A 55,544-nucleotide genomic window follows, 5' to 3' on the forward strand; every position below is an offset into this window, starting at 1 on the left:
CGCGGGCTGCGTCGGGGGCGGCAGGAGTGGTCGGCCATCCCGGCCTCGCCCAACTCCCGGTAGCGGCCTGCCCACCGCCGTGCTGTAGTCGGTGAGACCTGGAACCGTTCGGCCGCCCGCCGCAGAGGCCAGCCCTCCTCGACCACACAGCGGGCCAGACGCAGCCGTCCGGTCTCGGTCAACGGTGCGTTACGGTGCGGCATGAGGGCCTTCCTGGTCGCCAGGTGTGCGGTTTCGTCGCTACACACCAGGCCAGAAGGCCCTCACCCATTTCAAGATCACCTACCGGTGATCACCGTCACCAACCTCCATGGACAGAACACCTAGGGTCTCCAGTTCGGATCTTTGTGGATCGGGCCGCGGCGTCGGATGCGGTACATCGCACGGCTGAGGATCGTCCTCGTACCGGGGTCCCCCATGCCGAAGGCAGGGGCGTACTCGGAAGACTCCGACCGCGCATGAAACGAGGGTCTCGCCGGTCCTTGTGTGACGACAGGACGGCGAGACCCTCGCAACGCGCTGTACGTGAGGACGGTTCCCTCTCCGGGCCGGGCGGTCGCGCTGCAGCAGGCGTTCGCGGCGTACCGGGGCGCTGATCAGGCTGCGCAGCCGGTTGAGGGCAACCGCGCCTTCGAACGGCTGCCGCGGCGTACGGAAATGGTCCCGCCCACCACGGCGTACCCCGTACCGTGCCGGGTGGTCCGGCCGCCGGACGTTCGCGCGACGGCCGGCGCCGACGGGATCAGTACCGGGGATCCGCCTTCATCAGGCCCAGGGCGATCAGCACCCGCGAGACACCGCTGACCAGCGTGAAGGCGAGGACCTGCGGGAGCTTGAACGCCGACGGCATCCTCAGGACCGTCCTCCGCGCGGTCCTGTGATCACTGTGCGGGCCGTACAGCCGGTAGATGTGCGGCATCTGGGATCCGCACCACAGCTTCCAGGCCAGCCGCGGGTTCAGGAAGACCTCCGGGCGCCACGGGGAGCACCCGATCACCTTCGAGAAATCGATCATGAAGTGGTTGTAGTGCACCAGCGTCCGGATGTCGGGGTTCCCGTGGAAGACCTCGTCCTCGTACGACGCCTGACGCTCGATGAGGCCCTGGAGCCGGACACGGTCGGGCAGCTTCTTCTTTCCGCTGCACAGCAGGGCGAAGTACCGGCTCTGCATCTCGGAGCAGGCGGGGACACCGCCGGCGGTCGGCCTCGCCCAGCCGATGAAGACGACGCCGGCGCCGAGTTCCGGGTGAATCATGTGCTTGTAGAGCTTCCGCACGTCGTCGATGTCGACGTCCTTCAGGATGCTGAAGTCCTCGACGTACCCGGTGTTCAGCATGATCGTGTCGATCTTGACCTGCCTGCCGTCCTTGAACCGGACGAAGTCCTCGCCGAGGCTCTCGATACCCGACGCGTTGACGGTGAGCGAGCCGTCGACGACCCGGTAGATGAACGCCTCGTTCTTGGTCAGGAAGTGGTTGAAGAAGTTCCTGTTCCTCGCGTTCCAGTCGCCCAGGGCCCTTGCGGCAGCTGTCCTGCCCCGGCGCTTGTTCCGCTTCATCCCCAGGCGCATGCCCACGCCTGCGGCCGCCAGCGGCACCGAGTGGAGCAGGTGGGAGGTGTAGGTGTCGTTCGTGTGCTCCTTGCCTCCCGGGTACCGCTCGACGATCGGCTGGTGGCGGCGCACGGAGAGCGTGCAGCTCGCTGCCGTCTGGGCGATCTCGTTCACGACGTCCGCCGCCGTCTCCCCGATCCCGACGCAGAGGACCCTCTTTCCGCGGAACCGTTCGGCGTTGCGGTAATGGGCCGAGTGCACGATCTCGCCGGTGAATTCGGCCTGCCCGGGCAGGCTGATGTAGTTCGGGACCCGGTGGGTGCCCGTGGAGACGACCACCGCGTCGAAGTGATGCGTCTCGCGTGCTGCCGGGTCGCCCACCGGAGCGACCTCGACGGCGTAGCCCCCGCTGTCGTTCTTGGACACGCTCAGCACATCGGTCCGGCACTTGATCGAGGACGCCAGGCCGAACTTGTCGACGAAAGCGAGCAGATACCGGCGGTACTCGTCCGCGGACCAGTACCGGCGCTCCTGGTTCTCCGGCGGAGGAAAGCTGGAGAACGTCATCATGTAGTTGGAGATCGTCAGCATCGTCGAGTCGTAGGCCCCCGCCTCGCCGGACCCGACCCCCGCACGGAACACGCCACCTATTGCGGCACCGTGCTCGAAGCAGGTCACTGAATGCTCCTCGTCGAGCAGCTCCTTTATCGCAACCAGGCCCGACGGGCCGGCACCGATGACGCAGATGTTCTTTTTCACCTTTGGCTCACCTTCTAGCGGCGTGCGAAATGGACCGGCAGGGTTTCGTAACCGGTGAGGAAGTTCGAGTAGATGGGGCTCGGTGTCCCCCGCAGTTCCATCCGCCCCACACCGGCGGCCAAGGCGCTCAGCAGCGCCCGCAGTTCCGCCCTGCCGAGGAACGCGCCCAGGCAGTAGTGCGGGCCGTGGCCGAACGAGAGGTGCTTGTTGGGCGAGCGGGACAGCGTGAACCGGCGCGGCTCGTCGAAGACCGCCTCGTCGTTGTTGGCCGAGACGTTCCACAACGTGACGATGTCGCCCCGACGCACCTTGCTGCCGCGGATCTCCAGATCCTGGACGGCGGTGCGCGCCAGGTGGATCCCGGGCGTCGCCCAGCGGATGACTTCCTCCACCGCCGAGTCCAGGGACACCTCGCCCGCCTGCAGCGCACGCCACTGCCCGGGGTTCTCGATCAGGGCGAGCACGGCGCAGATCGCCGAGATCCGCGACGTCTCGTCACCCCCGAGAATGAGGCTGTAGCAATTCACGGCGATTTCGTCGACTTCGAGCAGACGCCCTTCGAGCGTTGCGGTCGCCAGCATGCTGATGACGTCGTCGCCCGGCTTGTCCCGCCGTTCCTGCGCCAACTCCATGAAATAGAAGACGATTTCATTGCGGGCGCTGAGCGCGTCGAGCTCCGTGCTGTCAGCCTCGCCGGACGACAGCGCCATCTTGTTCCACCGCAACAGCTGTGCGCGGTCCGCGAACGGAATGGAGAGCAGATCACAGATCGTGTTCATCGGGATCTGCTCGGCGACGTCGGCGGCGAAGTCGAACCCGTCGCGGCCGACGACTGTCGAGACCAGCTCGGCAGTGCGCTCCTTGACCTGATCCACGACCTTGCCGAGAACGCGCGGGGTGAAAGCCCGGAACATGAGGCTGCGCAGCTTGCGGTGGTGCGGCGCGTCGGTGACCGCGAGCATGCTCCCGCCCGCGGAGTCGTCACCGCGCAGCACCACGTCGAGGACGTTTCCCCGGGCGGAGCTCAGGCTCGTGTCCTGATACAACGACTGGATGTCGGCATAGCGCGAGACCACCCAGAACCCGGGATTCCGGTCGGTGGGTTCGTGCCAGTAGACGGGATGCTCGGCACGCACCTCGCGCCAGAACTCATGGATGTCGTTCTCGACGAACGTGGCCGGATCGGAGAGGTCCAGAGACCGGACACTGAGAGCGGGCTGACTCATTGCGCGAGAGTGACAGGTCACGCTCGGCCGATGTCCGAATTCTGACGTCTTTCTTTCTGGCCTGGGCAGAAAGACTTCCCGGCCGGCCGGTCGATGCCGGCCTGCCGGGAAGCCCCTGCTCAGATCGGTCAGGCTGGGCGGCGGCCTCAGACTGAGGCCCGCTCAGCGGTCCGTCAGTCCCCCTCGGGGACGAGTCCCCGGTCGGCCTCGACCGGCGCGGGCGCCGCCGTGCTCGTGCGGGGCAGCACGGTGAGCGCGATCAGGACAGCCCCCACCAGGAGTACGGCACCGACGGTCATGCCGAGCCCGTAGCCGTCGGCGATCGCAGCGGGATCGGCGTTCTCTCCGGCGCGCTGGTGGGCGACCGTGCTCAAGGAGGCCAGGCCAAGGGCCGCGCCCAGCTGGCGGGTGCTGTTCAGCATGCCGGAGGCCGTGCCGGTCTCATGGGGTGCGACGCCCACGGTGGCCGTGGAGACGACCGGTGCGAGGCAGAACCCGAACCCGATGCTGGTGACGATCGACGGCCCCAGGACGTCGACGGCGAACGAGCCATCGGCGCTGATCATCCCGAACCAGGTGAAGCCGGCCGCGGTCAGCAGCCCGCCGCCGATCAGGAGGCTGCGGGCCGGGTACTTGTAGCCGAGCTTGATGGCGGCCACGGAGCCGACCACCACACCGAGCGCGAACGGCAGGAACTGGACCCCGGCCAGGGCCGGTCCGGCCCCCAGCACACCCTGCAGGTAGAGGGAGACGAAGTAGAAGGCCGAGGCCATCGCGGCGCCCAGGAGGAGGTTGTACGAGTTGGCTCCGGCGACCGAGCGGTTGGTGAACAGGCCGAGCCTGATCAGCGGGTCACGGGTGGTGGTCTTCTCGACGTACAGGAACGCGGCGAGGAGCACGACGGCCGCTGCCAGGACCGACAGCGTGACGGCCGAGGTCCAGGCGTACTCGTCGGTGCGTACGACACCGAACACCAGCAGGCTCATGCCCGCCGTGGCGAGGACCGCGCCGAGCACGTCGGGGCGGCCGCGGCGCTCGACGGGCTCGTCGGGAGCGATGCCGCGCCAGGCCAGAGCCAGCGCCACCGCGACCATGGGGACGTTGATGAACATCACCCATTCCCAGCCCGCGTACTCGGTGAGCAGTCCGCCGATCAGAACGCCGAGGGCGCCGCCGGCGGCGTTCATCGCGCTCCACACGCCGAACGCCTTCACACGGGCCTTGCCGGTGGGAAAGGTCCGTGTCAGCAAGGCCAGCGCGGCCGGGGCCAGCGTGGCGGCACCGACACCCTGTGCGGCACGCGCGGCGACGAGCTGACCGGGCTCCTGCGCGAAGCCGCCGAGAAGGCAGGCGAGACCGAAGACGGGGAGCCCGATCATCAGGATCCGCTTGTGGCCGTAGCGGTCGGCGATCTTTCCGCCGAGCAGGAGCAGCCCACCGAAGGTGAGGGCGTAGGCGTGGATGACCCAGGTCAGACCCGCTTCGCCGAAGCCGAGACCAGAGGCGATCTCCGGCAGGCCGACGTTCACGACCGACAGGTCGAGGGACACCATGAACTGCACCACAGCGACCGCGGCGAGGGTGAGCTCAGGCCGAGCAACCCCCTCGCGGCCCCGTTCTCCGCTTGCTGATTCCGTGTTAGTCACCGCGACTCAGTCCCTTTGTGATCTCGTGCAGGAAGTTTCCGAACGCGTTCTAAAATTACATCGAGATCGGTAGACTGTCGAGCGCAGTCGGCGGGGGCCATGAGTTGTTCACGGAAAGGCATGATGGGGCGGTGTCCCGAGCCAAATCAGCGCACGGCCGCGTCGGCCGGCCTCCCGTGACGTCCCGGACGCAGATCCTGACCGCGGCCCGCCACCTCATCGATCAGAGCGGCTGGGAGAAGCTGACCATCCGCCGCCTGGCCGCCGAGATCGGCATCGGCGCGACGACCCTCTACCACCACGTACGGGACAAGGAAGACCTGCTGTTCCTCCTGATCCACGAGTACGCGGACCAGATCCCGCACCCGGATCTGCCCGGTGAGCCGCGGGATCGCATCATCGCGTGCGCCACCGCGATCCACGACGGCCTCGCGGCCTGGCCGTGGGCCGCCGAGGTGCTCACCACCGACGGGTTCATCGCGCGGCTCAGCAACTCGGCCCTGCTGCTGGTCGAAACCATCGTGGCCGCGGCGATCGACTACGGGTGCACGCCCGAACAGGCCGTCCATGTCTTCCGCAACATCTGGTACTACACGGTCGGCGAGATCCTCGTCCGTGCGCACTCCCCCGGCCCGGACGACGAGCGCCCCGCCCATCTCTTCGACGGCCTCGACGCATCCCGGCTGCCGCACCTGGCCGCCCTCGGCGACCAGTGGGCGACACTGTCCTGGCGCGACACCTACCCCCAGGCGCTGAGCGCCTTCGTCGACGGGCTGCTCTCCCAGGCCGCGGCGCGGCCCGGGCAACGCGCCGGCGATTGATCAACCACACGCGGTTCCCGGCGGACGCCCAACCGGACGTGGCGCTCGGGGTCTTGCCGTTTTCTTTCCGTACCCCGCTCCGACGGCCCGCGATATCGCAGGCTTGCCCGAGACGATTCCGACCTCTTGGGAGCCGACGGTGAGCAGCGATCTCTTGAGAAGCCAGAACCGCGAGCGCGCGCAACCGAACATTCCGGCCCCGAAGGCGCGGATCCCGGACTGCCCGCTGGCCCGCACGGTCGAGGTGATCGGCCACTGGTGGACCTTGGAGATCCTGCACGAGGTCTGCGAAGGCCACACCCGGTTCGAGACGATCCGCCGGAACCTGGATACGCCCACCGCCGTACTGCAGGACCGGCTCGCCGACCTGACGGCGAAGGGCCTGGTCGAGACCGACGACGGTCCTGCGGACCCCGCGGACCGTGAGTACCGGCCGACCGAGCGCGGACGAGCGCTGCGTCCGCTCATCCTCACCATGGCGGCGTGGGGGAACCGTGAACTCGCACCGCAGGAGCGCAGTCTCGTCGTGGTCGACGCCAGGACGGGCGTACCGGTGGACCCGGTCGTCGTCGACCGCCTCACGGGCCGGCAGATCGACACCGCCGACCATGTCTTCGCGCGCGGCCCCCAGGCAAGCGAGCTGATCCGCGCTCGCTATCCGGAGATCCCGGAACGGACGTGACCCGCGCGTGAGCCGTGGCTGCCCCGGCTTGCCGGGATCGCGCCACGAGCCACGGCCCCGTCACCACCGCCGCGGCCGCCGCTCCTCGTAGCCGTCTGCCATGTGCGGCGCGGACGGCTCGGGACCGAGGCGCTCGCTCGCCCTCCAAATGTCCACCCAGCGGCACGGGAACTCGCCAGGATCGGCTCTTCTCAGGTCGGGCGACCGCGTCGGCACGGCTACGAAGGATTTCCCACCGCCATGGATCCATTGGAGAACCTGCCCCTTCCCGTGCATGTGGCCGCCGCGCTCTGCGTGGTGCTGCTCCTCGCCTTCGCGGGACGGACCGCCGCCCGGTGGCTTCGCCAGCCCGAAGTCGTCGGGGAGGTCGTCGTGGGCCTGCTCGTCGGCCCCGTGGTGCTCGCACTGTCCGACCGTGCCGCCTTCGACGCCCTGCTGCCGGCCGACGTGCTCGACGTCCTCGAGCTGATCGGCCAGACAGGGCTCGTGCTCTATCTCGTCGGCCTCGCGCACCGGTTGCGGCCGGAACCGGGCGGACTCCCGCGGCGGCGCCTGACCTCGGTGGTCGTCGGCGCCTTCGGAATACCCCTGGTCTCCGGGCTGGTGCTGGTGGGGTTCATCGCGGCCACCGGCGACGAGGCGGCCCGCGGTGACGTCCCGCTTCCGTCCTTCGTCCTCATGGTCGCGGTGGCCATGTCCATCACCGCGGTCCCGGTCCTGTCCCGGATCCTCGGGGACCGAGGTCTGGGCGACTCCCCCGAGGGAAAACTCGCTCTGGCCACGGGCATCATCATGGACAGCCTGGGATGGATCATGCTCATGCTCGCCATCGGCCTGAGCGCCGGGGACCTGTCCGGCCTGTGGCGCTCCGCGATCGCACTCCTCGCGGGCGGCGGCTGCGCGCTCCTGGTGCACTTCGGGCTGCGCTCCGATCTCGCGCGGCGGCTGTGCCGGCGGACGCCGGGGACGGCCGCGGTCCTCATCGGCGGCGCCGCGCTGGGCACTGCGCTGCTGACCGAGCGCCTGGGCATGACCGCCATCGTCGGCGCCGCGCTGGTGGGCCTCGCCGTCCCCCACGAGGCCCTGGCCCCCTGGCGCGGGCCGGTGGCCACCGTGTCGCGCGCCGGACGGACGCTCACGCCGGTCTTCTTCGTGGTCACCGGTGTCAGCGTGCTCATCAAGGCCTTCGTGTCGGCTCCCTGGACGCTGATCGCGGCCACCTTCGCGCTGGGCTGCGTGGGCAAGCTGCTCGGCGGCTGGGCCGGGGCCCGGTTCGGCGGCATGCGTCCGGACGCGGCCCGCCGGATCGGGGTCCTGATGAACACCCGTGGGCTGACCGAACTGATCGTGCTCGAGGTGGGACACCGCGCCGGCATCCTGCCGGATCCCCTGGTCCTCGCCCTCGTGGTGATGGCCCTGGCGACCACTGCCATGACCGGCCCGCTGCTCAGCCTTCTCGACCGCGCCGAGCGCCGCAGCACCACTCCGATCCCGTCGGAGGTTCCCCGCCCTGTAGCGACGGAAGGTAGTACCTCATGACCGAGTCCCCCGCCACGGCCGCATCGTCCCTGCCGACGGCGACCCCTGACGCGTTCCGCACCATGATGAGCGGCTTCCCCACCGGCGTGTGTGTGGTCACCAGCGTCGACGGAGCGGGAACCCCGTGGGGGATGACTTGCTCCTCGGTGTGCAGCGTCGCGCTCGACCCGCCGACGCTTCTGGTGTGCCTGCGGTCGGGCAGCCCGACGCTGGCCGCCGCCTTGGAGCACGGCGGTTTCACGGTCAATATGCTCCACGAAGGCGCCCGGGACACGGCCGAGTTGTTCGCGTCCGGCAACCCGCGCCGGTTCGATCTGCTCCCGTGGGAGCAGGACCCCAGCGCCCATGGACCTCACCTCGTGCGTGACGCCCACACGACGGCGGACTGCACCGTGGTCATGACCCAGCCGTTCGGCGACCATGTGACGGTGTTCGGTCGGGTACGCAGGATCGTACGGAGCCGTCCGCAGTCGCCGCTGCTGTACGGGCTGCGGCAGTTCCGTACGTGGTCCGCCACCTGACGCCCCACACGTGACCGGCGCCGCGACCGGCCGTTCGCAGGTCGCGGAGTCGGGTCGGTCGGGTCGGGTCAGGTCGGGTGGAGAATGCCTTCGGGTACAGCGCGAGCGGTGCGACCTCCCGACGGCTCCTCCGCATCTCGGAGGTCGCGTGACCGCCGTGAACGAATTCGCGTCCGCCGCACCGTACTTGGCCGATCGTGCTGCCGCCCGACCACGTGATCGAGGACGAGGCCCACGGCTGTCGCGGCTTCCGCTCGTACGGAGTGGCCTCACACGCATCCGCTGGCACGGCCCCGGACCGTAGTCGACGGCGGCCATGTATAAGCGAATCGCACACAGTCTCTGGTTTCGCCTGCGTACCGTCGTCCCGATGACGGAAGCTAGGCCCCCTGGCCCGCTCATTCTGTCTGTCGCAGCCGCGGGCCCGTAGCCGGCGAGGCGACCCCGGGGGGGTCGGGCCATTCGGTGAGCTGGTGCTTCGGCGGCTGCGGGTACGTGCGCAGAGGTGTGTTCGCTATGACTCAGCCACCTGAGGACCGCTACGGCAGCCCTCGGTACGGAATGCCTCCCCCGCCGCACGTGCGCCAGCGGCCGCCGGAACGGTTCCAGCCGGGACAGCCGCCGACCGCCGGGCTCGGCTACTGGGATTCACCGGAGCAACTTCCTCCGCCGCCGCAGCCCGGATGGCAGTCGTCTCCGCAGACGTCGCCGTACGGATATGAGCATCGGTACGAGGAGGAGCCGCCGGAGGCCGGGCGTGGCGCTCCCCGGCGGCGCCCACGGCGGGCCCCTCGTTCGAGGACGAAGCGGGTGGTGCTCCTCCTCGGCACGTTCGTCGTGTTGCTGATCGCGGCGGGCGGTGCCTATCTCGTCGTCGGGGCGCAGGGCGGCGGTGGTTCCGGCGGCGCGAATGCGCAGGGGGACGCCCCACCGGAACAGGGGGAGGCCGGCGAGCGGCCGGGGGACGGGAAGCCGGGCGGAGCCCAGGACGACAACTCTCCGGGAACCCCCGGGACGGGGGCCGGCGGGAAGGACTTCGTGGGCGAGTGGCAGTCGGGCGGCGGGGAGACGCTGACGATAGGCGGAGCCGAGCGGTCGGGGAAGGCCGCCGGCAAGAGCGCCGTCTCCTACGACCGCCCCGGCCGTCTCAGCACCTGCACCGGCGTCGGCGAACCGCGCAAGTCGGGCAAGACCTTCCGGCTGGCGCTCAAGTGCCCCAACGGGAAAGCCAGAAGCGACCTCGGAGGCGACGCGGTCCTGTCCGGTCAGAAGCTCACCGTCGAATGGGACGGCGGCAGCCGCCAGACCTTCGCGGGGAAGGGCGACTAGCGCCGGTCCACGAGTACGGTCGGGAAGACTGCGATACCGGAACTTCAGGGCCGGTACCTCTTCAGCCACCACTGCGTCGGCACCCTCCACGCCGCCGGCGGAGGCGCCGGAGCGGCGTCCCGCGACCGCCCGGCGCCGCGCGCGAGTCGACGGCGAACGCCGTGGTCAGTCGGCGCCGCCCTGCATCGGGGCCCAGAACTCCTCGAAGGACATCGTGCCGTCGCCGTCGGTGTCGAGCACGTCGATGAACTGCTGCGCCTGCTCGTCGGTGAGGTGCTCGCCGCGCAGCTCGGCGACGACCTGCTGGTACTCCTTGGCAGTGATCTGCCCGTCGCCGTCGAGGTCGTACGTGTCGAAGACCTTGCGTGCGGCCGCTTTCATGTCCACCACGTGAGTTCGCCTTTCCTCGTTGGATGTCGGGCGATCCTACTGGGCGTCGAACGCCCGCAGCACGGCCGGCACTCGGCCTCGCGCGAGCGTGAAAGCGCTGTGAACGAGGCGTGGATGGTGGCCGCTCCGGAAGGCCGTCCGCGACCCGTCCCGACCATCGGGATGCTGAACGCGTCGCATGTCGTCACCGGCACGGATTTCCGTGGCGACAGCCGGTCGTACGTGAGCTTTTCACCGGTTCTTGACGTGTTCTTGACACTGGCTGTGAAAGCGGTCACTCTCTTGCCTTCCATTCGGTGCCACCGCTCAAGGAGAGGCAACCCCACATGAGTTCACGTTCTGTCAGAGCCCTGTTGTCGGTACTGGCGGGTGCGGGCATGGTGCTCGCGTCCCCCGCGGCCGTACCGGCGAACGCAAGCTCCGCACCGGCGGCAGCCGCGAAGGCCGCCGTCGTCGACGGTTGCTACACCTGGAACGGAACGCTCAGTGAAGGCGCGTCGGGCGAAGCGGTACGGCAGCTGCAGATCAGGGTCGCCGGATACCCGGGGGCGGGCAGCCAGCTCGCCATCGACGGCCAGTTCGGGCCGGCCACCAAGGCCGCGGTGCAGCGCTTCCAGTCGGCGTACGGGCTCTCCGCCGACGGCGTCGCGGGCCCGCAGACCTTCGAGAAGATCTACGCGCTGCAGGACGACGACTGCACCCCCGCGAACTTCACCTACGACGAGCTGAACAACTGCAACTCCGACTGGTCGGGCGGCAAGGTCAGCGCCGCGACGGCCCGCGCCAACGCCCTGGTCACCATGTGGAAGCTGCAGGCCATGCGGCACGCCATGGGTGACAAGCCGATCACCGTCAACGGCGGCTTCCGCAGCGTCTCCTGCAACAGCGCGGTCGGCGGCGCGGCCAACAGCCGCCACATGTACGGACACGCGGCCGACCTGGGTGCGGGCTCCCAGGGCTTCTGCGCCCTGGCGCTCGCCGCGCGCAACCACGGCTTCACGGAGATCCTCGGCCCGGGCTACCCGGGTCACGACGACCACACCCACGTCGCCGGCGGCGACGGCCGGTTCTGGTCGGCTCCCAGCTGCGGCATGTGAGCTGAGGCCCGTCTCGGGTCCGTCTCAGGCGTCCGCCCGGTGCCTCACCGGGCGGGCGTCCGCTGTCTGCTGCTCGGTCGCCCGCGTGGACGCGCATCCGGCCCTCCGGCACCGGGAGTTCAGTCTCCGGTGACCGTGCGCCGGCCGGTGGCGTCCCTGCGGGTCAGGCCGGACCGGTCGAGGTGTTCCAGCAGCGGTACGGCCACGCGTCTGCTCGTCTCCAGCGCCCGGCAGGCCTCACCCACCGTGAACGGGGCCCGCAGGCCACGCAGTCGGGCCAGCGCCAGACCGGCCGCGTCATGAGGCAGCCAGACGTCGGCGTACCGGGCGAGCCGCCCCTCGCGGACCAGGAGCGCCAACGCCCCGCGGGTCAGGCCGAGTTCCTTCAGGCGCCCTTCCGTCGGGGCGCGGAACGGCGCGGCGCGGAAGTCCTCGAGCAGCGCCCGTGCGGCCTCGCCGACGGCCGGTGGCAGCCGGTCGCGGTCACTCTGGGAGTACAACCGGCCCTCGCTCACGCGCAGTCGACCCTGCGCAAGAGCCTCGACGAGTGCCGGCTCCGGGAGGCCGAGCTCCCGCTGCGCCTCGGTCACGGGGAGTCCCGGTTCGAGCGGACGGGCGGCGCCGTAGGCCGTCACGGCGTCGTGGAGCCTCGTCCGCAGCCCGGCCGCGTGTCCGGGGTCGACCAGCCAGTCCCCCACGGCCACCACGCCTCCGGAACTCCCCGGTGAGGTACCGGGTTCGGGCACGGCACTTGGATCGGGCACGGTACGGGTATCGGTACCGGATTCGCGCACCGCACCGGGTTCCAGCGCGGCCCCCTCGTCGGGTGTCCGCACACCCATCGCACGCAGCTCGTCCCTGCGCGCCATGCCCAACCGCCGCAACTGCACGGGCAGTTCGGTGCTCGCCGTCATGGCCGCCAATCGCCCGGCGCGTGCTGCCGCCGCGCCCCTGCGGGCCAGCGGCGGCGGAGCGACGTCCAGCACCACGGCGCCGGTCAGCAGCCGGGAGCCCGGATCGCGTATCAGCAGCCGGTCGCCGATGTGCAGGTCCAGCGGCGTCCGGAGCCGGAGCCTGGCGGCCGACCGCCCCAGCGGGCGGACCCGCGCACTCGTCATGGCCGTGCCGCAGTGGACGAGCGGTTCGGCGGGCAGCGCCGCCGCGTCCGCGTCCAGGCGTACGTCCACGGAGTCCGTCCGCCACCAACTGCCGGGCGTCACCAGGGCGTTGCCCCGCTTCACCGCCTCGCGCGGGGTGCGGCGCAGGTTGACGGCGACGCGGGCGGGCGCGGCCACCGCCTCCGTCGCCGCGCCCAGCCGCTGGAGCCCCCGTACGGTCACCGGCCTGCCCCGCGGGGCGAGTTCGAGCTCGTCGCCGACCGCGAGACGGCCGGCGGTCAGGGTGCCGGTGGCGACGGTGCCTGCTCCGTCTGCGGTGAACACCCGGTCGAGCCACAGCCGGACGGGCGCTGCGGGGTCGGCAGGCGGGCCGCTCGCGTGCAGCGCGTCCAGGCGCTGCCGGAGGGCGTCGAGCCCGGCGCCCGTGCGCGCGCTGACGGCCACCGACTCGATGGAGGCGAGGCCGCTGCCCGCGAGGTGCTCGCGGGCGTCGGCGAGGGCGCGTGCCGGGTCGGCGAGGTCCGCGCGGGTGATCGCGAGAAGGCCCGTGCGGACCCCGAACGCGTCGAGGGCCGCGAGGTGTTCACCGGACTGCGGCTTCCAGCCCTCGTCCGCCGCCACGACGAACAGGACGGAGGGCGCGGTGGCGATGCCCGCGAGGGTGTTGGCGATGAACCGGTGGTGGCCCGGCACGTCGACGAACGCCACCGGTGCTCCGCCGGGCAGCCGGGTCCACACGAATCCGAGATCGAGGGTGAGGCCGCGCCGGCGCTCCTCGTCGAGGCGGTCCGGGTCGCTGCCCGTAAGGGCGCGCAGCAGGCTGGACTTGCCGTGGTCGACGTGTCCGGCCGTGGCGACGACGAGCACGGTCAGCGGCTGCCGGGCCGCGCGGCCAGCACCGCGGCCGCGAGCGCGTCGTCGTCCTCGGGCTGGACCGTGCGGAGGTCGAGAAGCAGTCTCCGGCCGTGCCGGCGCCCCACCACCGCGGGACGGCCCGTCCGCAGGGGCGCGGCCAGTCCGGGGGCCAGGCTGACGGCCACGCTCGGCAGGACGGCAGCGGGGGCTCCGCCGCCGCCGACGCGCGCCTCGCACGCCGTGGCGGCGGCGTCGACGCCCTTGTCGCGCAGCACTCCGGCGACGCTTTCCGCCCGGGCGCGGAGCCGGGCGGGGTCCGCGGTCAGCGCCCGCTCGACAGGCGGTGCCGGGCCGCGCAGGGTGGCCTCCAGCGCGGCGAGGGCGAGCTTGTCCACGCGGAGCGCCCTGGCGAGGGGGTGCCTCCGCAGCCGCGACACCAGGGCCTCGCTGCCCAGGACGATTCCCGCCTGCGGCCCACCGAGCAGCTTGTCCGCGCTGGCCGTGACGAGGTCCGCTCCCGCACGCAGCGCGGACGCCGCGTCGGGCTCGTCCGGCAGGACGGGGTGCGGCTTCAACAGGCCGGAGCCGATGTCGTGGACCACGGGTACGCCCAGCGTGGCGAGCTGCGCGACGTCCACGGAGGAGACGAACCCCGTGGTCGAGAAGTTGGACGGGTGCACCTTGAGGACGAACGCGGTGGCGGCGCCGATCGCGTCGGCGTAGTCGGCGAGATGGGTGCGGTTCGTCGTGCCGACCTCGCGGAGGCGGGCACCGGTGCACTCCAGGAGTTCCGGGATCCTGAACCCGTCCCCGATCTCCACGAGTTCGCCGCGGCTGACGACGATCTCCCGGTCCCGCGCGAGCGCCGTCGCGGCGAGCGTCAGAGCCGCGGCGTTGTTGTTGGTGAGATGCACGGCTTCGGCGTCGGGCACCGCGTCGGCGAGGGCGGCGAGGGCGCCCCCGCCGCGCGGGCCCCGCCTCCCCGTGGCCAGGTCGAACTCGACGTCGGTGCAGCCTGCCGCCGCGGCCAGCGCCTCCCGCGCGGCGGCGGACAGCGGGGCGCGCCCGAGGTTGGTGTGGACGACGACGCCGGTGGCGTTGATGACCGGCAGCAGCCGGGCGGCGGTCGGCGGGAGCGCCGAAAGGGCTGCCTGCACGGCCAGTTCGACGTCCAGACGGCCGTCGCGGACCAGCCCCAGCGCGGCGGTGACGGCCTCCTTCACCAGGGGCCTGCCCAGCCGTTCGCATGCGGCGGCGAGCACCGGGTCCGCGAGTACGGCGTCGGTGCGGGGCACGCGTCTTCTGTCGTCGTCCATCGGGACCTCCGCGGAGGCGTACGGGAATCGAACCCGCCTGACCGGGGTTCCCGGCCACATCGGTGTTGAAGACCGTGAGGGCCACCAGGCGCCTGCCCGCCTCCGCCGCGCAGTATAGGCGCTGCCGCACAGCCGCTGACCTGCTGCCCCGGCTCCCCGGCTTCGGGTTCAACCGCCGTGCCGCCGCACGCAGTTGAGAGATCGCCGGAGGCGGGGACGCGCGGGCGCGCCGGTGGACGTGCTCGGAACGGGACGCATCTGCCGTGCGGGCACCGGCGGCATTAGGTTGAGCGCCCATGAGCGACCCGAGATCCGAGAACCCGCCGCGTCTGACCCGGTTCGCCCACGGGGGCGGCTGCGCCTGCAAAATCCCGCCGGGCGAACTGGACGCGCTGGTGGCGTCCATGTCCGAAGAGCACGGCGCCGCCGTGGATCCGGCGCTGGAGCTGCTGGTCGGACTCGACGGGGGCGGTGACGACGCGGCTGTCGTACGGCTCGACGGCGAACGCGCTGTCGTCACGACCGCGGACTTCTTCACGCCGGTGGTCGACGACCCGTACGACTGGGGCCGCATCGCCGCCGCCAACGCGCTCTCCGACGTCTACGCGATGGGCGGGACGCCTGTCGCCGCGGTGAACCTGCTCGGGTGGCCTCGGGAGAAGCTGCCGCTGGAGACGGCCGCCCGGGTGCTGAGCGGCGGGCGGCACGTCGCGCACTCGGCCGGGTGCCATCTGGCGGGCGGGCACAGCGTCGACGACCTGGAGCCGAAGTACGGCATGTCCGTCGTCGGAATCGTCCACCCGGACCGGATGCTGCGCCTCGGCTCCGCGTCGCCGGGCCTTCCGCTGACCCTGACGAAGCCGCTGGGGACGGGGGTGCTCAACGCACGCCACAAGGCGACGGGGACGGTCTTCCCGGAGGCGGTCGAGACCATGGCGGCGCTCAACCGGGACGCATCGCGCGCCGCCGTGGAGCGCGGCATCAGGTCCGGCACCGATGTCACGGGGTTCGGACTGCTCGGCCACGCCTACAAGATGGCCCGCGCGGCGGAGGTGACGCTCGTGGTCGACTCCACCGCCGTGCCCTTGCTCGCGGGCGCCCGGCAGGCCGTCGCGGACGGCTACGTCAGCGGTGGCACGCGGCGCAATCTGGACTGGATCACGCCCTTCACGGACTTCGGGTCCGCGTCCGGGGACGACCGGCTCCTGCTGGCTGACGCCCAGACCTCCGGCGGGCTGCTGCTCGCGGGCGAGCTGCCGGGGCATCCCGTCATCGGCGAGGTCCGCCCGAGAGGCGACTTCCCCCTGGTGGTACTGGGGCACGGGCACCGAAAATTGACAGTACATTGACAACAACTGCCCGACGTCATTACCCTCCGCCCAACAATCGTGACAGGGGAGGGACATGGCATCGGCTGCCACCGTCGACCACCGTGCCCTCGACGGCACCGCGTACCGTCTCGCGTCGGCGCTCGACCTGGAACTGCCCTTCACCTCCGTCGCCGAAGTCACCGTCGGCGGAAGGCTGCTGGAGCTGACCGCAGGACCGGCCGGGCTCGGTGAGGACATCGCCGCGTCCCTCGGCATCACCGAGTTCGAGTCGGAACTCTCCTTCCAGGGCGGCACACTTCGCACCGCGGTCAAGAGCGAGTACGACGCGCAGACCAAGACCGTCGAGAAGCCCATGCTGGTGGTGTGGCAGGGCAAGCGGTTCTCCCTGGTGACCCGCCTCTACAGGCTGAGCCTGCGCGACGTGCTCGGCATGCTGCGGACCCTCAACATCGCCGAACACGACGAGGGCATCACCCTCACCCCGGAGCGGGCCGCGGGCAGCAGGTTCGCGCGTCCCGCGAGCGTCATCAAAGAGGTCCCGGGCGTGGGCCTCGTCGAGATGTCCAGGGTGACGGCGGAGCACACCGCGCAACTCCCGCCCTGGAAGGGCGTCAAGGTCGAGAGCGGGGAGCTGTACCGCGACACCCTCTCCGACGGCAGCCCGTTCTTCGTGCTGTCCAGCCGCGACGTGTGGGCGACCGTCGTCCCGCTGGCGGACACGGACGTCGAGCGCGTACCGGACCGGGTCGGCCGGCTCACCCTGCGCCTCGCGGACTGACCGCATGACGACGTTCCTCGCCCCCGTGGCAGCCGGCATCGTGCTGTTCAGCCTGCTCACCGGCTGCGCCTCCCACGTGACCGGCCCGCGCGCCCTGCCCGACGCGCTGCGGAAGCACCAGGTGCTGCCCCGTCGCGCGGTCCCCGTCATGAGCGTGGCCGTCCCCGCGGCCGAAGGGCTGCTCGGCGCGGCGGGGCTGGCCGCGGTGGCGGCCGGCAGCCGGACGGGCCTCATCTCCGTGATGGCGGCGAGCGCGGTGCTGTTCGGCAGCTACGCGGGATACCTCCGGTACGTCCTGGCCACCGGCCGCGGCGGGCCCTGCGGATGCTCGCGGACGGACATCCCGGTCAGCGGCTGGGCGGCGGGCCGCGCGCTCGTCTACGCGCTGCTCGCGGCGGGCGGCGCCGTCCTGTCCGGCCCGGCCGTCCCGTTGCGCTCCGGCCCCGCCGAGCTGACCACGGTGGCGCTCGCAGCCGTGACGTTCACCGTGCTGCTGTGGATCCTGCCGCTCGCCCTGCACAACCCCGCCGAAGGAGACACCTCGCCGTGGACTTCGTGACCAGCGCGCTCCTCGCCTCGTGGATCGCGATCGCCCTGCTGGCGTTCGTGGTCGCCGGGCTCATCCGCCAGGTCCACCAACTGTCCAGGGCCGGGGCGAATCCCGGGGGCCCGCCCCCGCGCCGGGCGGGCATCGAGCCGGGCCGCCCCGCTCCCGGGATCGGCGAACTCGCCGGCACCGGCCGGACCGCCGTACTGCTCTTCCTCAGCGACACCTGCCGCACCTGCGACCAGGTCCTGGAGGCGGCGGAAGGCTGGGCCGGGCGCGCCGGCGGCGAAGGTCCCGCGGTGCGGGCCGTGTACGCCGAGCAGTCGGTCACCGCCTCGGGCTCCGCGGTTCCGGTACTGGCAGGCCGTGTGGACCTCTTCGAGGCCTACGACGCTCTCGCCACTCCGTACGCCGTGATCGTCGACGCCGCCGGCCGCGTGGCGCGCTCGGAGCCGGTGGGCTCCTCGTCGGCGCTGCTGGAGCTGCTCGATTCCGAACTTCCCGGCCCGGTTAGGAGCTCCTGATGCCCGCTCTCGACGAGATCCCGATGCTGCGCAGGCCGGACGCCCAGGCGGCCGGCGCTCCCGCCGCGTCCCGCCCCCGCAGGCCGGGACGCATGCGCGCTCCGGCCGGCTTCGCGATGCCGAGACGCCGCTTCGTGCAGGCCGTGACGGCCGTCGGCTTCGCCGCACTGGGAGTCTTCTCCGTGACGCGGGAGGCGTACGCCGACGGATACGACATCTGGACCGGCGACTGCCCCTCCTACGCGTCCGACCACGACTGCTCGCCGGGCTGCGGCCCGAGCACGGTGTTCGCCGAGTCCTGCGAGGAGAGCGGAGAGCACGCCGGCTTCCACAAGAACGACGGCGTGACGTGGACCCTTCGCCCCAACCAGTGCTACTCCGGCACCTACGACGGCTGGCTGTGGCGCTTCACCGGGGCGTGCGGCGCCTGCGGCTGCGGCACCGAGCGCCGGTGCCACGACGGCTACCGCAGCACCGAGTCCGGCTGGGTCAAGTCCATCTGCCGCTACACCACCGACTGCGGCTGCCCCGGCAGCGTCACGTGGCCGAAGGTCGCGAGCGGCGCCAAGGGACCGGACGTCTACGCGGTGCAGCACCTGGTCACCCACGGCGGCTTCACCACCGAGGCCGACGGCATCTTCGGGACCGACACCGAGGCACAGGTCAAGGCCTTCCAACTCGCCGCCGGGCTCGGGGGTTCGGGGACGGTCGACGCGGCCACCTGGCCCGAGCTGGCGGTGACCGTCCGCAGCGGCGACAGCAACCACGCGGTGCGCGGAGCGCAGCGGCAACTGAAGAAGCACGGCTACGACGTCGCCGTCGACGGCGTGTTCGGACCGGCCACGGAGGACGGCGTCACCAAGTTCCAGACCCGGCACGAGATCGGCGCCGACGGCATCGTCGGCCCGGAGACCTGGCGCACCATGACGGGCTCCGCCTGATGCCCGACCGCGCGGAGCGGGCCGGCGGCCCGGTCGCCGTCTGGCGCGAGCGGGTGACGGACCCGGCGGCCGTGACCGCCGTGCTGGCGCTGGCGGCGCTCTGCGCCTCGCTGTACTCGCCCGCGCTGACGTGGGCGGTCACCGGCGGCCTCGCCGGGTTCTCGCTCTCCGGCTCCGTTTGAACCCGCAACAGCGCGTACGCGCTGGCCACGCCAGGTTGGCGGGCACTTCACCGGCAGGCCACCGTACTGGCCGTCCTCACCGCGGGTCTGCTCCTCGGCGCTCTGCTGTCGGCCGCGGTGCTCTGGCTGCTCTCCGGCCTGTTCGCACCGGTTCCCCGGGAGTGGCGGCACGCGCTGATCGTCGCTGCGGCCCTGGTGGCGCTGCTGCGGGACGCGGACGTGCTGCGCTTCCCGATGCCGCAGAACGCCCGGCAGATCCCGCAGGACGTCCTGCAGCGCGACCTCATGCGCGGCACGCTGCAGTTCGGCTTCGAGCTGGGCACGGGTGTGCGCACCTACGTCTCGGCGAGCGCGCCGTACGTGATCGCGCTGGGGGTGCTGCTGACGGGCGGTGGAGTCACGACGGCGGTCACCGCCGGCGTCGGATTCGCCCTCGGGCGCGCCCTGTCGCCCGTCACACGGCTGGCCTCGGGCGACGTCGCGGCCTGGGACGCCCGCCTGACGGGCCGTCTGACCGCGGTCAAGGTGGCGATCTGCGCGACGACGGCCGCGGCCCTCGCGGTGACGGGGTGGACGACCGTCTGGGGCGGCTGACCGGAGGGGCAGGGCTCGGAGGGGCCGCGGCCCAGGGACGGCACCGGAGCCGGCCGCCGCCCGGCACGGTCCGTGAAACCCGGCGCGGTGCCGGGCGCGGAGGTTGCGACGCCCCCGCGCCCGGAGCGCGCTAAGTCACCGTCCACAGCGCCGCCGCGACAACGAACGCCGCCACGCCGAGCGTCGTCTCCATCACGGTCCACGTCTTCAGCGTCGTCTTCTCGTCCATCCCGAAGAAGCGGCTGACGAGCCAGAAACCCGAGTCGTTGACGTGGGAGAGCACGGTGGCGCCCGCGGCGACCGCGACGACGAGGAGAGCGATCTGGAAGTCCCCCAGGTTCGCCTCCCCGACGGCCCCGCTGATCAGCCCGGCCGTGGTGGTGAGGGCGACCGTCGCGGAGCCCTGGGCGACCCTCAGCAGCGTCGAGATGATGAACGCCTGGACGATCAGGGGCATCCCGAGACCCGCCAGCGACCCGCTCAACGCGTCCCCGATACCGCTGAGTTCGAGGATGCCGCCGAACATGCCGCCCGCTCCCGTGATCAGGATGATCGAGCAGACCGGGCCGAGGGCGTCGTCCAGGAGCTTGGTGATCTGCGGCAGCGACGCGCGGGGGCGGCCGAGCACCACGATCGCGACGAGGACGGTGACCATCAGGGCCACCGGGGTGTCGCCGAGCAGCCCCAGGAACGCGACCCACGCGGCGTCCTTGTCGACGCTCTTCGCGGTGACGAGGGTCTCCATGACCGTGCCCAGGGAGATGAGCACGAGCGGCAGGAGCAGCAGGAGCAGCACCGTGCCGAAGGCGGGGGCCCGCCGGGCCGGGGCGCTCCCCCGCCCTCCCTCCTCGCCCTCCGGGCCGTCGGCCCCGTCCGCGTCCACGTCCGCCGAGTCGCCCCGGCCGTCGTTGATCTCGCCGAAGAGGGCCTCCGGTACGGAGACCTGGATACGGGCCCCGAGGTAGCGCGCCACGGGCATGACGCCGACGTACCAGGCGACCACGGCGACGGGGATGCCCACGAGCATCGTCACGGCGATGCTGCCGTCGAGGGCCTCCGCCGCCGCCACGGGTCCCGGGTGCGGCGGGACGATGGCGTGCATCGCCGCGAAGGCGCCCGCGGCGGGCAGCGCGTAGTACAGCAGCGAGCCGCCGAAGCGCCGGGCCACGGTGAGGATGATCGGCAGGAAGATGACCAGCCCGGCATCGAAGAAGATCGGGAAGCCGAACAGCAGGGACGCCACGCCGAGGGCCAGCGGTGCGCGCTTCTCCCCGAACCGGGTGATGAGGGTGTCCGCGAGCGCCTGCGCGCCCCCGGTGACCTCGAGAAGCCGGCCCAGCATGACGCCGAACGCCACGAGCAGGGCCACGGGGCCGATCGTGTCCGCGAAGCCGTACATCAGCGCGTCGGGCACGTCGGCCAGGGGGAAGCCGACCGCCACTGCCGTGATCACACTGACGAGGACCAGGGCGATGAAGGCGTGCAGCTTCACTTTCATGATCAGGAACAGCAGCAGGGCCACCGCCCCCGCCGCTATCAGCAGCAGCGTGGCGGTGCCGTATGCCGGCTCGATCGCTTCCATTGCAGGGGGCTCCCATCCCGGCGTCGCGACTTCGTGACGCCCGCACGCCACTGGACTGCGTGCGGGCCGTCGTGACTGGGCACTGTGCTGCCCCGCCGGGTGCCTAGGGAAGGGGTCGTGCGCCACTGATCGCGCGGGACCGGAAGAAGGAGCGTCCGAGAGCGGGCATGGCGGGCATACCCGGCACGGGTCCGGCCCCGACCAGGCACGGGAGCGCACAGCGCGAGGCCCCTGGCTCTCACGGCCAGCCCTCTCGGCCAGCTCCCTCGGCCGGCCCTCTCGGTCAGCCCTCCCTGCGGCGGCGGCCCGGGCGGCTGCGGAAGGGGATGGCCTGCGCGATCCGGGCCAGCTTGGGGGACTGCTCGCGGGTGTAGCGGTCGAGCTCCTCCGCGAGGCGCTGCGAGCGGTTCTCCACCGACAGTTCGTCGAGGATGCGGTCGATCTGGGCGAGCAGCGCGCCGCGCAGCTGCCACTGCTCCGGGTCGCTCCGTACACGCTCCAGCAGAAGGTGCGCGAGCCGGTCCCGGGCGAGGTGCGCGCCGGACAGCTCCTCGACCAGCCGGGCCTCCGCGGTGTCCGCCTGGGAGCTGACGTCGGTGGTGACGAGCACGGTGAAGGCCCGCATCGCCCCGTCCAGATGGGAGTACACCTCGCCGAGGACGGCGGATTCGTCCTCGGTGACCAGGCGCTGCGTCTTGTGCGTACGGGCCAGGTCGGTGAACGTCCTGGCCATGACGCGCAGGACGACCGCGCAGATCTCCAGGGTGTCCAGGCCGGTGCGCAGGACCACGCGGGACAGCAGGCCCTCCTTGACCCGCGGGTTGAGCTTCAGGCTCTCCTCGGCCTGGACGAGGGCCGCGTCCACCTCCACGACGTCGTGGTCGAGCCGGCGGGCTTCCGCGAGCCGGCCCGCCGCGTCCTCGACCGGCCGGTGGCTGTCGAGCTCCTCGCCGATGAGACGCAGCAGGTGGCGGAGCCTGGCCCCGAGGTCCTCGATGGACTCCCCCGCGCTCTCCGTCCACACCGGCGGCACGAAGAAGACGTTGAAGAGGAGGCCGACGACGGCGCCGATCACCGTCTCCAGCACGCGGTCCAGGGCCGTGTCCGCCACGCGCGTCACGCTGACGCCCAGGACCAGCATCGCGCTGATGGCCACCTCGGGGACGAACTCCTTGACCCGGACGAGATGGCCGACCGACAGCGACGCGAGGATGAGCACCCCCAGCGACCACCAGCTCAGCCCGACGAGGGAGCTGAACCCCACGGCCACCAGCACCCCGGCGACGACGGCGTTCACCCTGCGGATGCCGCGGGTGAGAGTCGCGTAGAGCGTGACCTGGACGACGAGCAGGGTGGTGAGGGGCGCGAGGAGCGGCACCTTCGCGTCGCTCAGCCACAGGGCGGCGAGGTAGCTGAGGACGGCTGCCGCGGTGGACCGGACCGTCTGTACGACCGCGGGGTCGTGGCGGCGCCGGGCGAGGTCGGCGAGAGACTGGGGAACATCCGGCACGCGCTGCCCCTTCTCGGTCCGTGGAGGGGTCCGTGGGGTCCGTGGGACGACAGGGAGGGCAAGGCGAGATGTGCCGGAGCGGCCCTAACCGCTGAGCTCGGGCTTGCCGAACAGGGGCGCGAAGCCGGACGGCAGCTGGCTGAGGACCTGGTTCAGCTCCCCGCCGGAGACCGCCTCCGCGAGCGTGGACAGCACGGCGCTGGCATCCCACTCGGCGGTCCGCGGCCGTGCGCCGGTGAGGCGGCCCACCCGCCGCAGGAACTCCTCGACGCCGAAAATCCCCGCCCGCGTCCCGGCTCCGTCGATCAGTGGCCGGTCCAGCGGTTCGGGGAGCTGGGCGGCCAGGTCCTCCGCCTCGCTGCCCGTGATGCGGGACGCGAGCACGCCGAGGACGGACACGGTGATCTCCTCGGCCTCCTCCTGGCCGTGGTACTCGCCGCGCTCGCGCACCTTGGCGAGGAACTCGTCGTGCCTCATGGCGACCCTCCTTCTCCCGGGGCCCACTGCGTCGCGGGCGGCCGGGTTCCCTCCGCTCCCCCGCTCACGCCCCGCCGCGTCCGGCTCACCCGTGTGCGGACACGCGGGCGCGGGACGCGGCGGGCCGGCCGATGCGCTCCCCACTCGTTTCACCCGCCCACCGGCGCGCCATCGGCGGGCCTTCCCCGCACCAGGAGCCACGGTGGACTCCTGTCCCCGCTCCGGCTCTCCGCGGCCGCGCGCATGGCTCTCGCGGCCGGGCGGTGCCGGACGGGGCCCGGCCTGTCGTCTCCAGCGTCCCCGCTGGGAAGGAGTCGTCGTGAGGCATCGACCCACCGGATCTCCCTGCGCCGCCCCCCACGGCTCCCCGCCCCGCTTCCGCCCGCCCCGGGGTCTGCGGCCCCCGCTGCCACCCGGCCGGGGGACGCGCGCGGGAGCCCGCCGATGAGGACGCTGCGCGGACGTACGGACCATGTCGTGATCGTCGGTGCGGGCCTGTCCGGGCTCTCGGCGGCGCTGCACCTCGCGGGCGCGGGCCGGAGCGTGACGGTGCTGGAGCGCGCGGACCAGCCCGGCGGGCGGGCCGGGCGCCTCGAACTCGGCGGCTACAGCCTCGACACCGGGCCGACCGTTCTGACCATGCCGCACCTGGTCGAGGAGGCCATGGCAGCCGCCGGTTCGCGGATGTCCGACCACATCGAGCTGGTGCCGCTGCACCCCGCGTACCGCGGAAGGTTCGCGGACGGCACGCACATCGACGTCCACACCGACGCCGACGCGATGGAGGCCGAGGTCCGCCGGGCTGCGGGCGGAAAGGAGGCGGAGGGCTACCGGCAGCTGCGGCAGTGGCTGGAGCAGGTGTACCGGGCGCAGATGCGGTCCTTCATCGACGCCAACTTCGACTCCCCGCTCGGACTGCTGACGGCCGACCTGGCACGGCTGGCCGCCCTGGGCGGGTTCGGCACCTGGTACGGGCGGATCGCGCGTTTCGTGCAGGACGAGCGGCTGCGCCGGATCTTCTCGTTCCAGGCGCTCTACGCCGGGGTGCCGCCCCACCGCGCCCTGGCCGCCTACGCCGTCATCGCCTACATGGACACCGTCGCCGGTGTGCACTTCCCCCGCGGCGGGATGCACTCCGTGCCCCGGGGCATGGCCGCCGCGGCACGCCAGGCCGGCGTCACGTTCCGCTACGGCGCGACCGTCACGGCGGTCGAACGCTCGGCTTCCGGGCGGGCGTCCTCCGTACGGACGGCGGACGGTGAGCGCTTCCCCTGCGACGCGCTGGTGCTCACCTGCGACCTGCCCGTGGCGCACCGCCTGCTGGGCGGGGCGCCGCGCCGCGTGGTGCCGCTGCGCTACGCGCCGTCAGCCGTCGTGCTGCACACGGGAGGGAAGCGCCACTGGCCCGGTCTCGCGCACCACACCCTGTCCTTCGGCAGCGCCTGGCACCGCACGTTCCGCCAGGTGACGCGCTCCGGGGAGCTGATGAGCGACCCCTCGCTGCTGATCACCAGTCCGACCGCGACCGACGCGTCCCTCGCACCGGAGGGCCGCCACCTGCACTACGTGCTGGCCCCCTGCCCCAACCTCGCGACGGGGCCGCACAACTGGCCCGCCATCGCGCCCCGTTACCGCGACAGCCTGGTGTCCGTGCTGCGCAGCCGCGGACTGGACGGCTTCGGGGAGGACCTCGAAGTCGACCGCGTCGTGACACCCGCCGACTGGGCCGCCCAGCACCACGCGGCGGGCACCCCCTTCTCCGCCGCGCACACCTTCGCGCAGACGGGTCCCTTCCGGACGCGCAACCTCCCCGCCGGCTGGGACAACGTCGTGCTCGCCGGCTGCGGTACCACTCCCGGCGTCGGCGTCCCCACCGTCGTCATCTCGGGAAAGCTGGCCGCGGCCCGCGTCACCGGCGTCCACCACCGCGCACCGAAGGGCCCCGCGGTGCCGGCGCCGGACACCCGGACGGCGGCCGGCTCGCGGAAGGCGGGCGTCCGATGACGTCGCGCGAGCTGACCGCCGCCGGCATCGGAGACCCGGCGCTGCGCTCCGCGTACTCGCGGTGCCGTGACCTCAACTCCGGCCACGGGAAGACGTACTTCCTCGCCACGAGGCTGCTGACGCCCGTCCAGCGGCCGGCGATCCACGCGCTGTACGGGTTCGCGCGCTGGGCCGACGACATCGTCGACGCCCCCGACCCGGCCCTGACCGCGGAGGAGCGGGGCGCCCGCCTCACGCGGCTGGACGCGGAACTTCAGTCGGCGCTGCGCACCGGACACAGCAGCCACCCCGTCGTGGCGGCGCTCTCCGACACCGTCCTCCGGTACGGAATCGACCCCCGCCACTTCACCGCGTTCATGCACTCGATGCGGATGGACCTGCACGTCACCGAGTACAAGACCTTCGAGGAGCTGCGCGGCTACACCTACGGTTCGGCCGCCGTGATCGGGCTGGAGGTCCTTCCCGTCCTCGGCACCGTCGTGCCCGGTCCGGAAGCCGAGCCGCACGCCGAATCCCTCGGCCTGGCCTTCCAGTTGACGAACTTCCTGCGGGACGTGGGCGAGGACCTGGACCGCGACCGCGTCTACCTCCCGCAGGACCTGCTCGCCGCGCACGGCGTCGACCTGGGCCTGCTGCGCTGGTGCCGGCTCCACCGCCGCACCGACGCGCGGGTACGCGCCGCGCTGCGGGACTTCAGCGCCACCACCCGGGGCGTCTACGGGCACGCCGCCCTCGGCGTCCCCATGCTCCACCCCGTCTCCCGGCCGTGTGTGGGGACGGCGCTGGTGCTCTACCGGGCGATCCTCGACGAGATCGAGAAGGCGGAGTACGCGATCATCCACCGGCGCACCGTCGTCCCGCGCGGCCGCAGAGCGCGCGCGGTGCTGCCCGCACTCGCCAGGACCGCCGCGCTGCGCGCACGGCACGCCCCGCTGCCGGCGCCGCCGCCGTGGAGCGGCTCGCCCGCACTCCACGCGCCGTCCGCCGGTCCCGCTGACGGGAGCGACGGCGGGAGGAGCGGCGACGGGGACGGCGACGCTCCCGGAAGGAGGGTGATGTCGTGAGGGGCGGTCAGGCCCGAAGCGCCCGCGGCGAGAGCAGGACGGGACTCGTCCACCGGCTTTCCGTACCGCCCTGGGAAGATCAGCCGCCGACCTGGCAGGCCGCCAGGCCGTCCGTCATCGCCGACGCGCTGAAGAGGGCCGTCGACCGGCCCTCGGGCAACTGGTACGTGATCGGCGCCTCGCGGGACGTCCCGGCGGGCCGCCCCAGGGGCCGCACCGTCGCGGGCGTCGAGCTGGTGGCGTGGCGCAACGCCGCCGGGGAGCTGGTGGTCGCGCCCGGGGCCTGCCCGCATCTGGGGGCTCCGCTGCGGGAGAGCGCGCTGTGCGGAGGACGCCTGGTGTGCCGCTGGCACGGTCTCGCCCTGGACGAGCGCGGCATGGGCGACTGGCGGCCCTTCCCCGCGTACGACGACGGCGTCCTGGCCTGGGTGCGCCTCGACCGCGCCGGAGGCGAGGAGCCCACGCCCGCACCGGTGCTGCCCGCCCGGCCCCGGCCCGGCCGCACCCTCGACGCGGTGACCACGCAGGTGGGGCGGTGCGAACCGGAGGACGTCGTCGCCAACCGCCTCGACCCGTGGCACGGCTCCTGGTTCCACCCCTACGCCTTCATCCGGCTCACGGTGGTGGAGGAGCCCGACCCACGGGACGGCGACCGCTTCCTCGTCGACGTCGCCTACCGGCTGCCCGCCCGGACCGGGGTCCCCGTGCGCGCCGCGTTCACGGCCCCGGAGCCGCGGACCGTCGTGATGCACATCCTCGACGGGGAGGGCGCGTCGTCCGTGGTGGAGACCCATGCGACACCGCTGACGCCGCCCGGGCACCCGCGGCCGCGGACGGCCGTCGTCGAGGCGGTGCTCGCCACGTCGGACCGGCGGGGCTTCGGCGCCGCGCGCCGCATGGCGCCGCTGCTGCGGCCGCTGGTGCGGCGGGCCGCCGCCCGGCTGTGGCGCGACGACCTGGCCTACGCGGAACGGCGCCGCCGACTGCGCGCCGAGGGCCGGTTCCCGGGATGACGGCGCCCGGGCGGGACGGCGGGCGGGACCCGCTCCGGGTCCGGGCCGGGGGCCCGGTGCAGGAGGCGGACGTCGTGGTGGTGGGTGCGGGGGCCGCCGGACTGTCGCTGGCCTGGCGCCTGGTGGCCCCGGCGCAGGGGGCGCCAGGCCGGTCAGGTCGCAGGGCCGGGGCACGGAGCGCACCCGAGGTGCTGCTCGTCGAGCCGCCGCCGGGGCCGGTGCGCAGCCCGGCGCGCACGTGGTGCTTCTGGGAGGAGGGCGCGGGCGAGTTCGACGACCTGCTCACCGCCTCCTGGGCACGTCTGTCGGTGACGGGCGCCGACGGGGACACGGCGGCCGGGACCTGTGCGGCGACGTACAAGATGCTCCGCTCCGCGGACTACACCCGCCGGCTGGAGGCCCGTCTGGCCGAGTCGGGACGCGTACGGCGGGTGGCGGGGACGGTCCGCGCGGCCTACGACGTGCCGGGCGGCGCCGAGGCCGCCGCCGTGGACTCCGGCGGCAGGCCGTTCCGCGTACGCGGCGGATGGGTCTTCGACTCCCGGCCGCCCCGCCGGCTGCCGCCCGCCCGCACCACGCTGCTGCAGCACTTCCGTGGATGGTTCCTGCGGACCCCCCACCCCCGTTTCGACGCCTCCACGGCCCGGCTGATGGACTTCCGCACCGAACAACCGCACCGGGGGCTCGCGTTCGTGTACACGCTGCCGCTCGCGGCCGACGCGGCCCTCGTCGAGTACACGGTCTTCTCCTCCTCGCTGCTGCCGGGGGACGCCTACGACCGCGCCCTGCGCCGCTACGCCGAGGAGACCGGTCTCGGCCCGTACTCCGTGACCGGCACCGAGCAGGGCGTCATCCCCATGACGGACGGGCGCTTCCCCCGCCGCCCGGGCAGACGCGTGCTGAGCATCGGAGGCGCCGGGGGAGCCGCCCGGCCCGCGACGGGCTACACCTTCGCGGCGCTCCAGCGTCAGACCCGGCACGTCGCGGCGTCCCTGCGCGAGGGACGCACGCCGGTGCCGCCGGACCCGCACCGCCCGCGCCACCGCGGCATGGACGCGGTGCTGCTGCGGGCGCTCGCGGCCGGACGCGTCGACGGGGCCGCGTTCTTCACCGGCCTCTTCCGCCGCAACTCCCTGGAGAGCGTGGTGCGTTTCCTCGACGGACGCTCCACCCTGGCCGAGGAGTGGGCGATCGGGCTCCGCACGCCTGTCGTGCCGATGCTGGGGACGCTGGCCGCGCTCCCCTTCGTCCCGCGCCGCCCGGGCCCGCCCCTGCCCGTCATGCCTCCGATGCCCGCCCCGACGGGGCGCGCTCACGGAGCCGGCCCGGGCGGTCCGTCCGCCGGGGCCGAGCACGCCGGTGCCCACGAGACCGGGGAGGACCGCGGATGAGACACGCGGCAGCGGGACCGCGGCGGCCCGTCCATGTGCGCGACAGGCGCGCCGTCCTGTGGCCGGCCGCGCCGGGCGCCGCACGAGCGGGCCGGCCCGTGCCGCACGCCGCAGTCGTCGGCGGCGGCATCGCCGGCATCGCAGCGGCGACCGCCCTGGCCGAACGCGGGGTGCGCGTCGACCTGCTGGAGCTGCGCGCGTCGCTGGGCGGACGGCTCGAAGGCTGGCCCGACCGGCTGTCCGACGGCACCGCCGTGACGATGAGCCGCGGGTTCCACGCCTTCTTCCGGCAGTACTACAACCTGCGCGACCTGCTGCGGCGCGGCCGCGGAGCCGCCGCCTTCGTCCCCCTTGAGGACTACCCCCTGCAACGGGCCGGAGGAGCCCGCGAGAGCTTCCGGCGGGTGCCGCGTACACCGCCGTGGAACCTGCTGGGCTTCGTCGCGCGCAGCCCGGCCTTCTCCCTCTCCGCCATGGCGGGCATGAGCCCCCGGGCGGCGCTCGCGCTGCTCGACGTACGGGTGCCGCACGTCTACCGGCGGCTCGACGGCGTCAGCGCCGCCGACTTCCTCGACAGGGTGCGCTTCCCGGAGGAGGCACGCGATCTCGCCTTCGAGGTCTTCTCCCGCAGCTTCTTCGCCGATCCGCGTGAACTCTCCGCCGCGGAGCTGGTGCTGATGTTCCACATCTACTTCCTGGGGTCGGCCGAGGGCCTGCTGTTCGACGTCCCCGGCGAGCCCTTCCCCGCCGCCCTGTGGGAGCCCCTGGCCCGTCACCTCGCATCCCTCGGCGTGACGATCCGCACCGGACGGCGCGTGCACTCCGTGTCGCCCGACGGCGAGGGCTTCACCGTGACGTCCTCCCCCGTCGGCGACGGCCACCGCGAGACCACGCGCTACGACGCCGCCGTCCTCGCGCTCGACAGCGGCGGGCTGAAAGATCTCGTGGACGCCTCCCCCGGCCTCGGACACCACGACTGGCGCGCCGGCATCGCCCGGCTCCGCCAGGCCCCGCCCTTCCTCGTCTCCCGCTACTGGCTGGACCGCCCCGTCCACTCCTGGCGGCCAGGTTTCCTCGGTACGAGCGGCTACGGCCCCGTCGACAACGTCAGCGTCCTCGACCGTTGGGAGGGGGAGGCGGCCCGCTGGGCGGCCCGCACCGGCGGCTCCGTCGTGGAGCTCCACGCCTACGCGGTGCCCGAAGGCTGCGACCGGGGCGCCGTCGAAGCGCGCACGGCGCGGGAGCTGCACCGGATCTACCCCGAGACGGCGCGGGCCGCGGTCCTCGACGTACGCCACGAATGGCGCGCGGACTGCCCGCACTTCCCCGTCGGCGGATATCCGCACAGGCCCGGCGTGCGGACGAGCCACCCCCGGCTCGCGGTCGCGGGCGACGCGGTCCGCACCGAACTGCCGGTCGCGCTGATGGAACGCGCCGCGACGACGGGGTTCCAGGCCGCCGACGCGCTGCTGGAGACCTGGGGAGTGCGGGGACACGACCTCTGGTCCGTGCCCGTGGCGGGCCGTTCGGCCGCGCTGCGCCTCCTCGCCCGCCTGGCGTGACGCACGCCGCCGCCCCGCGTGCGGCTCAGCCCGCGGGTGCGGCGGCCCGACCGCTGCCGCACTGTGGACGGATGGCAGACGCAGAACGGCGCTGGTGCTTCGCGGACCAGCTCGGCCCGCACTTCCTCGACGGCGGCGACCAGCCGGTCCTCCTCGTCGAGTCGCGGGCAGTGCTGCGCCGCCGCCGCTTCCACCGGCAAAAGGCGCACCTGCTGCTGTCGGCGCTGCGCCACCGGGCCGCCGAACTCGGCGAGCAGGCCGTCTTCCTGCGCACGGACACCTACCGCCAGGCCCTCGGCCGCGTGAAGGAACCCCTGAGCGTGTGCGGGCCGACGTCCCGTGCGGCGGCCGCCTTCGTGCGCGGCCTCGACGGGGTGACGGTGCTGCCCTCCCGCGGATTCGCCACCTCCCGCGAGGAGTTCGAGGAGTGGGCCGGCGGGCGGGACTCGCTGCTGATGGAGTCCTTCTACCGCAGGGCCCGCGTCCTGACGGGCACCCTCGTCGACGGTGACGAGGCGCCCGCCGGCGGCAAGTGGAACCTCGACAAGGAGAACCGCGAACCCCCGCCCCGTGACGGGCGCCTTCCGCTGCCCGGGCCCTACCGCCCGGAGGAGGACGAGATCGACGAGGAGGTCCGCGCCGACCTGGACGCGGCCGAAGCGGACGGCGAGGTCTCCTTCGTCGGCCGCGACGGGCCGCGGCGTTTCCCCGCCACCCGCGCCGAGGCCCTGGCGGCGCTGGACCACTTCGTCGAGCACCGGCTCGCCGGCTTCGGGCCGTACGAGGACGCGATGCTCTCGGGCGACCCCGCCATGAGCCACAGCCTGCTCTCGGCGGCGATGAACCTCGGCCTGCTGGACCCCGCCGAGTGCGCGGCCGCCGCTGAGACCGCGTGGCGCGAGGGCCGCGTCCCGCTGCGCAGCGCCGAGGGGTACATCAGGCAGCTGATCGGCTGGCGCGACTACATGTGGCACACCTACTGGCACTTCGGACGGGCCTACGCACGGAGCAACGCGCTGCGTGCCAGGCGGCGGCTGCCGCGGTGGTTCGCGGAGCTCGACGCCGACAGCGTCCGGGCCCACTGCCTCTCCAGCGTGCTCCGGGACGTACGCGACCGGGGCTGGACGCACCACATCCCGCGGCTGATGGTCCTCGGCAACTACGCCCTGCAGCGCGGCTGGCACCCGGCCGCCGTCAGCGACTGGTTCCACCGCTGCTTCGTCGACGGCTACGAATGGGTCATGGCGGGCAACGTCATCGGCATGTCGCAGTACGCGGACGGCGGCCGCATCACGACGAAGCCGTACGCGGCCGGCGGCGCCTACATCAACCGCATGAGCGACTTCTGCCAGGACTGCGTCTACCGGCCCACGGCCCGCACCGGTGACGACGCGTGCCCGTACACGGCCGGGTACTGGTGGTTCCTCGCCCGCAACGAGGAGCGGCTGGCGGACAACTGGCGGCTGGCGCCCCAGTTGCGGAACCTGGACCGCATCGAAGATCTGGACGAGGTCGTGGCCCGCGAACGCCACCGGAAGCGGCCCTGATCCGCCGCCGCGCCGCGCGCCCCGCCCGGCGTCGGGGGACGGCGGCAGCCGGGGTCAGCCGTCCTGGCGGTCCAGCCAGCCGGTGACGATGAGGTACTGGCCGAGGAGGTAGCCCGCCATGATCAGCAGTTCCTGCGACGGCAGTTCACGGCCCGCGGCCTGAAGCCCGATCAGCAGGTCCGACCCGAGGAACGCGCCGGCGCCCGCCCCGACCCGGCCCCCCACTCCCAGCGCGGCGGCGCCCATCAGCGCGAGGGCGAGGCTGTAGCCGGCCACCGGGACTCGCAGCCGCTTCTCCAGCGACGGCCCGAGCACGGCGTTCGCCGCGGCCCACCCGGCGAGGCAGCCGACGGCCGGCCACGGCTTGCGGCGGATCCCGCGCAGCGCGCCGAGCCGGGTGTATCCGGCCGTGTAGCTGACCTGGGTGCCCAGGAAGGCCGCCATGCCGAGCAGGAACGCCGGCTCGTGCTCGTCGAAGAGGAGCGCGGTGTCACCCGCCGTCGCACAGGCGAGCCCTGCGAGCAGGGTCCTGGGCACCTCCGCGTCCTGCCCTGTGCGGCGGCGCAGCGCGTACGAGGCCAGCGCCGGCATCAGCAGCGGTTTCGCGGCGCGGCTCATCCCGCGCGGCCGCCCTCCCGCGACAGCCGCGAGGTCGGCGGCGGCCAGCGCGCCGAACGCGACGAGGGAGCTGCGGCCCCCGCCGTCGGGGCGGGCCGCCCGCGAGGCGGCGGCTCTGGCGGCGCCGAGGATTCTCTGCCGTGCGGGACGTCCGGTGATCGTCATGGCGGGAAGTCTCCAGCCCTGCTCGCAGCCGGTCAACAGCGCCCCGGCGTCACCCGGGACGGGGGGGGGCCGGTGGTGGGCGCCGTCTCACCTGTCCAGCACGTGGCGGAAGCCCGCCGGGATGCGAAGCCCCGCCGCCGGGAGCAGTCTGGAGGGCATGACACCTCCGATCGTCGTGCATCCGCCCTCGGAGAAGGGCGGCAGGCGGGTGACGGCGCACGCCGAGCAGCTCGGCGTGGCGTACCGCCTGGAGGACGTCGCCGAGTTCCTGCGGCATGCGGGCCTGAGCGAGGACGAGATCCAGCTCGACGACCCGAACCTGATCGAGTGGCGCGGCGGCGGCCCCGATTCCTGGCGGTGACGGCCCGAGGACCGGTGGACGGCGCCAACGGCGCCCGGCCCGCGCCGTGATGAGAAGCGGCGCCGCGGCGAGTCCACCCCTTCAGGACGGATTCAGAACGGATTCCGGGACGGCTTTCGAGACGGTACGGGCACGGCGGCCAAGGAGAGGCACATGCAGAAGATCACTACGCACCTGTGGTTCGACGACCAGGCGGAAGAGGCGGTGCGGCACTACACGTCCGTCTTCCCCGACTCGCGGGTGCTCGACGTCCAGCGCTACGGGGAGGCCGGGCCCGGTGAGCCCGGCACCGTCATGACGATCTCCTTCGAGCTGGCGGGGCAGCGCTACATCGCACTCAACGGCGGCCCGGAGTTCCACTTCACCGAGGCGGTCTCGCTCTACGTGGACTGCGCCGACCAGGACGAGGTCGACAGGTACTGGGCGAAGCTCGGCGAGGGCGGTTCGGAGGGCCCGTGCGGGTGGCTGAAGGACAAGTTCGGCCTCTCGTGGCAGGTCGTCCCCCGGGCGCTCCCCGACCTGCTGAGGGACCCGGACCCCGCGCGGTCGGCACGCGTGATGAAGGCGATGCTCGGGATGGGGAAGATCGACGTCAAGGGCCTCGAGGACGCCTACAACGGTGAGACGGCGCCGGTGAGTTGACCTCCGGCAGCCGGTCCCGCGCGGGGCCGGCGGCGCGGGGCGGACGCGGGTCCCCCTGCCGGGGGACGCAGTCGCGGGACCGGGCCGGGCCCGGTCCCGCGCCTCCTATGCTCGTGCAGCCCGCCCCCGGTTCTCCGGGGCCGCCCCGCCCCAGGAGGACGAGACCGATGACCCCGGAGCAGTGGGCCACCGTCCGCCGCCTTGCCGACTGGCTGGACGCCGCGAACGGCTCCGGCGAGCAGGAGACGGCGATGCGCCTGATGAAGCTGGGCGAGGAGACGGGCGAGGTGATGCAGGCGTACATCGGCACGACCGGGCAGAACCCCCGCAAGGGCCGCACCCACAGTGCCTCGGACGTCGCGGACGAGCTGTGCGACGTCATCCTCACCGCCGCCGTCGCTCTGCACCGCTTCACCGACGACCCGGCGGCGGCGCTCGACCGGAAGATCCGCCAGGTAGCGCTCCGTTCCCTCCCCTCCGCCGCCGACGCCGTGGACTGAGGCGGGCACCGGCGGGCCGGCTCCCCCGCAGCCGTTGGACGCGCCTCTGCCCGTGCCGTTGACGTGCACGGACCCCCTGCCTAGGTTCGCCGGGGCGGCAGCCTCGTCCCGAAGGAGCGCCGAATGGAAGCCAGCGGCCGTACCGGCACGGGCTCGGTGACCAGCAGGGCCCTGCGCGTGCTGGAGGTGTTCTCCGCGGCGGAACCGGTCCTCACGCTCACCGAGATCTCCCGCCGCTCTCTGCTCCCGCTCACCACGGCGCACCGGCTGGTGAACGAACTGGCCGAGTGGGGCGCCCTGGAGAGGTCCCCCGACGGCGGCTACCGGATCGGGCTGCGCCTGTGGGAGGTCGCGGCCCTCGCTCCGCGCGGTCTGGGCCTGCGGGAGACCGCGCTGCCGTATCTGTCGGACCTCGCCCGGGTCACGGGCGAGAACGTCCAGCTCGCGGTGCGCGAGGAGCTCTCCGTCGTCTATGTGGAGCGGCTGGCGGGCCGCGGTTCGGTGCCCGTGCTCACCCGCGTGGGCGGACGGTTCGCGCTGACGCCGACGGGCGTGGGGCGCGTGCTGCTGGCCCACGCTCCGGCGGATGTCCAGGAGAGCGTTCTCGCGCAGCCCCCGGCCCGCTACACCGAACGCACCGAGTGCGACGCGGGGCGGCTGCGCCAGGCCCTGGCGGAGGTGCGCAGGACGGGCGTCGCCGTGTGCGAGCGGCAGGTCACCATGGACAGCGTCTCGGTGGCCGCCCCCGTGCACGGGACGGGGGCCGAGGTCGTCGCGGCGGTGTCCGTCGTCGCGCACGTGGACGCCGTCGAGGCGCACACGCTGGTCCCGCTGGTGCAGGTGGCCGCCTCGGGCATCTCCCGGAGCCTCGGCGCGCCGCCACCGGTGCCGCCCGCCCGTTCCCGGCGCTGAGACCGGGACGCGGACCGCCCCGTTCGGCACGCGGGGCGCCCGGCCGGTCGTTCCCGTCCCGCCGCAGGTCAGCGGCGCGCTCGGCCACCGGTCAGGGAGCGGTGGGCGCGTCCCTCAGGCGCACCGACAGGCACGTCACGCAGCCCTCCAGCTTCTCGAACTCCCCGATGTCCACGACGACCGGTTCGTAACCCCGCTCCGAGAAGAGCTCCGCCGTCCTCGGCGCGCTCGCGGCCATCAGGAGCCGGTCCTCGCCGAGGAGCACGACGTGCGCCCCGGCCTCCTCCGGTACTGCTTCGAAGCGGGGGAAGACCTCGCGGAGACCGGTCAGCGCCGGGTGTCCGACGACGGTGCCGTCGGGCAGCGCCGTGACCGCGGACTTCAGGTGCAGCACCTCGGTGAGCGGTACGGGAACGACGCGCGCTCCCAGCGGTTCGAAGGCCGCGCGCAGCTGCCGTACGCCTTCCTCGTTGGTGCGCCCGCCCGTCCCGACGTACACGGTGCCGCCGGTCTTCAGCACGTCGCCGCCGTCGAGCGTGGCGGGGGCGTGCATCCGCCGGACGGTGTACCCCTGTGCGCGGACCGCCTCCTCCACGGCCTCCGCCTCGGCCCTCCGCTCAGGCGCGCCGGAGCGGCACAGCAGCGCGACGTCGCGGAGCACGACCACGGCGTCCTCGACGAACACGCTGTCGGGGCAGTCGTCCCGGGACGGCACCTGGAGGGTGTGCCAGCCGTGGTCCCGCAGCGCCGCCACGTACTCCTCCCACTGGCGCACGGCACGCTCCACGTCGACCGGGACCCGCTCCACATGGGTGACGAGTCCCTCCGCGAGCCGTGGGCCGGGCGCGCGTACGAGGGCTTTCCGGGTGGCCATCTCGCTCTTCCTCCGGGAGACGTCGGTGCGGCGGGGCGTGCCGGCCGTCAGTTTCCGGACGGTGCGGGGACCGGCAGGGGGCTCTCCCAGTCCAGCTGCGCCGTCAGCAGGTCGTCGGCCTGCGACGGGGACGGTCCGGTGCCGGGCTTCTGGAAGCGGGCCCGGTAGTTGCGCACCGTCCTGCGGAGGCGGTTCGGCGCCTTGCGCGTCGTGAGCCGGGCGCTGGTGACGATGTTGCGCTCGACGCGCGGGCGGCGGAGCTGCTCGTAGGTCTCCAGCGCGGCTTCCGTACTGGGGGCGTCCCGCAGCGACTTCGCCAGGACCACCGCGTCCTCCAGCGCCATGGACGCGCCCTGACCCGTGGCGGGCGAGGCGGCGTGGGCGGCGTCCCCGATCAGGAGCATCCGGGTCGTGCGCCACCGTGTGACCGTCGACAGGTCGCTGGCGTTGGTCACCATCAGGTGCTCCCCGGTGGCCGCGACGATCTCGGCCGCGGCCGTCGCGTCCGGGCGCAGCATCGGCAGGAGGTGGTCCCGCCACTGCGTGGGGGTGGTCCCGTCGATCTCGGCGCGGCTCAGCTCGTCGCCGGAGACGCGGGCGAACCAGTAGGTCTCCCCTTGCGGTGAGACGGCGTACCCCATGGCGGCGGTGCTGCCGCGGAGCATGTCGATGCGTCCGGGCTCGCTGGGCGGCGCGGCGTCGGTGGTGTAGCCGTAGAACACGCGCTGACCCGCGTAGCGGGGCGCCGCGGCGTCCGGGTCGGTGAGGGAGCGTACGGCGGAGCGCATGCCGTCGGCTCCCAGCAGCAGGTCCCCGCGTGCTGTGCTGCCGTCCGCGAAGACGGCGGTGACGCCCTCCTCGTCCTCCTCCGCGCTGACGAACCGCTTGCCGTGCTCGACGGCGATCCCCCTGCGCACGGCCTCCGCCCGCAGAGCGGCGGCGAGTTCGGCCCGGCGCAGGCAGCGGTAGCGCCGCAGCGGGTCCTCCGCCTCCCCCAGCGGGACCGTGGAGACGACCGTGCCCGTGTCGCCGGTGATGCGCATCGTCGTGAGGTCGAAGCCGACCCGGGAGACGGCCTCCGCGGCGTCGAACTGGGCGAGCGCCAGCATGCCGTTGCTCGCGAGAGTGAGGAAGGCGCCGATGTCCGCGCCCTCGTCCGGATGGGCCTCGTGGACGGTGGCCGCGATGCCGGCCTTGTCCAGGGCGAGCGCAGCAGCGCTTCCGGCGATACCGCCACCGATGATCAGGATCCGCATCTTCCGAGCCCTCGTTCGCTGGTCGGTATCCCCGGGTCGTGCACCGTCAACGCGCCCTGCACGGTGGTGAGTTGACCGCTCTGCCGGTTCGGCGGCGGCCCTTGCCGGGTGCGGGCCCGAAGTCGTTCTGGTGAACCGTACCCGCTGCCCGCCGCGGCAGTCCGGGGGCCCGCCGTCACTGCTGTGCGTGCGCTCCCGTCACGCTGCGTGGCGCGGCACTCCGCGCCGGGCGTCACCACAACTTGCGTGCCACGCCGCCCAGCACGGGAAGGTCCGCGCCGCCCGCCGAGGGCTCTCCCGGCGAGGGCCGCCACTGCGGGACGGGGACCACGCCCGGCTCGGCCAGTTCGAGCCCGGAGAAGAAGCGGGCGATCTCCTCCGGGGAGCGCAAGCGGTAGGGCAGCGCCCCGGACTCGCTGTAACGGCGCATCGCAGCGCTGTACGCCTCGTCCGTGTCCGTGCCGTCCCGGATCGCGAGGCAGCTGCCCGCGGGGAGGTCCTGCATCAGCCTGTGCACGATCGCGCGGGCCTCGGTGTAGCGCTCGACGTGGGCGAGGATCCCCATGAGCAGCACGCCCACGGGCTCGTCCAGGTCCAGCGTCGCGGACGCCTCGGCCAGGATGCGGTCCGGGTCGTGGGCGTCGGCGTGGAGGTAGGCGGCGGCGCCCTCCGCGGAGCACGTCAGCAGCCGGCCCGCGTGGGCCAGGACCAGGGGATCGTGGTCGACGTAGACGATGCGCGCCTCGGGGGCGAGCCGCTGCGCGACCTCGTGGGTGTTGCCGGCGGTGGGCAGCCCCGTCCCCACGTCGAGGAACTGCCGCAGACCTTCCTCCACGACCAGGTGGCGCACCACGCGCCCGACGAACTCCCGCGACGCGCGGGCGAGTTCCGTCATGGCGGGGAAGTCGGCGAGCACCTGCTCCCCGGCGCTGCGGTCGGCTTCGAAGTGGTCCTTGCCGCCGAGCCAGAAGTCGAAGATCCGGGCGGAGTGGGGCACGGTCGGGTCGATGGATGCGGCCTCGGAGGCTGCTTCGTTCTGGCCTGTCAACGCGGGGTCCGTCCGTGTGCGAGGGGGATCGGGGCGGGACGGCGCTGAGGCGTGTGCGTCCGGGCCCGGTGAACTGCCGCAGGGCGGGGTTCCGGGGCCAGGAGTGAGCCGGGAGGCGTGCGCGAGGTCGCACTCCCCTGCAGTGCGACCTCGCACGCCCCCCTCCCCGGCTCGACGGCGGAAGGCTCCCGTGCTCGTTTCCGCACGCCGGTGAAGAGCATCACGGAGCCACTATGTCCCTGTGGTCTTCAGGCCGCAAGCATCGTTCTGATAATTTCAACGGTAAGTCGCAAAGAAATCAGCTGTGTTGAGCACTGCCGGCTGACGAGAGCGGCCTGCTGTTGTGCGTGCCGAACCCCCGGCCGTAACGATTCACCTCCGTAAGGAGTCCGACGATGAACCCCGAGGCTGTCACCGACACCACAACCGGCCGTGTGTACAACGGCATGCCCGCCAGAGACCTGGGCACCGAGGGCTGGCACAAGCCCTGGAGCGGACAGAACGGGGGCGCCTGCCTGGAGGCGAAGAAGCTTCCCGACGGGCACGTCGCCCTGCGCCAGTCCACCGACCCGGAGGGCCCCGCCCTGCTCTACACCCCGGAAGAGATCAACGCGTTCATCCAGGGAGCGAAGGCGGGCGCGGCCGACTTCCTCACCAGCTGAGACGGCCCGAGGGGGTGCGCGCCGTCCCGCCGCGGAAGCTCGCGGACGGCGTGCCCTCCCCTGCCGCCAGGGCATGCCTCTCGGATCTCCTCGGGCCCGCGGAGTCCGGATCGGGCCCGCGGAGTCGGCCCGCGGAGTCCGGAACGGCAGGCCCTTGCCCTGGAGCGCACTCCAATTCGTAGCGTTCCGTCCATGACCACACCTCAGCAGAGCATCGGCTCGGGCTTCGGGGCCCGCAGCACCGCCGCGGACGTCCTGCGAGGCGTCGATCTGACCGGATCGCTGGCCGTCGTCACCGGCGGCTACTCGGGACTCGGCCTGGAGACGACGCGTGCGCTGGCGGGCGCGGGGGCCCGCGTCGTCGTCCCGGCGAGACGGCCCGAGGCGGCGGAGGAATCCGTCGGCGGCATCGCCGGGGTGGAGGTCGACACGCTCGACCTCGCCGACCTCGGCTCCGTGCGCGCCTTCGCGGACCGCTTCCTGGAGACCGGCCGCACCATCGACATCATGATCAACAGCGCGGCCGTGATGGCCTGCCCCGAGACCCGGGTGGGCCCGGGCTGGGAGGCCCAGTTCGCGGTCAACCACCTGGGGCACTACGCGCTCGCCAACAGGCTGCGTCCGGCGCTCGCACCGGGCGGCGCCCGGGTCGTCTCGGTCTCCTCGGCAGGGCACCGGCACTCGCCCGTCCGCTGGGACGACGTGCACTTCGAGACGGGCTACGACAAGTGGAAGGCGTACGGGCAGGCGAAGACCGCCAACGCGCTGTTCGCCGTCCGGCTCGACACGCTCGGCCGTGACCTGGGCGTACGGGCCTTCTCGCTGCATCCCGGCGGCATCCTCACGCCCCTGCAGCGCCATCTGCCGGTCGAGGAGATGGTCGCCGCGGGGTGGATCGACAAGTCGGGGACTCCGGTGAACCCGTCCTTCAAGACGCCGGAGCAGGGCGCGGCGACCCAGGTGTGGGCCGCGACGTCTCCCCTGCTGGACGGCGAAGGAGGGGTCTACTGCGAGGACTGCGACATCGCCGGACTCGCCTCCGACGACCCCTCGGCCAGCGGCGGCGTGCAGGGCTACGCCGTCGACCCGGAAGAGGCCGCCCGGCTGTGGGAGCTCTCCGCGGAGCTGACCGGGCTCGACGCGTTCGGCGGCTGAGCGGAGGGGTGGCTGGGCCGAGTTGCGACGGGAGCACCCCGCAGCGGGCGGACGGCCACTCGGCCCGGCTGCCCCACCACCGTCAGGGTGCACAGCGGGTGCTCACGGACGCCCACACCGCCTCGGGCGGCGGTACCTGCCGGGAGCGAGCCGCAGGACGAGCGGGTCGCCCACTCAACTCCCCGGCCCGCTCCGTGAGTTCAGGCGGGACCGGGGTTCCGGCGGCCATGGCCCGTCCTACGGCTCGGCGCGCAGGCCGGGAAAACCGTGGCGGGCGCGGCTCCGGGGAGACGGCCCCCGGACGGCGGCAGAGGGAGGGACGGCCGACGGGAGCCGCCGTCCCGGGAGCGGGAGAGGGAAGTGCCGCTGTCCGCGTCTGGCGCCCTGTCACCTGACGGAGCAACAGCGCGAAGCATCCGGCCGTCGCGAACTGCTGGGCAGCGCAATGCCGTTGCCGCCGCCACTGGGCGCACCACGGGAGGCGGGGCCCGGTTCGCTCTGCTACAGGTGATTCGTGGCCGGTTCCTGCTTTCAGAATCCGAGAAAGTCGCGACGCATCCCCTCCGTGGGGTTGTCGCGTTCATGGCGGACTGCTTTTACTGGCCGGGCGCGGAACCCGATTTCAGCCCGTGCGGGGACGGGCGCGACTGCCCGTCCCCGCACGGGTCCCCCCACCCGTCGGTGACGGAACTCCGAGCGAGTCGAGCCGCCGTTGCCACTCCCGAAGGAGATCGAGATGGCTCCACAGCCAGGTTTCGACCGCCGCTCGCTGCTGCGCGGCGGCGCGGCCGCCACCGCCGCGAGCGCCATCGGCCTCGGCGCCGCCGGCACCGCACACGCTGCCGGACCGGCCGCGGCCCCTGCCGGCTCGCGGAGTGCGGCACGCGCCAAGGTGGCCGAGCCCCGCATCTACAGCACGGAGGAGTGGGGGGCGCGTGCGCCGTCCAGCGCGATCGTCGTCGAGGACCACCGTCCGACGTTCATCGTCGTCCACCACACCGCCGAGCCCGGCAACAGCGAGGACTACTCGCTGGAGCACGCGAAGAAGATCTGCCGCGACATCCAGAACTTCCACATGGACGGCAACGGCTGGTCCGACTCCGGCCAGCAGTTCACCAACAGCCGCGGCGGCTTCCGCCTCGAAGGCCGGCACCGGAGCCTCGAAGTGGTGCGCGGAGGCACTCAGCACGTTCAGGGAGCCAACGTCGGCAACCACAACAGCGAGGTCATCGGGATCGAGAACGAGGGCCTCTACACCGAGGTGGACGTACCGCAGGCGCTGTGGGACTCCCTCGTCCAGCTGGTCGCCTGGATCGCCGCGCAGTACGGCACGGACCTGGCGAACATCAAGGGCCACCGGGACTTCAACTCCACCGAATGCCCCGGCGAGGTCCTCTACGGCCGCCTGCAGGAGCTGCGGGACGCCGTGGGCAACGCCCTCGGCCTCTCCTCCTCCCTCGGCGAACTCCTCAACTGGCCGCTGCTGAAGCCCGGTTCGGTGGGCCCGCAGGTGCGGGCAGCCCAGCACCTGCTGCGGGCCAAGGGCTACTCGGTTCCGGTCGACGGGATCTTCGGGACGTCCACGAAGCGCGCCGTGGCCGAGCTGGCGGACACGCACAACATCGACCGGCACACCTGCTCGGCGATGCACCACAGCAAGGTCGACGAGACGGGCTTCCTCGGCTCCGACATCTGGCCGCTGCTCACCCCGGGCGACCGCAGGCCCGAGGGCGGCGAGATCGAGGAGGCCGTCGGCACGCTGCTGCGCAGCAAGCGGGGCAAGGCGCCCGACGTCGGCGAGCTCACGGAGACCGCCTGGAAGCGGCTGCTGAACTGATGCGGCAGCCGTGATCCGGTGGAACGCGGCCGGTCCGAAGCCCGGCCGCGTTCCGCCGGAAGCCGGGTGCACGCGGACACGGACGACCGCTCCGGGCGGGCCCGGGAGCCTGCCGGAGGCGGCCGCGGACGCGGTGGTCCGCCTGTCGACCGCCGCAGGGCCGCACCGTGTCCGCCGCACCCGGCGGGTCACGGGGTGCCGGGCCGGTCCACCGGCGACGGGCCGAGGGGAACCCCGGAGCCGTCTGCGATGCTGGCCGGGTGCCGCTCACGCCCCGCGACCCGCACTCCACGCAGGAGCCACGGCCCGTAACGGCCGATCCCCCGCACCGCACGGCCCGGCCGCTGCTGACGCAGTCGTGGCTCGACCTGGCCTTCGTGCACTGGGCGGCCGATCCCGCGGACGTGGCGCCGCTGCTGCCCGGGGGCACGTTCCCCGACGTCCTGGACGGCCGGACGTACGTCGGCCTCGTCGCCTTCCGCATGCACCGGGTGGGATGGTTCCGACTGCCGGGCATCCCCTACCTGGGCAGCTTCCCCGAGACGAACGTGCGGCTGTACTCCGTCGACGGGCACGGGCGCCGCGGCGTCGTCTTCCGCTCACTCGACGCCTCGCGCCTGATCCCGGTGACGGTGGCGCTCTCCCTCTTCCGCATGCCCTACCGCTGGTCGCGGATGTCGGTGCGGCGCCACGGCGGCCACGTCTCCTACACCAGCACCCGGCGGTGGCCCGGGCCCCGCGGTGCGCGGTGCCGGATGTCCGTGCGGATAGGCGAGCGCATCTCGCGGCCCACCGAGCTGGAGCACTTCCTCACAGCCCGCTGGGGAATGCACAACACGTTCCTCGGACGGCCGGTGTACCTGCGGAACGACCATCCCCGCTGGCCGCTGCACAGGGCCGAACTGACCGAGTGCGACGAGGACTTGGTGGCGGCGGCCGGGTTGCCGTCACCGTCCGGGGAGCCGGCGAGCGTGCTGTACTCGCCCGGCGTCCCGGTGCGCTTCTCCCGCCCCTCGCGGCCGGCGGGCGTGCCGACTCCCTGACTTCCGCCGCGAACACACCGCTGCCGCGGGCCGGAGGGCCGCCGGCGCGGTCCGCGGCGAGGGCTCGTGCTCCCGGAGGCGGGCCGCACGGAGCGGGCTTATCGTCGAGGCATGCGAGCCGGTGAACCGCACTACGACATCGTCCTCAAGCCGCAGACCGCCGACGCCGAGGGGCACCCGGTGCACGGCCCCGTCCTGCGGGTGATGAGCGTGCGGGCGACGGGGGCCCAGGGCGAGACCGGCTATCCGCGCTATGCGGGAGAGGGAGTCGAAGCCGACATCGACCCGCGTACCCGGACCGTCGAGGCGGTGACCGTCGACGGCGAGGAACTCCCCTACGGCTGGGTCGCCCTGATCGCGGAAGAGCACGACTTGCAGAACGAGGGCGAGGACGAGGACGAGGACGAGGCCAGAAGCGCCTGACGGCCGTACGCCTCGTCCGCGCCGCCGTCAGCCGGCCCCGTCAGCGGCCCTCGCCGGCGCCGCCCCGTCAGCCGGCCTTGTCCGCGCGGATCCTGACCTGCTCCGCGAGCCTGTCCAGGCTCTCGTCCAGCGCCGCGGTGACGCGGTCGTCCGGCGGGGCGTCCCCTTCGTCGAAGAACGACAGATGGACGGTGACGGAGCTGGCGCCGCCGCCGATTCCCTCGACCTGCAGCCATCCCGCGTAACGCCCGTCCTCACGGGTGCCCCACTCCAGGCGGAGCTGGTCCCGTCGGGCGCGCAGCAGCGCGGCTTCGTCGCGGCCGGTGCCGTCGTCGTGGACGGTGACGGCCGGCATCTCCTCGGGGTGGACGTGCAGCTCCCTCGGCAGCCACGTGTCGATCTGGCCGATGTCGCAGGCCTGGTCGAAGACTTCCTCCGGCGGGGCGGCCACCGTGCGGGAACGCTCGTGTTCGCTCATCGGGCCCGCGTGCCCCGGCGCCGCGCGGCGAAACGGGCGGGAGGCGCGATGACCCGGGAGGGCGTCGCCCGCCTGCCCGGCCGGCGCCGGGCCGTATCCGCTCCGGACCGTCTCAAGTCCGCACCCCCGCCTGGGCGATCTCGGCGATGCGCTGCGCCGCGTCCGCGCGGAAGAGCGCCTTGCCGCACGAGACGCGCTTCTCCCGTACGGGTCCCGGGTGCAGCACGCGCCCGAGCGCGTTCGCCAACTGCTCGTCGTTGAGGGTGAGTTCGGAGACGCCCGCGTCGGCCATCGCCCGTACGCCCTGGATCCCGTGCCCGGGCAGCGGCCGGTGGCCGACGACGGGCAGGCCCGCCGCCAGCGCCTGGACCGCTGTCTGGCCGGCGGCGTTGTCCACGAGGGCTCCGGCCGCCGACATCAGCCCGGCCATGTCGGAGACCCAGCCCAGGGCCAGCACTCCGGGCAGCCGCTCCGCCCGCCGGCGCAAGCGCTCGTCACGGCCGCACAGCAGGACGGGGAGGACGGCGGGCCCGTCGGCGCTCCCTGCCAACTTCCGCACCGTGCCGAGCAGTTCGGCCCCCACGCCCCAGGCTCCCGCCGAGACGAGGACGACGCCGCGTCCCCGCGCCGCCCGTCCGAGCCCGTCACGCCACGCCTGCCCCCCGCCGGCGGGCCGCTCCTCCCCCGGCGTTCCCCCCTCATCCGCCCGCAGGAACGCGGCCGGGACCACCGGCCCCGTGGCCTCGGCCGGCCTGCCGGTGATCACACCGGCCGTGCGGGCCGCGGCCTCCGTGACGCACAGGTGCACGTCGTTGCCCGGGTGGAGCCAGCCGCGGTGCACCCCGAAGTCGATGACGCTCACCACGCTCGGCACCCGCAGCGCTCCCCGCTCCCGCAGTCTCCCCGTCACCTGCGCGGAGAGGTGGAAGGTCGAAACGACGGCGTGCGGCTGCCAGTTGGCGACGATCCTCATCAGCGGCCGTTCCGCGAGCACCGCCAGCGGCGCGCTCCCCGGCCGTGCCGCCGCCGGTCCGCCTGCCTTCCGCTCCGGCTCCGGGTCGAGGAAGCCCCGGTAGACGGCCCCGTACAGCGCCGGCACCCGCCGCACCGTCCCTCGGTAGCCGGCCCGCAGAGCCGCGCCCACCCCCGAGGGGAGCAGCGCGAGCACATCCTCGGTCCGCACCTGGTGCCCGCGCGCCCGCAACCGGCCGGCGAGCTCTCCCGCGACCGCGTCGTGGCCGGCGCCCATACTGGCGCTGAGCAGCAGGAACCGTTGGCGCATAAGGCTCCAGAGTTCGGATGGTTCAGCGCCGGGCCGCGGCCCGTACGCCCGTTCCGAGTGGCTGTGTGCCGCGGTACGGCACCGGCGAACCGGGCCCGATCGAGTGATCGCAGCCTCCTGCGGGGCGACCCGCGCAGAGGCGCCGCCGGGCGATAGCCAGCATGCTGAAGGTCCTGCTCCTGATCACCCGGAGGGTGTCATGCACGACAGTTCTGGGCGGCAAGTGCGGAACGGAGCGCAGAGACCGGTCGCGCTGATCACCGGTGCCTCCTCGGGCATCGGCACTGCCGTCGCCGAACAGCTCGCCTCGGAGGGCAGCTGGCGCCTGCTGCTGAACGGGCGGGACGAGGAGCGGCTCTCGGACGTCGCGGTCCGTACCCGCGGCACCGCGCTGCCCGCCGACATCACCGACTCCCAGTCCCGCGCCCGGCTGGCCCGTGAGGCGCTGGCGCACGGCGGACGCGTCGACGCGCTCGTCGCCGGGGCGGGCATCGGCTGGGCGGGCCCGTTCACGAAGATGCCCGCCGAGTCGATCGACCGGCTGCTGGAGGTGAACCTCACCGCGGTGATCCATCTGGTGCGGCTCGTCCTGCCCGGCATGATCGCCCGCCGCAGGGGCAGCGTGGTGCTGATCGGTTCCGTGGCCGGCTCCGTCGGCGTGCGCGACGAGGCGGTGTACGCGGCCACGAAGGGCGGGCTGATCGCCTTCGCGGACAGCCTCCGCTACGAGCTGGCCGCGTCCGGCGTACGGGTGTCCGTCGTGATGCCGGGCGCCGTGGACACCCCCTTCTTCAGCCGCCGCGGCGTCCCCTACGGGCGCACCCGGCCCCGGCCCGTGCCCGCCGGGCAGGTCGCGGCCGTGGTGCGCAGGGCGCTGGTCTCGGGACGCTCCGACTCGTACGTGCCGGGCTGGCTGAGCATGCCCGCCCGCCTGCACGGGGTGGCCCCGGGGCTCTTCCGCAGCCTCGCCCAGCGCTTCGGCTAGGAGTCAATACGACGTGTTGCTGCTGATCGTCTCTGTCGTGCTGGCGCTGATGGCAGCGCTGGCCAACGCCGCTGCGTCGGTGCTGCAGCGGCGTGCCGCCGCGACGGAAAAGGCCGCGTCCACCGGCAGGCGGTTCTCGTGGCTGACCCATCTCCTGCACCGCCCGGTGTGGATGTGGGGATCCGCGATGCTGGGGCTCTCGGGCATCTGCCAGGCCGGTGCGCTGGCGGCGGGGCCCCTGGCCGTCGTCCAGCCCGTCATGGCCACGGAGCTGCTCTTCACCCTGGTGGTGGGCAGCGTCTTCTTCCACCGGCGGCCCGACACCCGCGCGTGGTGGGCGTTCCTCTCCATGGTCCTCGGGCTGGCGGCGTTCCTGGTGCTCGTCCATCCGACCGCCGGTACGACCCGTGTGCCGGTGGGCCGATGGCTGGCGGCCGGGGCGGGGCTGCTCGCCGTCGTGATCACCCTGCTGGTGGTCGCCGCCCGCCTGCCCTCGGCGCCGCGCGCCACGGTGCTGGGAGCGGCCACGGCCATCGGCTTCGCCGGCACGGCCGCCCTCATGAAGGACGCCATCGCCCGCCTGTCCGACGGAATCGTCGCGCTGCTGACGGCGTGGCAGACCTACGGCGTCGCCGTCCTCGGCCTGGTCAGCTTCCTGCTGCTGCAGGTGACGTTGCGCGCCGGAACCCTGGTGGCCTCCCAGCCCGCGCTCACCCTGGGGGACTCGCTGACGAGCGTCGTGCTGGGCGCGGTGCTCTTCGACGAGAAGCTGACCCTCGGATGGTTGATCGTGCCGGAACTCGCCGCCATCGCCCTGGTCGGTGCGGGAAGCGTGCAGCTGGCCCGTACTCCCGAGGTCTCGGGAAAGGAACAGGAGGGGGTGTGGTGACGCCATCCGCGATCCGCCGGACACGGGACACGGCGGGCAGGGGCCGGGCGGCTGTGCTCGGCGGCGCCGGAGCCGCCGCGGCCGCGCTGGCCACCGCCGCCTGTCACATCGGCCCCGCCGCGACCTGGCTGCCCGGGCTGCGCCGCGTCATCAGCCCAGCGCTGGACGGCCGCGGCGACCCCGGCCACGTCGCCCTCACGTTCGACGACGGGCCCGACCCGCGCACCACCCCCCACTTCCTGCGGGAGCTGGACCGGCTCGGCGCCCGGGCCACCTTCTTCGTCCTCGGCAGCCAGCTCGAACGCCACCCGGAACTCGGCCGGCACATCGTCGAGGGAGGCCACGAACTGGCCGTGCACGGATGGCTGCACGAGAAGTTCTGGCGCCCCCGACCCCTCGCCGACCGGCGGGACCTGGCACGGACGATCGCCGCCGTGGAGCGTACGTGGGGACGGCGTCCCCGCTGGTACCGGCCGCCGTACGGCGTACTCACCGCGACCCGCCTCAGGGCGGCCCGGACGCTCGGGCTCCAGCCCGTGCTGTGGACGGCCTGGGGCCGCGACTGGACCTCGCAGGCGGACGCCGAGAGCGTGCTGCGCGAGCTGGACCGGCGGCTGTGCGGCGGCGCCACCGTCCTGCTGCACGACACCGACCGCTCCAGCGTCCCGGGAGCCTGGCACTCGGCGCTGGACGCCCTGCCGCGGCTGGTGATGCGCTGCCGTGCCGACGGGCTGCGCGTCGGCACCCTCGCCGAACACGGAGTACGGGGCGGCCGGAGCGGAGCGGCGAGCACGTCCTGAGCGCCGGCACCCCGCCCCGGCCCCCGCGAAACCCGACGCCCGCAGCCGTCCAGCGGCAGCGGCGGTTCAGCAGATGCGCGGCAACTGCTCGCCCACGGGCAGGTCGACCACCCGCGTACCGCCCAGGCCCGTACGGGCGACGACCATGCCGGGATGCGTCTCGACGCACTCGCCGATCACCGCGGACTCCCTCCCCAGCGGATGCTCCCGCATGGCCTCCAGCACCGCGTCGGCCTGCGCCCGGGGGACGAAGGCGACGAGCTTGCCCTCGTTGGCCACGTACATGGGGTCCAGGCCGAGCATCGCGCACGCGTTGGCGACGGGGGCCGGTACCGGCACGGCGTGCTCCTGGACGACGACTCCCACCGTCGCGGCCACCGCGATCTCGTTCAGCGCGGCCGCGAGACCGCCCCTCGTCGGGTCGCGCAGCACGTGGAGGTCCGGCGTGACGGCCAGCATCGCCTCGACGAGTCCGCCCAGCGCGGCGCAGTCGCTCTCGACCTCGACGCCGAACTCGAGACCGTCCCGCACGCTCATCACCGCGACCCCGTGCACGCCGATCGCGCCGCTGACGATGATCACGTCGCCGGGTTCCGCGCGCTGGGGACGGATGTCGACCCCGTCCGGGACGAGCCCGATCCCGGCGGTGTTGAGGTAGACGCCGTCGCCTCGGCCCGCCTCCACCACCTTGGTGTCGCCGGTGGCGATCTCCACGCCCGCGCTGCGCGCCGCGGCGCCCAAGGCCTCGGCGACACGCGAGACCAGCGGCACCTCGACGCCCTCCTCCAGGATGAAGCCGCAGGAAAGGTACGCGGCGCGGGCACCGCTCATGGCGAGGTCGTTGACCGTCCCGTTCACGGCGAGGTCGCCGATGCTGCCGCCGGGGAAGAACAGCGGCCGCACGACGAAGGAGTCCGTGGAGAAGGCGAGCCGCGCCCCGCCGAGCGTGAACGCCGCCGAGTCCCCGAGCCCGGCGAGCAGATCGCCGCCGAAGGCGGGGGCGAAGATGTGCTGGACGAGTTCGGAGGAGAGCGCTCCGCCGCCTCCGTGGCCCATGACGACGCGCGGCTGGTCCCTCAGCGGAGCGGGGCAGGTCACGCCGGCGAAGTCCGGTGCCGTGGGCATCGGCCCGGCGAGGTCGGTGATCTCAGACAACGGGGCTCCCCTCCAGCGGTGCCGGCTCGGACGTGCTGCGCGCTCCCCCGGACGTGCGGGCGGCCCTGCTCCCGGTGCCGCCCGGGATCACGGCCCCGCTGGTGGTGCCGAGCCTGCGGTAGAGGTAGTACGCGGCGCACGCGCCCTCGCTGGAGACCATCGTCGCGCCGAGCGGCGTACGGGGAGTGCACGCCGTTCCGAACGCCTCGCACTCGTGGGGCTTGATCAGGCCCTGAAGGACCTCGCCGCTGCGGCACTCGACAGGCTCACGCGTGTCGATGCCCGTGACGGAGAAGCGGTGCTCGGCGTCGAACTCCCGGTAGCGCTCGGCGAGTCGCCATCCGCTGCCGGGGATGACCCCGATCCCCCGCCACGCCCTGTCGGTCACCTCGAAGATGTCGGCGAGCATGGCCTTCGCCGCGGGGTTGCCCTCCGGAGGCACGACGCGCGCGTAGGCGTTGTCGACGGTGTGCTCGCCGCGCTCGAGCTGCCGGACCGCGCGCCGCACGCCTTCCAGGACGTCCAGCGGCTCGAACCCCGTCACCACGATCGGCACCCTGAACCGCTCGGCCAGCGGGGGGTATTCACCGATCCCCATCACGCTGCACACGTGCCCGGCGGCGAGGAAGCCCTGCACCCGGCACGACTCCGACTGCATGATCGCCTCGATCGCCGGAGGCACCCGCACATGGCTGACGAGCAGGCTGAAGTTCCCGATCCCCAGCTTCTTCGCCTGGTGCACGGTCATGGCGTTCGGCGGCGCCGTCGTCTCGAACCCGATGCCGAAGAAGACCACTTGGCGCTCCGGGTGCTGCTGGGCGATGCGCAGGGCGTCCAGCGGCGAGTAGACGACGCGCACGTCCCCGCCCTCGCTCCGCACCTGGAAGAGGTCCCGGCCGGTCCCGGGCACCCGCAGCATGTCGCCGTAGCTGCAGAAGATCACGTCCTTGCGGGACGCGATCTCCAGCGCCTTGTCGATGACCTCCAGCGGCGTGACGCACACCGGGCATCCCGGACCGTGGATCAACTCGATCCCGTCGGGGAGCAGTTGGTCGATGCCGTGCCGGATGATGGAGTGCGTCTGCCCGCCGCACACCTCCATCAGCGCCCAGGGCCTCGTGACGATCGCATGGATGTCGTCCAGCAGCCTGCGGGCGAGTTCCGGGTCCTGGAACTCGTCGATGTACTTCACTTCGTAGCCTCCCGTGCAGCCAGCTCCCACGGGTCGCCGAACTCCTCTTCCAGCAACCCGAGTTCCTCGAACAGCGCGAGCGTCTGCCGCGCCGAGTCCTCGTCCAGCCGCTGCAGCGCGAAGCCGACGTGGACGATGGTGTACTCACCGACCCGCAGGTCGGGCAGGTATTCGCAGCACACTTCCTTGGCCACTCCGCCGAAGTCGACGGTGGCCATGCGGGTACCGTCCCGCTCCTCGATGTCCAGCACCTTGCCGGGTACCGCCAGGCACATGGTCTGCTCCTCGCTCTGCGTCGTCTCAGGGGGTGGCCGTGGTACGGCCGGGCTCCGGCTCGGTCTCCCCGCGCTCCCGCGGCCGCCCGGAGAGCAGGCCGGGGGCGGCCGGTTCCGTACCCTCCGTGCGGTCCCGCCGGGCGGCGATCATCAACTGGCCCAGGGCGAGGCCGCCGTCGTTGGGCGGGACGAGCCGGTGCCGCAGCACGGTGAACCCGTCGTCGCCGAGAGCGCGGGCGCAGGCGCCGGAGAGCAGGGAGTTGGCGAAGACACCGCCGCTGAGCGCGACCGTCCCGAGTCCGTGCCGTTCGCGGGCGGCGCCGCAGACCCGCCGCACGAGGTCCGCCACCGCGCGGTGGAAGCGCGCGGCGATCAACTCGGCGGGCACGCCGTCCCGTACGTCCGCGCTGATCCTCGCGAGCATCGGCGCCGAGTCGCCTGCCAAGGGCCCTTGAGCGGTGGGGCGCATCGCGAACTCGTAGCCGTGAGCGTCCTGTTCGTCGTGGCAGCCGGCCGCCGCCGCTTCGAGCTCCATGGCGGCCTGGGCCTCGTACCCGGCGTGGTGGCACACCCCCGACAGCGAGGCGACGGCGTCGAAGAGCCGCCCCATGCTGGTCGTCGGCACGCACCCGAGGCCCCGCTCCAACTGGACGGCCAGCGCCCTGCGTTCGGGCTCGGGGCAGGCCACGGTGCACGGCAGCGCGGGCGACCAGGCGATGCCCGCCGCCCGCAGGTGGGCGAGCGCCATCCGGTAGGGGCGCCGCACAGCGGCGTCGCCCCCGGGGAGCTGGACCGGGCTGAGGTGTGCGAAGCGCCGGTAGCCGTCGTAGTCGGCGAGCAGGAACTCGCCGCCCCACACGGCGCCGTCGTCGCCGTAGCCCGTCCCGTCGAAGGCGACGCCGATCACCGGCCGGCTGCCGTCCAGGCCGTGTTCGGCCATCACCGAGGCGATGTGGGCGTGGTGGTGCTGGACGCGCCGCAGCGGCCTGCCGCCCGCGTTCCGCAGCGCCCAGCCCACGGAGCGGTACCCGGGGTGCCTGTCCGCGGCGAGGACCCGGGGGCGCACCCCGGTGATCTGCTCCATCTGGCGTTCGGCCCTTCCGAACGCGGTGAGCGTGGCCAGGTCGTCCATGTCGCCGATGTGCGCCGAGAGCCAGGCGTGGTGTCCTTCCCCGACGCAGAACGTGTTCTTCAGGTCGCCGCCGAGTGCCAGCGCGGCGGCGACGGGACGGGGCAGGTTCACGGGGAAGGGCGCGTAGCCGCGTGAACGCCGTACGGGCAGCTGCTCGCCGTTCGCCACCCGCACGACCGAGTCGTCGCACGGCACATGGATCGGACGGTCGTGCAGGAGCCAGGCGTCGGCGAGCGGAGCGAGCCTCGTGAGTGCCTCGTCGTCGTCGGTGACGATGGGTTCGCCGCCCAGGTTGCCGCTCGTCATCACCAGCAGCCGGGGCCCGGGCGGATCCCCCGGCAGCCCGAACAGCAGGTGGTGCAGGGGCGTGTACGGCAGCATCACCCCCAAGTCGGCGGTGTGCGGCGCCACTTCGGCGGCGACCGCCAGCTCGGGATTCCGCAGCTCGACACCCGTGCGCCTGCGCAGCAGCACGATGGGCCGCCGGCCGCCGGTCAGCAGATCCCGTGCCACGGCGTCGAGATGGACGAGGCGCCCCGCGTCCTCGACGTCCCGGCACATCAGCGCGAAAGGCTTGTCGCCGCGCGCCTTGCGCTGCCGCAGCAGCCGCACGGCCGAGCTGTTCGACGCGTCGCACGCCAGGTGGTACCCGCCCAGTCCTTTCACCGCGACGACGGCACCGGCGGCGAGCAACTGCCGTGCCGCGGCGATGGGTTCGGCGTTCCGTGGCGGAGGGGCCGCGGCCGTGCCGCCGGGTACGCGCAGCCGCAGCCGGGGGCCGCAGTCGTGGCAGGAGACGGGCTGCGCGTGGAAGCGCCGGTCGCCCGGGTCGCCGTACTCCTTCTCGCAGCTGGGGCACATGGGGAAGCGGGCCATCGTGGTGTGCCCGCGGTCGTAGGGGAGCCCCGTCACGATGGTGAAGCGCGGACCGCAGTGCGTGCACGTGATGAAGGGGTGCCGGTAGCGCCTGTCCGCCGGATCGCGCAGCTCGGCCAGGCACTCCGCGCAGGTCGCCGTGTCGGGGGCGACGAGCGTACGGGCCGTGGCGCTGCCGGTACGGGACGGGGCGATGGCGAAGCCGCTGGTACCGGCGGCGGGCAGCGGCTCGTGCGTCACGGACTGCACCACGGCCAGGGGCGGGGCGTCGGAGCCGATCCGCCCGCAGAAGGCCGCGAGCGCCCCCGGATCTCCCTCGACCTCGGCGACGACGCCGTCTCCCGTGTTGGACACGTGCCCGGACAGACCGAGCTCTCCGGCGAGCGCGTAGACGAACGGCCGGAAGCCCACGCCCTGTACGACTCCGCGCACGGTGACCCTGCGGCGCTGAGCCTCTGCGGTGGCGACGGCCGTGCTCTGCCGCCCGCTCACGGGTGGCTGCGGGCAGGCACGTCGGACATGTGAGCCCGCACGGGAGTGGCGCCGGACGCACCCGGAGCCCCGTACGGCAGCGTCACCGAGGAAGCGTGCGCGTGCCCGTGCACGTGAGCGTCCGCATCGGGGCCACCGGTGCGTGCCATCACCGGCCGGTGCGCCTCCGCCCCCGCGGCGACCGCCTCGGCCCGCTCCAGCAGCAGACCCACCCCCCGGTCGCGGCGTGCCGAGGTGCAGACCACCTCGACGCCGGGGTTGACCTGCCGCACGTTGGCGCGGAACTCCTCCTCGTCGAAGCCGACGGCGTCGGCGATGTCGTCCTTCGTCACGATCACCAGCTGCGCCAGCCCGAACGCCGTCGGGTACTTCAGCGGCTTGTCCTCACCCTCGGTGACGGAGGCGAGCACCACCCTCAGCGACTCCCCGAGGTCGTACGTGGCCGGGCAGACGAGGTTCCCCACGTTCTCCACGAACAGCAGCCGTACGCCGTCCGGCAGCCAGCCCTCCAGGTGCCCCCGGAGCATGTCGGCCTCGAGATGGCACAGCCCGTCGGTGAGGACCTGCTTGACGGGTACGCCCGCACGGGACAGGCGCTGCGCGTCGTGCTCCGTGGCGAGGTCGGCCGTCAGCGCGGCGACGGGCACGCCTCGGGCCGCCGCCAGCGTCAACTCCGCTTCCAGCAGTGCCGTCTTGCCGCTGCCGGGGCTGGAGAGAAGGTTGACCACCGCGGTCCCCCGTGCGGTCAGCTCTTCGCGTAGTGCCCGGGCGCGCTCGTCGTTCTTGGCGAGCACCGCCTGCTGCAGATCGACGACACGGCACATGTTCTCTCAGCTCTCCTCGTTTGCCGGTACGGATACGGGACGGACGTCTGCGCGGGGCTCGTCCCCGGCCCAGCGGACGCCGACGATCTGCAGCTCGCGTCCCGAGACCAGCTCGGCCCGGCCGCCCTCGCACCGCGGACAGCACAGCTGCGGCGGCATCCCCGTCGACCACTGCGCGCCGCAGGGCAGGCACCGGGCGCGGCCCGGCACATGGTCGACGAGAAGTTCGGAGCCCTCCAGGGCGGTCCCCGTGCAGGCGAGCGAGAAGCAGAAGTGCAGCGAATCGGGTACCACGCCGGACAGTTCGCCCAGCTGCAGTCGTACGGCGGAGACGGTGCCGGAGCCGACGCTGCCGGTTGCTTCCGTGACCTGCTCCACCATCGCCACGGCGATGGACATCTCATGCATCCGGGGTCCCTCCGCTCGCGGTTCATTACAGAGCGGGCCCCTGCGGCCGCTCCCCTGACACGCCGCCCCCGGGGGCAAGGTGATCCGTTCGGCTCACCGCCCCCGGCGCGGTGCCGTTGTGGCTCGTGGTCCGATATGTCAGATTTATCGGCAATGCTCTGACAGCTGTCTCCGCCGGTCGGCGACCGGCCGTGGAAGGGACCGTTCGCATGGACGACGAGGCGTCAGCAAAGGGATTCGACGAGATCCATATCCTGTGGACCTCGGAAGGCATGAGCTGCGACGGCGACACGGTCTCCGTGACGGCCGCGTCGCTGCCGAGCCTCGAGGACGTACTGCTGGGGTCCGTGCCGGGCCTGCCCAAGGTGCATCTGCACAACAAGGTCCTGGCGTACGAGACCGGCGAGGACTTCGTCGAGGCGTTCCGCAAGGGGGCCCGGGGTGAGCTCGGGCCCTTCATCCTGGTCGTCGAGGGGTCCATCCCCAACGAGAACATCAACGGCGACGGCTACTGGACGTCCATGGGCAACGACCCGGACACCGGCGAACCGATCACCCTCAATACCTGGATCGACCGCCTCGCCCCGCACGCCTGGGCGGTGGTCGCGATCGGCACCTGCGCCACCTACGGCGGCATCCACGCCATGGCCGGCAACCCGACCGGGTGCATGGGCCTCGCGGACTACCTCGGCTGGGACTACCGCTCCGCCGGGGGCATGCCGATCGTCAACGTGCCGGGCTGCCCCGTCCAGCCCGACAACTTCACCGAGACGCTGCTCTGGGTGCTCCACCAGGCCGCCGGGCTCGCGCCGACCATCCCGCTCGACGAACAGCTCCGGCCGACATGGCTGTTCGGCAAGACGGTGCACGAGGGCTGCGACCGGGGCTCGTACTACGAACAGGGCGACTTCGCCAAGGACTACAACTCCCCCAAGTGCCTTGTGAAGGTCGGCTGCTGGGGCCCCGTCGTCAACTGCAACGTCACCAAGCGCGGCTGGATGGACGGCATCGGTGGGTGCCCCAACGTGGGCGGCATCTGCATCGGCTGCACGATGCCCGGATTCCCCGACAAGTTCATGCCGTTCATGGACGAGCCGCCCGGCGGCACGCTCTCGTCGTCCCTGATGAGCCTCTACGGGCCGTTCATCCGCAGCATGCGCTCGATCACCAACCGGTCCGCCAACCGGGAACCGAAGTGGCGGCACAACGAACCCGCCCTCACCTCCGGTTACCAGCGCCGCTGGACCGGCCGCAACTGACACAAGCGAACTGCGAGAGGAACGACCAGTGGCGACCGCTCAGGACACTGCCAAGGCGTCCGGCCCGGACCAGCGCGAGCTGACCGAAGTGGCCTTCGACCCG

General features: G+C 73.0%; 55 protein-coding genes and 1 tRNA gene (1 of these 56 running past the window's edge). 33 read left to right on the top strand and 23 right to left on the bottom strand.

Annotated elements, in window-relative coordinates; translation table 11 throughout:
* The 4 genes from H181DRAFT_RS23800 to H181DRAFT_RS23815 form a co-directional block, all read right to left on the bottom strand.
* On the bottom strand, positions 1-203 hold a 203-nt coding region (locus H181DRAFT_RS23800), incomplete at its 3' end, for a leucine zipper domain-containing protein (protein WP_139131755.1).
* Between the two features lie 539 nt (positions 204-742).
* Complete coding sequence (locus H181DRAFT_RS23805; RefSeq protein ID WP_074468025.1) at positions 743-2,311, bottom strand: flavin-containing monooxygenase; 1,569 nt, start codon at positions 2,309-2,311, stop codon at positions 743-745.
* 14 nt (positions 2,312-2,325) lie between these two features.
* Positions 2,326-3,537 carry a cytochrome P450 gene (locus H181DRAFT_RS23810; protein ID WP_045866473.1) on the bottom strand — a complete coding sequence of 404 codons (1,212 nt, stop codon included), beginning with the start codon at positions 3,535-3,537 and terminating at the stop codon, positions 2,326-2,328.
* A gap of 173 nt (positions 3,538-3,710) precedes the next feature.
* A complete protein-coding gene (locus H181DRAFT_RS23815) occupies positions 3,711-5,090 on the bottom strand; it encodes an MFS transporter (RefSeq protein ID WP_045866609.1) in 1,380 nt (459 codons plus the stop codon).
* Between the two features lie 224 nt (positions 5,091-5,314).
* Here H181DRAFT_RS23815 and H181DRAFT_RS23820 point away from each other — a divergent pair, with 224 nt between their 5' ends.
* The 5 genes from H181DRAFT_RS23820 (at position 5,315) to H181DRAFT_RS23840 (ending at position 10,075) form a co-directional block, all read left to right on the top strand.
* On the top strand, positions 5,315-6,004 hold the full coding sequence (locus H181DRAFT_RS23820; RefSeq protein WP_175439823.1) for a TetR/AcrR family transcriptional regulator: 690 nt from the start codon (positions 5,315-5,317) through the stop codon (positions 6,002-6,004).
* 139 nt (positions 6,005-6,143) lie between these two features.
* Positions 6,144-6,686, top strand: coding sequence for a winged helix-turn-helix transcriptional regulator (locus H181DRAFT_RS23825; protein WP_254666952.1), 543 nt, complete (start codon positions 6,144-6,146; stop codon positions 6,684-6,686).
* A 240-nt stretch (positions 6,687-6,926) separates the two neighbouring features.
* Positions 6,927-8,225 (top strand): cation:proton antiporter, encoded by a 1,299-nt coding sequence (locus tag H181DRAFT_RS23830; RefSeq protein ID WP_045866475.1) that lies wholly within the window; start codon positions 6,927-6,929, stop codon positions 8,223-8,225.
* A complete protein-coding gene (locus H181DRAFT_RS23835; RefSeq protein WP_045866476.1) occupies positions 8,222-8,746 on the top strand; it encodes a flavin reductase family protein in 525 nt (174 codons plus the stop codon). Before H181DRAFT_RS23830 ends, H181DRAFT_RS23835 begins: the two co-directional genes overlap by 4 nt.
* Before the next feature lie 810 nt (positions 8,747-9,556).
* A complete protein-coding gene (locus tag H181DRAFT_RS23840; protein ID WP_045866477.1) occupies positions 9,557-10,075 on the top strand; it encodes a hypothetical protein in 519 nt (172 codons plus the stop codon).
* 165 nt (positions 10,076-10,240) lie between these two features.
* On the opposite strand, the gene H181DRAFT_RS23845 is transcribed toward H181DRAFT_RS23840, so the two are convergent.
* On the bottom strand, positions 10,241-10,465 hold the full coding sequence (locus H181DRAFT_RS23845; RefSeq protein WP_045866478.1) for an EF-hand domain-containing protein: 225 nt from the start codon (positions 10,463-10,465) through the stop codon (positions 10,241-10,243).
* 326 nt (positions 10,466-10,791) lie between these two features.
* On the opposite strand from H181DRAFT_RS23845, the gene H181DRAFT_RS23850 reads away from it, so the two are divergent.
* Positions 10,792-11,562 (top strand): M15 family metallopeptidase, encoded by a 771-nt coding sequence (locus H181DRAFT_RS23850; RefSeq protein ID WP_045866479.1) that lies wholly within the window; start codon positions 10,792-10,794, stop codon positions 11,560-11,562.
* A gap of 119 nt (positions 11,563-11,681) precedes the next feature.
* Here the strand turns inward: H181DRAFT_RS23850 and selB are convergent, their stop codons facing one another.
* The 3 genes from selB to H181DRAFT_RS29555 all read right to left on the bottom strand — a co-directional run bounded on the left by selB (position 11,682) and on the right by H181DRAFT_RS29555 (position 14,955).
* Positions 11,682-13,547, bottom strand: coding sequence for a selenocysteine-specific translation elongation factor (gene selB, locus H181DRAFT_RS23855; protein WP_045866480.1), 1,866 nt, complete (start codon positions 13,545-13,547; stop codon positions 11,682-11,684).
* A gap of 2 nt (positions 13,548-13,549) precedes the next feature.
* Complete coding sequence (selA, locus tag H181DRAFT_RS23860) at positions 13,550-14,851, bottom strand: L-seryl-tRNA(Sec) selenium transferase (RefSeq protein WP_045866481.1); 1,302 nt, start codon at positions 14,849-14,851, stop codon at positions 13,550-13,552.
* A gap of 10 nt (positions 14,852-14,861) precedes the next feature.
* Positions 14,862-14,955 (bottom strand) — tRNA-Sec (locus H181DRAFT_RS29555).
* Between the two features lie 192 nt (positions 14,956-15,147).
* On the opposite strand from H181DRAFT_RS29555, the gene selD reads away from it, so the two are divergent.
* The 7 genes from selD to H181DRAFT_RS23895 all read left to right on the top strand — a co-directional run bounded on the left by selD (position 15,148) and on the right by H181DRAFT_RS23895 (position 19,748).
* Complete coding sequence (gene selD, locus H181DRAFT_RS23865; protein ID WP_045866482.1) at positions 15,148-16,200, top strand: selenide, water dikinase SelD; 1,053 nt, start codon at positions 15,148-15,150, stop codon at positions 16,198-16,200.
* A 55-nt stretch (positions 16,201-16,255) separates the two neighbouring features.
* Entirely contained in the window at positions 16,256-16,960 is a 705-nt protein-coding gene (locus H181DRAFT_RS23870; protein WP_045866483.1) for a hypothetical protein, read from the top strand.
* A 4-nt stretch (positions 16,961-16,964) separates the two neighbouring features.
* Positions 16,965-17,519, top strand: a complete 555-nt coding sequence (locus H181DRAFT_RS23875; RefSeq protein WP_045866484.1) for a MauE/DoxX family redox-associated membrane protein — start codon at positions 16,965-16,967, stop codon at positions 17,517-17,519.
* On the top strand, positions 17,507-18,031 hold the full coding sequence (locus tag H181DRAFT_RS23880; protein WP_045866485.1) for a hypothetical protein: 525 nt from the start codon (positions 17,507-17,509) through the stop codon (positions 18,029-18,031). The genes H181DRAFT_RS23875 and H181DRAFT_RS23880 overlap by 13 nt, the downstream gene beginning before the upstream one ends.
* Entirely contained in the window at positions 18,031-18,972 is a 942-nt protein-coding gene (locus H181DRAFT_RS23885; protein WP_045866486.1) for a peptidoglycan-binding domain-containing protein, read from the top strand. The genes H181DRAFT_RS23880 and H181DRAFT_RS23885 overlap by 1 nt, the downstream gene beginning before the upstream one ends.
* Complete coding sequence (locus H181DRAFT_RS23890; RefSeq protein WP_045866487.1) at positions 18,972-19,154, top strand: hypothetical protein; 183 nt, start codon at positions 18,972-18,974, stop codon at positions 19,152-19,154. The genes H181DRAFT_RS23885 and H181DRAFT_RS23890 overlap by 1 nt, the downstream gene beginning before the upstream one ends.
* Positions 19,155-19,271: 117 nt before the next feature.
* Positions 19,272-19,748, top strand: coding sequence for a hypothetical protein (locus H181DRAFT_RS23895; RefSeq protein WP_254666953.1), 477 nt, complete (start codon positions 19,272-19,274; stop codon positions 19,746-19,748).
* A gap of 130 nt (positions 19,749-19,878) precedes the next feature.
* Here H181DRAFT_RS23895 and H181DRAFT_RS23900 read toward each other — a convergent pair whose 3' ends face one another.
* From H181DRAFT_RS23900 to H181DRAFT_RS23910, 3 genes are all read right to left on the bottom strand, one after another.
* Positions 19,879-21,330 carry a GntP family permease gene (locus tag H181DRAFT_RS23900; protein ID WP_045866489.1) on the bottom strand — a complete coding sequence of 484 codons (1,452 nt, stop codon included), beginning with the start codon at positions 21,328-21,330 and terminating at the stop codon, positions 19,879-19,881.
* A 283-nt stretch (positions 21,331-21,613) separates the two neighbouring features.
* Positions 21,614-22,840: an FUSC family protein gene (locus H181DRAFT_RS23905; RefSeq protein WP_045866490.1), complete on the bottom strand. Its 1,227-nt coding sequence runs from the start codon at positions 22,838-22,840 to the stop codon at positions 21,614-21,616.
* An 84-nt stretch (positions 22,841-22,924) separates the two neighbouring features.
* A complete protein-coding gene (locus H181DRAFT_RS23910; protein ID WP_045866491.1) occupies positions 22,925-23,317 on the bottom strand; it encodes a DUF2267 domain-containing protein in 393 nt (130 codons plus the stop codon).
* 444 nt (positions 23,318-23,761) lie between these two features.
* Between H181DRAFT_RS23910 and crtI the strand changes: the two genes are divergently transcribed.
* The 6 genes from crtI (at position 23,762) to H181DRAFT_RS23940 (ending at position 31,898) form a co-directional block, all read left to right on the top strand.
* Positions 23,762-25,321, top strand: coding sequence for a phytoene desaturase family protein (gene crtI, locus H181DRAFT_RS23915; RefSeq protein ID WP_045866492.1), 1,560 nt, complete (start codon positions 23,762-23,764; stop codon positions 25,319-25,321).
* A complete protein-coding gene (locus tag H181DRAFT_RS23920) occupies positions 25,318-26,385 on the top strand; it encodes a phytoene/squalene synthase family protein (protein WP_074468027.1) in 1,068 nt (355 codons plus the stop codon). The genes crtI and H181DRAFT_RS23920 overlap by 4 nt, the downstream gene beginning before the upstream one ends.
* Positions 26,382-27,398, top strand: coding sequence for a Rieske (2Fe-2S) protein (locus H181DRAFT_RS23925; protein ID WP_045866493.1), 1,017 nt, complete (start codon positions 26,382-26,384; stop codon positions 27,396-27,398). Before H181DRAFT_RS23920 ends, H181DRAFT_RS23925 begins: the two co-directional genes overlap by 4 nt.
* Positions 27,399-27,454: 56 nt before the next feature.
* Positions 27,455-28,789: a lycopene cyclase family protein gene (locus H181DRAFT_RS23930; RefSeq protein WP_078895944.1), complete on the top strand. Its 1,335-nt coding sequence runs from the start codon at positions 27,455-27,457 to the stop codon at positions 28,787-28,789.
* Positions 28,786-30,351, top strand: coding sequence for an FAD-dependent oxidoreductase (locus H181DRAFT_RS23935; protein ID WP_045866494.1), 1,566 nt, complete (start codon positions 28,786-28,788; stop codon positions 30,349-30,351). The genes H181DRAFT_RS23930 and H181DRAFT_RS23935 overlap by 4 nt, the downstream gene beginning before the upstream one ends.
* 71 nt (positions 30,352-30,422) lie before the next feature.
* Entirely contained in the window at positions 30,423-31,898 is a 1,476-nt protein-coding gene (locus H181DRAFT_RS23940; protein WP_045866495.1) for a cryptochrome/photolyase family protein, read from the top strand.
* A 54-nt stretch (positions 31,899-31,952) separates the two neighbouring features.
* Here the strand turns inward: H181DRAFT_RS23940 and H181DRAFT_RS23945 are convergent, their stop codons facing one another.
* Positions 31,953-32,681 (bottom strand): lysoplasmalogenase, encoded by a 729-nt coding sequence (locus H181DRAFT_RS23945; protein WP_045866496.1) that lies wholly within the window; start codon positions 32,679-32,681, stop codon positions 31,953-31,955.
* Between the two features lie 157 nt (positions 32,682-32,838).
* Between H181DRAFT_RS23945 and H181DRAFT_RS23950 the strand changes: the two genes are divergently transcribed.
* The 4 genes from H181DRAFT_RS23950 to H181DRAFT_RS23965 all read left to right on the top strand — a co-directional run bounded on the left by H181DRAFT_RS23950 (position 32,839) and on the right by H181DRAFT_RS23965 (position 35,096).
* Complete coding sequence (locus H181DRAFT_RS23950) at positions 32,839-33,042, top strand: death domain-containing protein (protein WP_045866613.1); 204 nt, start codon at positions 32,839-32,841, stop codon at positions 33,040-33,042.
* A 153-nt stretch (positions 33,043-33,195) separates the two neighbouring features.
* On the top strand, positions 33,196-33,684 hold the full coding sequence (locus H181DRAFT_RS23955; RefSeq protein WP_045866497.1) for a VOC family protein: 489 nt from the start codon (positions 33,196-33,198) through the stop codon (positions 33,682-33,684).
* A gap of 167 nt (positions 33,685-33,851) precedes the next feature.
* Positions 33,852-34,184, top strand: a complete 333-nt coding sequence (locus H181DRAFT_RS23960; RefSeq protein WP_045866498.1) for a MazG-like family protein — start codon at positions 33,852-33,854, stop codon at positions 34,182-34,184.
* A 123-nt stretch (positions 34,185-34,307) separates the two neighbouring features.
* Positions 34,308-35,096 carry an IclR family transcriptional regulator gene (locus H181DRAFT_RS23965; RefSeq protein ID WP_045866499.1) on the top strand — a complete coding sequence of 263 codons (789 nt, stop codon included), beginning with the start codon at positions 34,308-34,310 and terminating at the stop codon, positions 35,094-35,096.
* Between the two features lie 91 nt (positions 35,097-35,187).
* Here H181DRAFT_RS23965 and ddaH read toward each other — a convergent pair whose 3' ends face one another.
* The 3 genes from ddaH to H181DRAFT_RS23980 form a co-directional block, all read right to left on the bottom strand.
* Entirely contained in the window at positions 35,188-35,970 is a 783-nt protein-coding gene (gene ddaH, locus H181DRAFT_RS23970; RefSeq protein WP_045866500.1) for a dimethylargininase, read from the bottom strand.
* Between the two features lie 47 nt (positions 35,971-36,017).
* Positions 36,018-37,226 (bottom strand): FAD-dependent monooxygenase, encoded by a 1,209-nt coding sequence (locus tag H181DRAFT_RS23975; RefSeq protein ID WP_045866501.1) that lies wholly within the window; start codon positions 37,224-37,226, stop codon positions 36,018-36,020.
* Positions 37,227-37,458: 232 nt separating this feature from the next.
* The gene (locus H181DRAFT_RS23980) at positions 37,459-38,274 is read right to left on the bottom strand and encodes an SAM-dependent methyltransferase (protein WP_045866502.1); all 816 of its coding nucleotides are present in this window, start codon (positions 38,272-38,274) and stop codon (positions 37,459-37,461) included.
* Between the two features lie 395 nt (positions 38,275-38,669).
* On the opposite strand from H181DRAFT_RS23980, the gene H181DRAFT_RS23985 reads away from it, so the two are divergent.
* The 5 genes from H181DRAFT_RS23985 to H181DRAFT_RS24005 all read left to right on the top strand — a co-directional run bounded on the left by H181DRAFT_RS23985 (position 38,670) and on the right by H181DRAFT_RS24005 (position 43,394).
* Positions 38,670-38,936 carry a DUF397 domain-containing protein gene (locus H181DRAFT_RS23985; RefSeq protein WP_045866503.1) on the top strand — a complete coding sequence of 89 codons (267 nt, stop codon included), beginning with the start codon at positions 38,670-38,672 and terminating at the stop codon, positions 38,934-38,936.
* 192 nt (positions 38,937-39,128) lie between these two features.
* Positions 39,129-40,091: an SDR family NAD(P)-dependent oxidoreductase gene (locus H181DRAFT_RS23990; protein WP_045866504.1), complete on the top strand. Its 963-nt coding sequence runs from the start codon at positions 39,129-39,131 to the stop codon at positions 40,089-40,091.
* A gap of 736 nt (positions 40,092-40,827) precedes the next feature.
* A complete protein-coding gene (locus tag H181DRAFT_RS23995; protein ID WP_045866505.1) occupies positions 40,828-41,928 on the top strand; it encodes a peptidoglycan recognition protein family protein in 1,101 nt (366 codons plus the stop codon).
* 260 nt (positions 41,929-42,188) lie between these two features.
* Positions 42,189-42,971 carry a YqjF family protein gene (locus tag H181DRAFT_RS24000; protein ID WP_045866506.1) on the top strand — a complete coding sequence of 261 codons (783 nt, stop codon included), beginning with the start codon at positions 42,189-42,191 and terminating at the stop codon, positions 42,969-42,971.
* 111 nt (positions 42,972-43,082) lie between these two features.
* Positions 43,083-43,394 carry a hypothetical protein gene (locus H181DRAFT_RS24005; protein WP_045866507.1) on the top strand — a complete coding sequence of 104 codons (312 nt, stop codon included), beginning with the start codon at positions 43,083-43,085 and terminating at the stop codon, positions 43,392-43,394.
* Positions 43,395-43,461: 67 nt separating this feature from the next.
* On the opposite strand, the gene H181DRAFT_RS24010 is transcribed toward H181DRAFT_RS24005, so the two are convergent.
* Complete coding sequence (locus H181DRAFT_RS24010; protein WP_045866508.1) at positions 43,462-43,872, bottom strand: SRPBCC family protein; 411 nt, start codon at positions 43,870-43,872, stop codon at positions 43,462-43,464.
* A 112-nt stretch (positions 43,873-43,984) separates the two neighbouring features.
* Positions 43,985-45,154 carry an MGDG synthase family glycosyltransferase gene (locus H181DRAFT_RS24015; RefSeq protein WP_045866509.1) on the bottom strand — a complete coding sequence of 390 codons (1,170 nt, stop codon included), beginning with the start codon at positions 45,152-45,154 and terminating at the stop codon, positions 43,985-43,987.
* 199 nt (positions 45,155-45,353) lie between these two features.
* On the opposite strand from H181DRAFT_RS24015, the gene H181DRAFT_RS24020 reads away from it, so the two are divergent.
* Genes H181DRAFT_RS24020 through H181DRAFT_RS24030 form a run of 3 tightly spaced genes read left to right on the top strand, consistent with a single transcriptional unit; the run spans position 45,354 to position 47,828 of the window.
* A complete protein-coding gene (locus H181DRAFT_RS24020; protein ID WP_045866510.1) occupies positions 45,354-46,139 on the top strand; it encodes an SDR family NAD(P)-dependent oxidoreductase in 786 nt (261 codons plus the stop codon).
* Positions 46,140-46,158: 19 nt separating this feature from the next.
* The gene (locus H181DRAFT_RS24025) at positions 46,159-47,028 is read left to right on the top strand and encodes a DMT family transporter (RefSeq protein ID WP_045866614.1); all 870 of its coding nucleotides are present in this window, start codon (positions 46,159-46,161) and stop codon (positions 47,026-47,028) included.
* A 53-nt stretch (positions 47,029-47,081) separates the two neighbouring features.
* Positions 47,082-47,828: a polysaccharide deacetylase family protein gene (locus H181DRAFT_RS24030; protein WP_045866615.1), complete on the top strand. Its 747-nt coding sequence runs from the start codon at positions 47,082-47,084 to the stop codon at positions 47,826-47,828.
* 66 nt (positions 47,829-47,894) lie between these two features.
* On the opposite strand, the gene hypE is transcribed toward H181DRAFT_RS24030, so the two are convergent.
* The 6 genes from hypE to H181DRAFT_RS24060 are packed head-to-tail and all read right to left on the bottom strand — an operon-like array spanning position 47,895 to position 54,182.
* Positions 47,895-48,953, bottom strand: coding sequence for a hydrogenase expression/formation protein HypE (hypE, locus tag H181DRAFT_RS24035; RefSeq protein WP_078895945.1), 1,059 nt, complete (start codon positions 48,951-48,953; stop codon positions 47,895-47,897).
* Between the two features lie 22 nt (positions 48,954-48,975).
* The gene (gene hypD / locus H181DRAFT_RS24040; protein WP_045866512.1) at positions 48,976-50,175 is read right to left on the bottom strand and encodes a hydrogenase formation protein HypD; all 1,200 of its coding nucleotides are present in this window, start codon (positions 50,173-50,175) and stop codon (positions 48,976-48,978) included.
* The gene (locus H181DRAFT_RS24045; protein WP_045866513.1) at positions 50,172-50,450 is read right to left on the bottom strand and encodes a HypC/HybG/HupF family hydrogenase formation chaperone; all 279 of its coding nucleotides are present in this window, start codon (positions 50,448-50,450) and stop codon (positions 50,172-50,174) included. The genes hypD and H181DRAFT_RS24045 overlap by 4 nt, the downstream gene beginning before the upstream one ends.
* Before the next feature lie 25 nt (positions 50,451-50,475).
* On the bottom strand, positions 50,476-52,950 hold the full coding sequence (gene hypF, locus H181DRAFT_RS24050) for a carbamoyltransferase HypF (RefSeq protein ID WP_078895928.1): 2,475 nt from the start codon (positions 52,948-52,950) through the stop codon (positions 50,476-50,478).
* Entirely contained in the window at positions 52,947-53,774 is an 828-nt protein-coding gene (hypB, locus tag H181DRAFT_RS24055; RefSeq protein ID WP_078895929.1) for a hydrogenase nickel incorporation protein HypB, read from the bottom strand. Before hypB ends, hypF begins: the two co-directional genes overlap by 4 nt.
* Before the next feature lie 6 nt (positions 53,775-53,780).
* Positions 53,781-54,182: a hydrogenase maturation nickel metallochaperone HypA/HybF gene (locus tag H181DRAFT_RS24060; RefSeq protein ID WP_045866514.1), complete on the bottom strand. Its 402-nt coding sequence runs from the start codon at positions 54,180-54,182 to the stop codon at positions 53,781-53,783.
* A gap of 209 nt (positions 54,183-54,391) precedes the next feature.
* On the opposite strand from H181DRAFT_RS24060, the gene H181DRAFT_RS24065 reads away from it, so the two are divergent.
* Together H181DRAFT_RS24065 and H181DRAFT_RS24070 are read left to right on the top strand one after the other, a co-directional pair.
* Positions 54,392-55,441 (top strand): NADH-quinone oxidoreductase subunit B family protein, encoded by a 1,050-nt coding sequence (locus tag H181DRAFT_RS24065; RefSeq protein ID WP_045866515.1) that lies wholly within the window; start codon positions 54,392-54,394, stop codon positions 55,439-55,441.
* Between the two features lie 28 nt (positions 55,442-55,469).
* A protein-coding gene (locus H181DRAFT_RS24070; protein WP_045866516.1) for a nickel-dependent hydrogenase large subunit crosses the window boundary here: on the top strand, positions 55,470-55,544 show its start. 1,725 nt of this gene lie beyond the right edge of the window; 75 of the gene's 1,800 nt are visible here — the first part of the coding sequence; the start codon lies at positions 55,470-55,472; its stop codon lies beyond the right edge, outside the window.

It is taken from the genome of Streptomyces sp. WMMB 714 (assembly GCF_900090125.1).
Lineage (GTDB): Bacteria > Actinomycetota > Actinomycetes > Streptomycetales > Streptomycetaceae > Streptomyces > Streptomyces daqingensis.

Coding starts and splice junctions, on each gene's coding strand:
- H181DRAFT_RS23985 (WP_045866503.1), top strand. CDS start 38,670: ATGAACCCCGAGGCTGTCACCGACACCACAACCGGCCGTGTGTACAAC.
- H181DRAFT_RS23935 (WP_045866494.1), top strand. CDS start 28,786: ATGAGACACGCGGCAGCGGGACCGCGGCGGCCCGTCCATGTGCGCGAC.
- H181DRAFT_RS23945 (WP_045866496.1), bottom strand. CDS start 32,681: ATGACGATCACCGGACGTCCCGCACGGCAGAGAATCCTCGGCGCCGCC.
- H181DRAFT_RS24065 (WP_045866515.1), top strand. CDS start 54,392: ATGGACGACGAGGCGTCAGCAAAGGGATTCGACGAGATCCATATCCTG.
- H181DRAFT_RS23975 (WP_045866501.1), bottom strand. CDS start 37,226: ATGCGGATCCTGATCATCGGTGGCGGTATCGCCGGAAGCGCTGCTGCG.
- H181DRAFT_RS23830 (WP_045866475.1), top strand. CDS start 6,927: ATGGATCCATTGGAGAACCTGCCCCTTCCCGTGCATGTGGCCGCCGCG.
- H181DRAFT_RS23885 (WP_045866486.1), top strand. CDS start 18,031: ATGCCCGCTCTCGACGAGATCCCGATGCTGCGCAGGCCGGACGCCCAG.
- H181DRAFT_RS24045 (WP_045866513.1), bottom strand. CDS start 50,450: ATGTGCCTGGCGGTACCCGGCAAGGTGCTGGACATCGAGGAGCGGGAC.
- H181DRAFT_RS23990 (WP_045866504.1), top strand. CDS start 39,129: ATGACCACACCTCAGCAGAGCATCGGCTCGGGCTTCGGGGCCCGCAGC.
- H181DRAFT_RS24005 (WP_045866507.1), top strand. CDS start 43,083: ATGCGAGCCGGTGAACCGCACTACGACATCGTCCTCAAGCCGCAGACC.
- ddaH (WP_045866500.1), bottom strand. CDS start 35,970: ATGGCCACCCGGAAAGCCCTCGTACGCGCGCCCGGCCCACGGCTCGCG.
- H181DRAFT_RS23850 (WP_045866479.1), top strand. CDS start 10,792: ATGAGTTCACGTTCTGTCAGAGCCCTGTTGTCGGTACTGGCGGGTGCG.
- H181DRAFT_RS24010 (WP_045866508.1), bottom strand. CDS start 43,872: ATGAGCGAACACGAGCGTTCCCGCACGGTGGCCGCCCCGCCGGAGGAA.
- H181DRAFT_RS24015 (WP_045866509.1), bottom strand. CDS start 45,154: ATGCGCCAACGGTTCCTGCTGCTCAGCGCCAGTATGGGCGCCGGCCAC.
- H181DRAFT_RS23950 (WP_045866613.1), top strand. CDS start 32,839: ATGACACCTCCGATCGTCGTGCATCCGCCCTCGGAGAAGGGCGGCAGG.
- H181DRAFT_RS24060 (WP_045866514.1), bottom strand. CDS start 54,182: ATGCATGAGATGTCCATCGCCGTGGCGATGGTGGAGCAGGTCACGGAA.
- selA (WP_045866481.1), bottom strand. CDS start 14,851: ATGGACGACGACAGAAGACGCGTGCCCCGCACCGACGCCGTACTCGCG.
- H181DRAFT_RS24020 (WP_045866510.1), top strand. CDS start 45,354: ATGCACGACAGTTCTGGGCGGCAAGTGCGGAACGGAGCGCAGAGACCG.
- H181DRAFT_RS23890 (WP_045866487.1), top strand. CDS start 18,972: ATGCCCGACCGCGCGGAGCGGGCCGGCGGCCCGGTCGCCGTCTGGCGC.
- H181DRAFT_RS23815 (WP_045866609.1), bottom strand. CDS start 5,090: ATGGTGTCCCTCGACCTGTCGGTCGTGAACGTCGGCCTGCCGGAGATC.
- crtI (WP_045866492.1), top strand. CDS start 23,762: ATGAGGACGCTGCGCGGACGTACGGACCATGTCGTGATCGTCGGTGCG.
- H181DRAFT_RS23870 (WP_045866483.1), top strand. CDS start 16,256: ATGGCATCGGCTGCCACCGTCGACCACCGTGCCCTCGACGGCACCGCG.
- H181DRAFT_RS23920 (WP_074468027.1), top strand. CDS start 25,318: ATGACGTCGCGCGAGCTGACCGCCGCCGGCATCGGAGACCCGGCGCTG.
- H181DRAFT_RS23835 (WP_045866476.1), top strand. CDS start 8,222: ATGACCGAGTCCCCCGCCACGGCCGCATCGTCCCTGCCGACGGCGACC.
- hypB (WP_078895929.1), bottom strand. CDS start 53,774: ATGTGCCGTGTCGTCGATCTGCAGCAGGCGGTGCTCGCCAAGAACGAC.
- H181DRAFT_RS23900 (WP_045866489.1), bottom strand. CDS start 21,330: ATGGAAGCGATCGAGCCGGCATACGGCACCGCCACGCTGCTGCTGATA.
- H181DRAFT_RS23940 (WP_045866495.1), top strand. CDS start 30,423: ATGGCAGACGCAGAACGGCGCTGGTGCTTCGCGGACCAGCTCGGCCCG.
- selD (WP_045866482.1), top strand. CDS start 15,148: ATGAGCGACCCGAGATCCGAGAACCCGCCGCGTCTGACCCGGTTCGCC.
- H181DRAFT_RS23955 (WP_045866497.1), top strand. CDS start 33,196: ATGCAGAAGATCACTACGCACCTGTGGTTCGACGACCAGGCGGAAGAG.
- H181DRAFT_RS23995 (WP_045866505.1), top strand. CDS start 40,828: ATGGCTCCACAGCCAGGTTTCGACCGCCGCTCGCTGCTGCGCGGCGGC.
- H181DRAFT_RS23810 (WP_045866473.1), bottom strand. CDS start 3,537: ATGAGTCAGCCCGCTCTCAGTGTCCGGTCTCTGGACCTCTCCGATCCG.
- H181DRAFT_RS23965 (WP_045866499.1), top strand. CDS start 34,308: ATGGAAGCCAGCGGCCGTACCGGCACGGGCTCGGTGACCAGCAGGGCC.
- hypE (WP_078895945.1), bottom strand. CDS start 48,953: ATGCCCACGGCACCGGACTTCGCCGGCGTGACCTGCCCCGCTCCGCTG.
- H181DRAFT_RS23910 (WP_045866491.1), bottom strand. CDS start 23,317: ATGAGGCACGACGAGTTCCTCGCCAAGGTGCGCGAGCGCGGCGAGTAC.
- H181DRAFT_RS23875 (WP_045866484.1), top strand. CDS start 16,965: ATGACGACGTTCCTCGCCCCCGTGGCAGCCGGCATCGTGCTGTTCAGC.
- H181DRAFT_RS23960 (WP_045866498.1), top strand. CDS start 33,852: ATGACCCCGGAGCAGTGGGCCACCGTCCGCCGCCTTGCCGACTGGCTG.